The 57,671-nt window shown below is 58.0% G+C and carries 52 protein-coding genes (1 of these 52 running past the window's edge); 32 read left to right on the top strand and 20 right to left on the bottom strand.

Annotated elements, in window-relative coordinates; translation table 11 throughout:
- From KDH09_09875 to KDH09_09850, 6 genes are all read right to left on the bottom strand, one after another.
- Window positions 1–663, bottom strand: the 5' portion of a protein-coding gene (locus KDH09_09875) for a cytochrome P450 (protein ID MCB0219990.1). 273 nt of this gene lie to the left of the window's left edge; only the first 663 of its 936 coding nucleotides appear in the window; its start codon is at window positions 661–663; its stop codon lies beyond the left edge, outside the window.
- Window positions 624–974 carry a hypothetical protein gene (locus KDH09_09870; protein ID MCB0219989.1) on the bottom strand — a complete coding sequence of 117 codons (351 nt, stop codon included), beginning with the start codon at window positions 972–974 and terminating at the stop codon, window positions 624–626. The genes KDH09_09875 and KDH09_09870 overlap by 40 nt, the downstream gene beginning before the upstream one ends.
- Window positions 975–995: 21 nt before the next feature.
- Window positions 996–1,727, bottom strand: coding sequence for a hypothetical protein (locus KDH09_09865; protein MCB0219988.1), 732 nt, complete (start codon window positions 1,725–1,727; stop codon window positions 996–998).
- 15 nt (window positions 1,728–1,742) lie between these two features.
- Complete coding sequence (locus tag KDH09_09860; GenBank protein ID MCB0219987.1) at window positions 1,743–2,618, bottom strand: ferritin-like domain-containing protein; 876 nt, start codon at window positions 2,616–2,618, stop codon at window positions 1,743–1,745.
- A gap of 27 nt (window positions 2,619–2,645) precedes the next feature.
- Entirely contained in the window at window positions 2,646–4,718 is a 2,073-nt protein-coding gene (locus KDH09_09855) for an AarF/ABC1/UbiB kinase family protein (GenBank protein MCB0219986.1), read from the bottom strand.
- Between the two features lie 61 nt (window positions 4,719–4,779).
- The gene (locus tag KDH09_09850; GenBank protein MCB0219985.1) at window positions 4,780–5,712 is read right to left on the bottom strand and encodes a ferritin-like domain-containing protein; all 933 of its coding nucleotides are present in this window, start codon (window positions 5,710–5,712) and stop codon (window positions 4,780–4,782) included.
- A 183-nt stretch (window positions 5,713–5,895) separates the two neighbouring features.
- Here KDH09_09850 and KDH09_09845 point away from each other — a divergent pair, with 183 nt between their 5' ends.
- From KDH09_09845 to KDH09_09825, 5 genes are all read left to right on the top strand, one after another.
- On the top strand, window positions 5,896–7,377 hold the full coding sequence (locus tag KDH09_09845) for a MerR family transcriptional regulator (GenBank protein MCB0219984.1): 1,482 nt from the start codon (window positions 5,896–5,898) through the stop codon (window positions 7,375–7,377).
- Between the two features lie 4 nt (window positions 7,378–7,381).
- Window positions 7,382–7,879: a DUF2505 family protein gene (locus tag KDH09_09840; protein ID MCB0219983.1), complete on the top strand. Its 498-nt coding sequence runs from the start codon at window positions 7,382–7,384 to the stop codon at window positions 7,877–7,879.
- 11 nt (window positions 7,880–7,890) lie between these two features.
- Window positions 7,891–8,949: an MBL fold metallo-hydrolase gene (locus KDH09_09835; GenBank protein MCB0219982.1), complete on the top strand. Its 1,059-nt coding sequence runs from the start codon at window positions 7,891–7,893 to the stop codon at window positions 8,947–8,949.
- Between the two features lie 11 nt (window positions 8,950–8,960).
- The gene (locus KDH09_09830; protein MCB0219981.1) at window positions 8,961–10,403 is read left to right on the top strand and encodes a HAMP domain-containing histidine kinase; all 1,443 of its coding nucleotides are present in this window, start codon (window positions 8,961–8,963) and stop codon (window positions 10,401–10,403) included.
- A gap of 583 nt (window positions 10,404–10,986) precedes the next feature.
- Window positions 10,987–11,865, top strand: coding sequence for a 1-acyl-sn-glycerol-3-phosphate acyltransferase (locus KDH09_09825; protein ID MCB0219980.1), 879 nt, complete (start codon window positions 10,987–10,989; stop codon window positions 11,863–11,865).
- Here the strand turns inward: KDH09_09825 and KDH09_09820 are convergent.
- From KDH09_09820 to KDH09_09790, 7 genes are all read right to left on the bottom strand, one after another.
- Entirely contained in the window at window positions 11,825–12,940 is a 1,116-nt protein-coding gene (locus KDH09_09820; protein ID MCB0219979.1) for an SDR family oxidoreductase, read from the bottom strand. The genes KDH09_09825 and KDH09_09820 overlap by 41 nt on opposite strands.
- Before the next feature lie 75 nt (window positions 12,941–13,015).
- Window positions 13,016–14,434, bottom strand: a complete 1,419-nt coding sequence (locus tag KDH09_09815; GenBank protein MCB0219978.1) for an AarF/ABC1/UbiB kinase family protein — start codon at window positions 14,432–14,434, stop codon at window positions 13,016–13,018.
- Between the two features lie 14 nt (window positions 14,435–14,448).
- Complete coding sequence (locus KDH09_09810) at window positions 14,449–14,850, bottom strand: OB-fold domain-containing protein (protein ID MCB0219977.1); 402 nt, start codon at window positions 14,848–14,850, stop codon at window positions 14,449–14,451.
- A gap of 8 nt (window positions 14,851–14,858) precedes the next feature.
- Window positions 14,859–16,055 carry a thiolase gene (locus KDH09_09805; protein MCB0219976.1) on the bottom strand — a complete coding sequence of 399 codons (1,197 nt, stop codon included), beginning with the start codon at window positions 16,053–16,055 and terminating at the stop codon, window positions 14,859–14,861.
- Between the two features lie 23 nt (window positions 16,056–16,078).
- The gene (locus KDH09_09800; protein MCB0219975.1) at window positions 16,079–17,641 is read right to left on the bottom strand and encodes an acyl-CoA synthetase; all 1,563 of its coding nucleotides are present in this window, start codon (window positions 17,639–17,641) and stop codon (window positions 16,079–16,081) included.
- 85 nt (window positions 17,642–17,726) lie between these two features.
- Entirely contained in the window at window positions 17,727–18,974 is a 1,248-nt protein-coding gene (locus KDH09_09795; protein MCB0219974.1) for an acyl-CoA dehydrogenase family protein, read from the bottom strand.
- Window positions 18,975–19,029: 55 nt separating this feature from the next.
- Window positions 19,030–20,142 (bottom strand): acyl-CoA/acyl-ACP dehydrogenase, encoded by a 1,113-nt coding sequence (locus KDH09_09790; GenBank protein ID MCB0219973.1) that lies wholly within the window; start codon window positions 20,140–20,142, stop codon window positions 19,030–19,032.
- A 269-nt stretch (window positions 20,143–20,411) separates the two neighbouring features.
- Here KDH09_09790 and KDH09_09785 point away from each other — a divergent pair, with 269 nt between their 5' ends.
- The 7 genes from KDH09_09785 (at window position 20,412) to KDH09_09755 (ending at window position 27,862) form a co-directional block, all read left to right on the top strand.
- Window positions 20,412–21,413: a ferritin-like domain-containing protein gene (locus tag KDH09_09785; protein ID MCB0219972.1), complete on the top strand. Its 1,002-nt coding sequence runs from the start codon at window positions 20,412–20,414 to the stop codon at window positions 21,411–21,413.
- Window positions 21,414–21,475: 62 nt separating this feature from the next.
- Entirely contained in the window at window positions 21,476–22,276 is an 801-nt protein-coding gene (locus KDH09_09780) for an SDR family oxidoreductase (protein ID MCB0219971.1), read from the top strand.
- A 133-nt stretch (window positions 22,277–22,409) separates the two neighbouring features.
- Window positions 22,410–23,498, top strand: coding sequence for an MBL fold metallo-hydrolase (locus KDH09_09775; protein ID MCB0219970.1), 1,089 nt, complete (start codon window positions 22,410–22,412; stop codon window positions 23,496–23,498).
- Window positions 23,499–23,527: 29 nt separating this feature from the next.
- The gene (locus tag KDH09_09770; protein ID MCB0219969.1) at window positions 23,528–24,886 is read left to right on the top strand and encodes an aldehyde dehydrogenase family protein; all 1,359 of its coding nucleotides are present in this window, start codon (window positions 23,528–23,530) and stop codon (window positions 24,884–24,886) included.
- 40 nt (window positions 24,887–24,926) lie between these two features.
- Entirely contained in the window at window positions 24,927–25,823 is an 897-nt protein-coding gene (locus tag KDH09_09765; protein MCB0219968.1) for a hypothetical protein, read from the top strand.
- 47 nt (window positions 25,824–25,870) lie between these two features.
- Window positions 25,871–26,263 (top strand): PaaI family thioesterase, encoded by a 393-nt coding sequence (locus tag KDH09_09760; protein MCB0219967.1) that lies wholly within the window; start codon window positions 25,871–25,873, stop codon window positions 26,261–26,263.
- A 48-nt stretch (window positions 26,264–26,311) separates the two neighbouring features.
- Window positions 26,312–27,862: an NAD(P)/FAD-dependent oxidoreductase gene (locus tag KDH09_09755; protein ID MCB0219966.1), complete on the top strand. Its 1,551-nt coding sequence runs from the start codon at window positions 26,312–26,314 to the stop codon at window positions 27,860–27,862.
- Between the two features lie 230 nt (window positions 27,863–28,092).
- On the opposite strand, the gene KDH09_09750 is transcribed toward KDH09_09755, so the two are convergent.
- Window positions 28,093–29,244, bottom strand: a complete 1,152-nt coding sequence (locus tag KDH09_09750; protein ID MCB0219965.1) for an acyl-CoA dehydrogenase family protein — start codon at window positions 29,242–29,244, stop codon at window positions 28,093–28,095.
- Window positions 29,245–29,408: 164 nt separating this feature from the next.
- Entirely contained in the window at window positions 29,409–30,542 is a 1,134-nt protein-coding gene (locus KDH09_09745) for a ferritin-like domain-containing protein (GenBank protein MCB0219964.1), read from the bottom strand.
- Window positions 30,543–30,836: 294 nt separating this feature from the next.
- On the opposite strand from KDH09_09745, the gene KDH09_09740 reads away from it, so the two are divergent.
- The 9 genes from KDH09_09740 (at window position 30,837) to KDH09_09700 (ending at window position 42,598) form a co-directional block, all read left to right on the top strand.
- A complete protein-coding gene (locus tag KDH09_09740) occupies window positions 30,837–32,114 on the top strand; it encodes a hypothetical protein (GenBank protein ID MCB0219963.1) in 1,278 nt (425 codons plus the stop codon).
- Window positions 32,115–32,226: 112 nt separating this feature from the next.
- Window positions 32,227–33,066 (top strand): metal-dependent hydrolase, encoded by an 840-nt coding sequence (locus KDH09_09735; protein ID MCB0219962.1) that lies wholly within the window; start codon window positions 32,227–32,229, stop codon window positions 33,064–33,066.
- 33 nt (window positions 33,067–33,099) lie between these two features.
- Window positions 33,100–34,602 carry an NAD(P)/FAD-dependent oxidoreductase gene (locus KDH09_09730; GenBank protein MCB0219961.1) on the top strand — a complete coding sequence of 501 codons (1,503 nt, stop codon included), beginning with the start codon at window positions 33,100–33,102 and terminating at the stop codon, window positions 34,600–34,602.
- A gap of 3 nt (window positions 34,603–34,605) precedes the next feature.
- The gene (locus KDH09_09725; protein MCB0219960.1) at window positions 34,606–36,438 is read left to right on the top strand and encodes an NAD(P)/FAD-dependent oxidoreductase; all 1,833 of its coding nucleotides are present in this window, start codon (window positions 34,606–34,608) and stop codon (window positions 36,436–36,438) included.
- Window positions 36,439–37,545: 1,107 nt separating this feature from the next.
- On the top strand, window positions 37,546–38,781 hold the full coding sequence (locus KDH09_09720) for a hypothetical protein (protein ID MCB0219959.1): 1,236 nt from the start codon (window positions 37,546–37,548) through the stop codon (window positions 38,779–38,781).
- Between the two features lie 18 nt (window positions 38,782–38,799).
- Window positions 38,800–39,246 (top strand): substrate-binding domain-containing protein, encoded by a 447-nt coding sequence (locus KDH09_09715; GenBank protein ID MCB0219958.1) that lies wholly within the window; start codon window positions 38,800–38,802, stop codon window positions 39,244–39,246.
- Between the two features lie 42 nt (window positions 39,247–39,288).
- Window positions 39,289–40,923, top strand: coding sequence for a methyl-accepting chemotaxis protein (locus KDH09_09710; GenBank protein ID MCB0219957.1), 1,635 nt, complete (start codon window positions 39,289–39,291; stop codon window positions 40,921–40,923).
- Window positions 40,924–41,176: 253 nt separating this feature from the next.
- Window positions 41,177–41,461 (top strand): hypothetical protein, encoded by a 285-nt coding sequence (locus KDH09_09705; GenBank protein MCB0219956.1) that lies wholly within the window; start codon window positions 41,177–41,179, stop codon window positions 41,459–41,461.
- Between the two features lie 93 nt (window positions 41,462–41,554).
- Complete coding sequence (locus KDH09_09700) at window positions 41,555–42,598, top strand: NADP(H)-dependent aldo-keto reductase (GenBank protein ID MCB0219955.1); 1,044 nt, start codon at window positions 41,555–41,557, stop codon at window positions 42,596–42,598.
- An 8-nt stretch (window positions 42,599–42,606) separates the two neighbouring features.
- On the opposite strand, the gene KDH09_09695 is transcribed toward KDH09_09700, so the two are convergent.
- Entirely contained in the window at window positions 42,607–43,104 is a 498-nt protein-coding gene (locus KDH09_09695; protein ID MCB0219954.1) for a hypothetical protein, read from the bottom strand.
- A gap of 155 nt (window positions 43,105–43,259) precedes the next feature.
- Between KDH09_09695 and KDH09_09690 the strand changes: the two genes are divergently transcribed.
- The 4 genes from KDH09_09690 (at window position 43,260) to KDH09_09675 (ending at window position 46,467) form a co-directional block, all read left to right on the top strand.
- Complete coding sequence (locus tag KDH09_09690; protein MCB0219953.1) at window positions 43,260–43,727, top strand: DUF4442 domain-containing protein; 468 nt, start codon at window positions 43,260–43,262, stop codon at window positions 43,725–43,727.
- Between the two features lie 179 nt (window positions 43,728–43,906).
- Window positions 43,907–44,932, top strand: coding sequence for an alpha/beta fold hydrolase (locus tag KDH09_09685; protein MCB0219952.1), 1,026 nt, complete (start codon window positions 43,907–43,909; stop codon window positions 44,930–44,932).
- 160 nt (window positions 44,933–45,092) lie between these two features.
- Complete coding sequence (locus tag KDH09_09680; GenBank protein ID MCB0219951.1) at window positions 45,093–45,620, top strand: NUDIX domain-containing protein; 528 nt, start codon at window positions 45,093–45,095, stop codon at window positions 45,618–45,620.
- A 19-nt stretch (window positions 45,621–45,639) separates the two neighbouring features.
- Window positions 45,640–46,467, top strand: a complete 828-nt coding sequence (locus KDH09_09675) for a GTP cyclohydrolase I FolE2 (GenBank protein MCB0219950.1) — start codon at window positions 45,640–45,642, stop codon at window positions 46,465–46,467.
- A 184-nt stretch (window positions 46,468–46,651) separates the two neighbouring features.
- On the opposite strand, the gene lgt is transcribed toward KDH09_09675, so the two are convergent.
- Window positions 46,652–47,455, bottom strand: coding sequence for a prolipoprotein diacylglyceryl transferase (lgt, locus tag KDH09_09670; GenBank protein ID MCB0219949.1), 804 nt, complete (start codon window positions 47,453–47,455; stop codon window positions 46,652–46,654).
- 147 nt (window positions 47,456–47,602) lie between these two features.
- On the opposite strand from lgt, the gene KDH09_09665 reads away from it, so the two are divergent.
- The 4 genes from KDH09_09665 to KDH09_09650 all read left to right on the top strand — a co-directional run bounded on the left by KDH09_09665 (window position 47,603) and on the right by KDH09_09650 (window position 52,050).
- Window positions 47,603–48,892, top strand: a complete 1,290-nt coding sequence (locus tag KDH09_09665) for an MFS transporter (protein ID MCB0219948.1) — start codon at window positions 47,603–47,605, stop codon at window positions 48,890–48,892.
- 132 nt (window positions 48,893–49,024) lie between these two features.
- The gene (locus tag KDH09_09660) at window positions 49,025–50,215 is read left to right on the top strand and encodes a GGDEF domain-containing protein (protein MCB0219947.1); all 1,191 of its coding nucleotides are present in this window, start codon (window positions 49,025–49,027) and stop codon (window positions 50,213–50,215) included.
- 10 nt (window positions 50,216–50,225) lie between these two features.
- The gene (locus KDH09_09655; GenBank protein MCB0219946.1) at window positions 50,226–51,089 is read left to right on the top strand and encodes a patatin-like phospholipase family protein; all 864 of its coding nucleotides are present in this window, start codon (window positions 50,226–50,228) and stop codon (window positions 51,087–51,089) included.
- A 67-nt stretch (window positions 51,090–51,156) separates the two neighbouring features.
- Window positions 51,157–52,050, top strand: coding sequence for a hypothetical protein (locus KDH09_09650; GenBank protein ID MCB0219945.1), 894 nt, complete (start codon window positions 51,157–51,159; stop codon window positions 52,048–52,050).
- On the opposite strand, the gene KDH09_09645 is transcribed toward KDH09_09650, so the two are convergent.
- Window positions 52,047–53,150, bottom strand: a complete 1,104-nt coding sequence (locus KDH09_09645) for a M14 family metallopeptidase (GenBank protein MCB0219944.1) — start codon at window positions 53,148–53,150, stop codon at window positions 52,047–52,049. The two genes, KDH09_09650 and KDH09_09645, sit on opposite strands and share 4 nt — an antisense overlap.
- A 119-nt stretch (window positions 53,151–53,269) precedes the next feature.
- Here KDH09_09645 and opgC point away from each other — a divergent pair, with 119 nt between their 5' ends.
- Window positions 53,270–54,406: an OpgC domain-containing protein gene (gene opgC / locus KDH09_09640; GenBank protein ID MCB0219943.1), complete on the top strand. Its 1,137-nt coding sequence runs from the start codon at window positions 53,270–53,272 to the stop codon at window positions 54,404–54,406.
- A gap of 107 nt (window positions 54,407–54,513) precedes the next feature.
- Window positions 54,514–55,041 (top strand): class I SAM-dependent methyltransferase, encoded by a 528-nt coding sequence (locus KDH09_09635; GenBank protein ID MCB0219942.1) that lies wholly within the window; start codon window positions 54,514–54,516, stop codon window positions 55,039–55,041.
- Here KDH09_09635 and KDH09_09630 read toward each other — a convergent pair.
- Window positions 55,024–56,286, bottom strand: coding sequence for an NAD(P)/FAD-dependent oxidoreductase (locus KDH09_09630; GenBank protein ID MCB0219941.1), 1,263 nt, complete (start codon window positions 56,284–56,286; stop codon window positions 55,024–55,026). The two genes, KDH09_09635 and KDH09_09630, sit on opposite strands and share 18 nt — an antisense overlap.
- Before the next feature lie 82 nt (window positions 56,287–56,368).
- On the opposite strand from KDH09_09630, the gene KDH09_09625 reads away from it, so the two are divergent.
- On the top strand, window positions 56,369–56,731 hold the full coding sequence (locus KDH09_09625) for a TraR/DksA C4-type zinc finger protein (protein ID MCB0219940.1): 363 nt from the start codon (window positions 56,369–56,371) through the stop codon (window positions 56,729–56,731).
- Here the strand turns inward: KDH09_09625 and KDH09_09620 are convergent, their stop codons facing one another.
- The gene (locus KDH09_09620; protein ID MCB0219939.1) at window positions 56,732–57,511 is read right to left on the bottom strand and encodes a hypothetical protein; all 780 of its coding nucleotides are present in this window, start codon (window positions 57,509–57,511) and stop codon (window positions 56,732–56,734) included. It lies immediately after the preceding gene.
- Between the last annotated feature and the right edge of the window lie 160 nt (window positions 57,512–57,671).

Genomic DNA, 57,671 nt, shown 5'->3' with positions numbered 1-57,671 from the left:
AATCCAGACCAGCACGCCCTCGCCCGGCGGGATCTCACGGTCACCGATCTTCGCGCCTTCTTTCGCAAATCGAAACAGGCACTGCACCGGCGAGTAAAACCGGAGGACTTCTTCCATCGCACAGGGGATCAGCGAGGGATCCTGCTCAAGCTCCCTCAAAGCTTCTGGGGACTCCGTCAGAGCAACAAGCGCATTGCCGAGCCAATTGGTTGTAGTTTCGTTCCCCGCGACCAGAAGAATGCCGCACATGGCAAGAAGTTCGTCACCGGACAGCCGATCCCCGGCATCTTCAAGCTTCACCAGCTGACTGATCAGATCTCCCATCGGCCGCTTGCGTCGCTCCTCGAAGAGGCGACCGAAATAGTCTGTAAACTCTTCAAGCCAATCCATATCCATCGGCTTGCCGGCATTCAGGAAAATATTTGCTGTCGGGTCGAGCACCATCTTGTTCGACCAGTCCTTGAATTGATGGCACATGTGGGGATCGATTCCCAGAATCTCCGCGATCACGTAGATGGGAAGCGGAATGGCAAAATCCTCCATTAGGTCGAACTTATCTTTCTTCTCGATCTCATCGAACAGTTCGTCGGACAGTTCAGAGATTCTGGGTTCGAGCTGCGTGATCATGCGGGGCGTAAATGCCTTTGTAACGAGTGAACGCAAGCGCTGGTGATCGGGGGGGCGGTCGCCACCATCATGTGCTGCATCATCGGCGGCAGTAATTCGAACACCTGTGCCATATCGAGCGCCCCGGTCAGGCCCTTGGCACCTTGCGCCTTTCGCTCGAATGCAACACGCGGACTGGAAGCAAAATGTTCGGGGTCTCTGAGCACGCGCACACAATCGTCGTAGCACATCACGTTCCACATCGGTAGAAGCCGTGACTGACTCACCGGACATTCGGCCCTCGCCCGCCGGTATTCGGCAAAGCGATCATTTTTAGTGAATACGACGAGCGGATTAAATGGCGGCATGAGTCCCCCTTCCACCAACGGCTATAGCTGCATCGCCGACCGGTCCAGGCTTGTGTAGGCCGGTTTGTATCGCGGGGGCTGGGGGACGCGCAGTTCCCGGCGAATCTGCGACAAGGGCTGTTCAAGAAGCCTCTTCCAATTCGGCGTGATGATCGAGCGCGCGCGGAGCCCCCGCCAGATTGCGCCCGCAAACAGCCTCGGGTTCGCATGCCCTCTGGCCGCAAACACCGTTCCACCTACGAGCACCATGAACCAGATTGCCGGATTCCTGGTCTGTGTCGCGGTAAAGGTCAGGACGCCCAATTCTCCGAGCAGATCGGTTCCGTAACCTGTCAACACGTGGTAGAGGTCGTGCGTATCACGCATCCACGTCTGCAGAAACTGCTCGTCCTCGCTCATGCGCTCCAGACGTGAACGATCAAACCCCTCGGCCACGGCTTCATCCAGTCCTCCGGGGGTGAGCTGCTCGCGCTGGCAAAACTCGTAATACTCACGGCCCAAGGTACCCTCGGGCAGGGAAGCCAACCACTTGGCGTCCTTGAGCGCCGAGAGCAGATCGGGCCTTTCCTGCAGCAGGCGGCGCCCCTTGCTGCTGCGCTTGACGCGCTGAAGCATGCGCAGAGGAGATCTTCCCTGCAATGCCTCAACCATCCGCGCAGCCTGCTTGGTATCATCAGGATTTTTCATTCCCTTTATGGCGGCATCGAGCGCCTGCCCGGGCCTGATCGCGTAAAGATCGCTGTCGGTACGCATGGACAATTCCTCCGTCTAAATATTTCGTCCTGTCACCAGAAGCATAAATCCCTTGAATGCTGCCTTATTTCCGTCGAAAAAGTTCACAAGTGCGTCTATCAGACCCACCGTCGTGCGATGCGGCGGAAATCTGCGCGCGTGCGGCGATTTGTCGACGATTGCCTGTACGCGAGTCCAGTAGTCATCAAATCGTTCGGGTGAGATTTCGAGGTTCCGGACACTCCAGAAAAACGTCAGGAATGCGCCCGCTCCCAGTGCTGCCGACGAAAGGCGCAAGGGAAGGTTGGCTAGAATTCGCCGCGCATTGAGCGAAGTGCGGTCAGTACCCGTGCCCTTCTGTTCGAGCAACCAGTAGTCCATGGCCAGATGCCGTGATTCATCGCGGTCGATCATGCGGATAATCTCGTTCTGGAACGGATCGTCAATCATCTCCCGGACCGTCGGACTCCAAAGCGAATCGAGTCCAAGTTCGAACAGGACGATCTGGGTCCCCACGATTTCGTGGAAGAGGCGACCTCGTACTCCCTTCAGTTTCCGCAGGTCGTGCGAGAGCACCTTGAAGGCCCGGCGCATGAGCCACGGCAGATCTTTCCATTCGACCCCCAGCCGTCTCGCCAGAAGAGTCTCAGCCTCCGCGTGCCGGAACTCATCTTTTGCGATGACCTCGAAGAGCTCCCGGACGGTCGGGTGCATCGAGTTCCGGGCGTTAATCTGAAATGCGTAGGCGCCCAAACGTTCAACCCCTGCAGTGAAAAGCAGGACTCTTCCCAGCAGCTGGCGCTTGCGCTCACTGATCGGCAGCCCCGGTGGAAACGGCGTTTCCCAATCGAAATCAGCGACCGACCACTGACCCGCGTGGGACTTCTCCAGCAGCGATTCCAGATCAAGCATTTCCGTAATCCCCCAGTAATGGAATTCTCAGATCGGCGCGAATTCCTGCAAACCCTCTGTTATCCGGAAGGATGCCTGCGCTTCTTGGGAATAAATCGGTTCGGCCGTGAGTTTTCCTTCCTTCTCGATCACCACCATTTTGGTGCCGCAGGGTTGACAGAACACCCTGTCTCCGACCTGAAACGGGCGTTTGGCAATCACGATGATGTTGCAGACAACGCACTGGAGCTCATTGGGCTGAAGGGGAGAGCCATCCCAGTATCGGTATTTCCCCCTGTACCGCTCCGGAAGCTCGTCGAAAGAGCGCCGGCGATTATTGCGAAGATCCTTGATGGAGCGGACATTTCCAAGCATGCCGATCATCTGCATCTGCGGAAATCGTTTTCGACCCAGCGGGTCACGCCACAGGAAATCGATCAAGAAACGGTCGTCGAATATATTCAGATCGGGAGCAAGAACGTGGGCGTAGCGGTCGAAGTAAACTATCTGTTTCACCAGTAGAACGAACTCTCGCGGAAGGCGCACATGGTTCCGTACGGCTGCTTTGACGACGGCGGTCAGCAGGTCTCCGAAGTTGAGCGCACCAAGCGCCGTGTCCTTGAACTGTCCCAGCAGGTTCTTCAGATCATCCTTCAGCTGAATCCGGTCGGTCTTTGCATTTGTAGTACCCAGCTTCATGAGCACGTCGGCCAGGTTCTCGAAAGTGCCCGCCATGAGCGAAACCAGAAGGTGAGTGACGCGTTTACTTCGCTCGTCGTCGAGCCTGCCGACGATTCCGAAATCCATGAAATGGACGCCGGCATCTGCGGTGATGAGGAGATTGCCCGCATGCACATCGCCATGGAAAAATCCATGCAACATCATCGTACGAAGAACTGCCTTGATTCCGAGGCGGAGAGCGTCTTCAGGGTCCACACCAAGATTTCGAATCGAATCGAGGTCGTCCACCCGGGCGCCATGTAGCCGCTCCATCACCAAGATGCGTTTCGTGGTAAGTTCGCGGTACACTTGGGCCGCATAGATGCGCTTGTCTCCAGCAGAGGAAAACACCGCATTGAACCGCTCCATGCTGTTGGCTTCCAGTCGGAAGTCGAGTTCCTCATGCAGCGTCTGATTGAAATCCGAGACGATTCCCACCGGATTGGCCAGATGGGCATTTTCGAAGGCACGCACAAGCCCTTTCGCCAGCAAAAACAGAATTCCGAGATCCCGCTCAATGACCTTTTGAATGCCCGGTCGCTGCACTTTGATGACGACAGGCGTGCCGTCGGCCAATTCGGCGAAGTGGACCTGGGCGATGCTTGCGGCAGCAACCGGAACGGCCTCGATCTTCTGAAATCGGGCCTCCCAACCGGGTCCGAGCTCGTCCCCAAGAATGCGTTTTACTTCCGAAAACCGAAACGCGGGGACCTTATCGAGGCATTTGAGGAATTCATCGGATACTTCCCTTGGGAAAATTCCGGGACTCGACGCCACCATCTGCCCCAGCTTGATAAAGGTCGGACCCAGCTCTTCAAAAGCCAGGCGCAACCGCCGGGCAAGGGCCTTGCGCGAGTTCCTGCCCCGGACGCATTCCAGGGGAAACCCGAGGCCGTGGCGGAATAGCACACGCGCAATTTCCACGAGCCGCTGCGGATCTGCCCGGAGTCTGGAGGGGACGTGTACCTCAGGATCCGGCGGAATTGCGGAGAAATCGGGTGGTTCCAGCCGGGCCAGTGCGTCTGGATTCTGCAGGCGACCGCCTACAACCTTCTTTTCCTTCGGACGACGCTGCTCAATGATGACCTCTTCTTCTCCGTCATGTGCTGTGTCCGAAGCGGATGGTGAGGCAGCCGGGGGAGACAGGGGCGGACGCTTGGCGGCCTTGGGCCTTGGCGGCGGAGGCACCTTCAGGGGGGGATGGCCGGCTCCCGTCCCAACCGAATCAAACTTCGACTTATCGAACGCCAGTCCCTCGGGGAGTTCAACGTGGGGGGCCAGGCCTTCCAAGGTAACGGTCTCATCGGCGTCTTCGCCGACATGGACAGGGATCTTCTTAGGCGGCGCAATTTTCAGCGGGTGCTTGTGGCTCCGCGCTTTTGTGCTGATATCCTGGGACATCTTCTACCCTCACTTGATCCGCAATGTATGGGCATCGGCGACCGGATCCGTTGAGGAAGGGCTAATTCTGGTACGGCTCTTGGTAATCCACGCCGATCCGGGTGAGACGGTCTTTGAACTCCCGCTCCATCTTGGTCCACATTGCGCCCATCAGATCTTCGGAGTTCGAGCGACCAAGCTTGATTCCCGGATACGGCTCGAAATCGCCAAGAACTTCTTTGTATTCGCCGATCGTCCGATTCATAACTGATCCAAACTTGCTGAGCATGCTCTTGAAGCTGGCCATCATGAACCCGGACAGTTCCTTCTGGGCATTCTCGATTTTACGCTTGCTTTCGGGAAAACGGGCCACGAGTTTTGCAAGATGATTTTCCCCAAAACCGACGTGCCGACGCTCGTCGGCGATGACGCCGCAGAGCACCTGCTCGCCAACGGGATCCATGAATTGGCTTATCCCGCGGGAGAACTCAAAGACGCTGAAAGCGAGCCCCTCCAGAATGATATTGTTGCAAACGATGGCAGCGACGTAATCGCCATTCTTGACGAGGTCTTCGAGGGCAAGGCAAAACTTTTTGAGATAGGGATTGGTCCAGCTGTCGAGAAAGTCCTCAAACTGTTCCCTGGTTACCCCCAGGTCGAAGAGGCGCTGGGAGAAGACCTCCACATGCCGCCCCTCATCAGCCGTCTGGGTCGAGAGAAACGCCCGCGCCGCATGGTCAGGCTCACGGGGAATACAGCCCGCTGCCGAGAGGAGGGCCGCCCGCTCCCCCACCACGAAATGAGCGAGGGTCATCAGCTGCTGGTCCCGCAGATCCCCTTCTTCAAAAAGGAGGGGATTCTCTTCGATTGGCCGGTCCTCGTATTTTCCGTAACGGGTCTTGACGAGATAGCCCTGCGGTGCCGTCTTGAGCCACAGGTCCACCTTGTAAATGTTGTCACTGGCATCCACCTTGGTAAGTTGCTCACGAGTTGCTCTTTGAACTAGCTCCGCCATAAGAGTCGCTCCTTTGCTCCGTATCCATTGAGGCACTCCGGGAAAGACCCCGGAAAACGCCCATCCGACTACAAATATAGTAAACACTATCCTTGATTCGCCGTCAAGGGCTGGATTATACTGCACGGGGCAAGGGACCGGGCGCGCATCATAACTATTTGAACTCGTGGTATTTTTGAGGCCATGGCGAAAAAGAAACAATTTAAACTTTCAGAATTGGCAGATGCCGCGGGCGTGGCCGGCAAAACAATCCACTACTATTTGCGGGCGGGGATCCTGCCCCCGCCCCGCAAAGTACGCGAAAAACTGGCCCTTTACGACGAAAACCATCTCAAGCTTCTCGAACTCGTCCGCAAGCTACAAAAGGAAAAGAAACTCCCACTGGCCTTCATCGCTCAGCTTTTCAAGCAGGGCAACTACGATGCCCAGGCGCTCGAACTCAGCCTGGTGGCTGACATGTTCGAGCGGGCAACCGAGGGGAAAGGGTTTCTTCCGCCCAGCGTTGGTGTTCTGGCGACGGAGCCCGCGGCCGAAGTTGAAATACCAGAGGACTTGCAGAAATACCTTGCGGAGGCCGGGCTCATCAGCGCCATCGAAGGGCCGCTCTCCGGCGAAGAACGGAAAATCGCGTGGATCGTTTCGACCGCTCACAGCAAGGGACTGCCCGTCGAATTCTTCGTTGACCTTCTCAACCCGATCGAAGCCGTCGTTACCAAGGAATCCAAGGCCCTCATTCACACCATTGACGGGGACGCCAGTTTCCGGGAAGTAGTGGGACGGTTGGGGGAAATCGATTCACTCATTAACCGATTTTTGGAAGCCGCGAAGACACGAGCTCTTCGGCTGCATTTCGAGCGCGCATATGAAGAAGGCCCGCTGTCTGTCGAAAAACTGCGAAAGAAGATCTATATCCCCAGTGAAGCATTTTTGGAAAAGCACGCTATTCCCTCCCAGATTGAAGAGATCGAAACCCAGCTGCGCGACGGCGACGCGAAGCAAAGACGTGATCTGCAGCTCCGACTTGCCGAGGCTTACCTCGCGATCGGGCGCTACGAAGAGGGTGCTGAACAGGCCACCCGGATACTCAAAAACGACAAATATGACTCCGACGCGATGCTACTCAAAACCGTCGCCGATACGTTTCTTAATCGGACGGACGAGGCGGTTCAGATGGCCGCCAAAGCGCACAAAGTCGCGCCCCACGATGCGAGAACCACAGCCTACGCCGCGATAGCCAACTTAATGCAGGCCGCGCGGGTGGGTGGGGTCATCTCACCGGCCCAGTGGCTAAATAAATCGCTCCAGTTGTTCCAGGAAAGCCTGCGACTTACGCCCCGGCGCCTCAAGGACCGTCTTGAAATCCTCCTCATGAAAGGACGCGCCTACACGATTCTTCCGGCGCCTCTCAATCAGGTAGACGAGGGAATCGGCGCGCTGAGAGACCTTCTGGAAATCGTCGATACACACACCGAAGCCCAACTGGGGCTTCCATTCAAGGGATTCAACGAGATATACCGGGTCAATACCTACTTTTATCTCGGAGAGGCCTTTGATCTCAAAAGGGAAAAAAAACAGGCCAACGAGGCCTTCCAGCAAGTGATCCTCCGCGATCCAGCGTCGAATTTCGGCCAATACGCCTATCAGCGCGCATGGCCGCAGGAATGAATTCATGCAGGAATTCGAATTCAGACACTGTTTTCCCCTCCCCCCCATCGAGTTGGTCAATTGGATCGACGATAGCGGCTTTCGCCGATATCTGATTGAGCACCTGGGAACAATTCGCCAATCTGACCGCCTCGTTTACGAAGACTCTCCAACCCAGCGGCGCAAAATTGTTCGAGTTTACCCGGACCTGCACTTGCCCGCCTGGATCGAACGGGCCCTCAAGCATCGCGAACCCTATTTTGAGATGAATTACGTTCTCGATAAGGAGACGATGATTGAGACGGTTTCGGGGGAAGCCCGGATCGGAAAACTAAACGGCAAAACCCTCTACGAGCCAGACGGACGGGGCGGGACGATACGGCGTTTCAAGGGATCGTTTGAGTGTGAAGTCCGGCTGGTGGGGCGAGCCGTCGAGCGATTCTACATGGCCCGCATGGCTGGCATGTATGACCGGGAAGCCGATTTGACCCAACAATACATTGACCGTAGATCAGCCGCGTAGGGCGATACAACGTGGATGCAAGCCAGAAGAAACAAGTACCACTGGATCGGGGCACAATGATCGCTCACAAGGTGGATTTGCCTCGCGGGATTCACCAAGTAAGGACGCCGCTCGATTTTCCGGGCGTTCCCACCGTCAACTGCTACATTATCGAAGAACCGCTCACTCTCGTTGACGCCGGCCTCAACAGCCCTGCAGCCTGGAAGGTCTTTGTAGATTACCTTGAAGCCATCGGATATCGGCCGGATCAGTTTGAGAGAATTCTGATTACCCACGCCCATCCCGATCATTTCGGTTTCGCGGAACGCGTCAGGCAGCTTTCCGGCGCACAGGTATTCATCGGCGAACACAGCGTGGACTCATTTGCTCTCAACGATACGGACGCGGTAGCCCAGCGCAAGCCTGTTTATAGAGAATTTTTCTTGCGTCTCGGTCTGGACGAACAGGTGTTCGCCACGCTGGCGCTCTCCGGGGAAATGATGCGAGCCATGGCCCCCTGCATCCAGGGTGATGTCACGCTTGTTAAGGAAGGGGACCGGATTCCATTCCAGGATTTTGTGCTCGAAGTTCTTTATACTCCCGGACACACGCGTGAGATCGTCTGCTATCACGAACCTGATCAGGGGCTGATCTTCTCCAGCGACCATTTGCTTCAGGAAACCAGTCCCAACCCGCTCATTGATTTGGGCCCCGAGGGAGAAAGGGACTACAATCTGAAGTTCCGCTCTCTGGCCAGTTATTTCGAACAGATCGAGCGGGTGCGCAAGCTGAACCTCTCCTGCGTCCTCCCGGGACATGGGCTGCCATTCGCCGGGCACGAGGCGGTTATCGACTCCCTGTTCCTTTTTTATGATAAACGTCAGAAAAAAATATGGAATGCATTGGGCGAGATGGGCCCCTCCAACCTGCGTCAACTGGCCGAAAGACTCTTCCCGAAGGCGTTTGGAATGCAGCTTTTTCTCGCCACCTGCGAACTTCTGGGGAACCTGGAAGTTATGGAAGAGGCAGGCCGTGTCCGACGCCATGATGACGGGCGTCACTATCTTTTCGAGGCTACCCCTTCACGCTAGACTAAGCGTGTATGCCGACACCGGAAACGCCCCAAGGCGACACAAAAGCTGACGAATTCGCCGAGTTCGAAAAGGATATCGAGGGGTACCTCGGACGTCTTGAGCGCTGGGCGGACCTCTCACGCTACGATAGATATCTCGGGCGACTGCGTTCGGTTCTCGGGCATGCCTACTTTTTGTTTGGCGGCGAGCGCGAGGGTTATCAGAGGTACCGCCGTGCCGCCTTCGCCAGAATCGTTATCCTCTCTTCTTTCCTGATGGCAGCCATGCTGGCGCCGATGTTCTACGACTACCTGCCGATCGCGGGTGCCTACAGCTTTCTAAACGCGATCCTGATCGTCCTCATTCTCTTCAGGGTAGCGCCCAGAGCGATCTTCGCGGTGCTTGCGGCTCTCGATGTCTTCGTTATAACTTTTGCAATTCATCTCTTCGGTTCTCTGACCAGCGTGGTGGTTGTTTTCTATCCTTTGCTCGTTACGCTTGCCAGCCTGTTTTTGAATTTTTTCTGGGGTCTTGCGTATGCGGCCATGTGCTCCGGGGCCTACGCCCTCATTGTGAGTTTGGAATATTTCGGTGTTCTTCCCTATTCCCCCCTGCTGGGGCATCGGCTTCCGGCCTATGAATTTTATGGCATTCCGACATTTCCAATTGTAGTCCTCCTGGTAGCTCATATGATCAACTATGGATCCGCGTTTTGCGCCGGTCTGCTTACGTACGAAGTAGAGCTGCGGCGTCGGGTGGCGGAGGCCGCCGTGCAGACAAAGAATGAAATGCTTGCCGTGTGCTCCCATGATCTCAAAAATATACTCGTATCCGTGGGAGGCTACAGCGAACTCCTGGTGATGGAACTCGATGGCTCACGTGAGAGCGCTCTTACCCATGCCCGTGAAATTCATGGCGCAAGTCAAAGAATGCTGGAACTGATCTCGAATCTGCTGGATTCTGCCCGCCTGGAAGGGGGGAAAATCGTCCTTTCGCGCTCCCATTTCTCATACGGGGACCTTGTCCATGACGTCGAAGCAACCCAGACAGCCAATGCCAGGCTCAAGAACACCAGGCTCAAATTTGTTGATTGCGGCGCCGATCCCGCTTTTTACGCCGACAGATCGAAACTGGTCCAGGCGTTTACAAATCTCGTCCAGAATGCCGTGATTCACACACCCGAAGGAGGTACCATCACGATGGAGTTGGCCCGGGTGGCAGAAGGTAGGGCGCGGATCGCCGTGCGGGATTCCGGAACCGGCATCCCCCCGGAAGTGCAAGCCATTCTCTTTGATCCTATGGCACTTGCCCGCAGGCGCAAGCACGAAAACCAAAAGATCGGCAATGCACTCAGCACGGGGCTCGGGCTCTCGATTGTTAAAAGATTTGTCGAAATGCACGGCGGCCGCATTTGGGTTGAGAGCGAACCAGGAGAAGGTTCGGTCTTTTGGGTGGAGCTGCCGAGCGTCTAGGGACCGGTGACCGCCATAAGCTTCGGCGAATTTTGTCAAACGCCGTCATATTGCCCCCGGGAAACCGCTGCGAGATGGCCGCTTCCTTGTAGATTTCGCCCCGGACGGCCCTTCCGTTCATCGGTTAGGTCGTGCGCGACCGCAGGCATTTGAGGCACCGTTCCACTGGCACGCGGCACAAAATGCACCGACGATGGACGATACCGAGAGGCCCAATTGAAAGACTGTTGATACCCGTACACATCAATCAATTTAAGTTGATCAATAGTGCCGATTCGGCAATCGGCTTTCAAGATCGAATTCCCGCTACTTCAGGCCGATGGGCTCGTTGGCACACGTAACCAATGGGATCATCGATCTTGGAATCGCGCCCTGCCGCTGATCGGAGGGATCGGTGGGGGATGGTTTTGTCTTGACGCTCAAGGGCAGTATTCGCTATGCATTCGAGATGCAAAGCGCGGGCCCGAGTATCTGGGCCGGATACCGGTCACGCTCTTGATTGGACTCCCGGCGATCTGCACCCCGGGCGGAAGTTGAGATACCGGTTCCATGGCCCGATCATTGGTACCGGCGTCGAGTTCTGATGGACAAAAAATCCGATCACGTTCGGGCCAGTGTTCCCGCTTGGCAATTCTGGAAGCACCTGCAGCCGCAAAAGGATGTCGGCATGAGCGATGCCGAGGCCCGTGATGCAGGCATTCTTCCGCCCCTCGGATGGCAACCGCCCGGCTACTCCGCAATGGAACGTATCCATTCCATTCGTGCATGGTTGCAGGCAGCCTTCAGATTTCCAGCCATCCTTCGCGCAAGCGATGCCCTGCCGGGTGTGGAGCGAGAGCGCTACATTTGCCGGGAACTGCTCGGTGCACTCGGTGTGGAGCTGACCATCTCGGGAACGGAGAACTGTCCGCCGGCAGAGTCGGGCGCTATTTTCATGTGGAACCAGACCAGCCATCTCGACCATCTGATTCTGGGTGCCATAGCCGACCGCCGGTTTCGCAGTCTCTATAACGTCGAACTTAGTCGGATGCCACTCTATGGAAAGTGGCTGAAAAGGCAACAGCACTACCTCGTCGATCGCTACGACGAAGATCAGTGGCGGGGGAGCATTGCACAAGCAGCGCAGGACGTGAGGGAACGGGGCATTTCCATCCTCGTCTCTCCCGAGGGCACACGCAGCTGGGACGGACGCCTGCTGCCGATGAAACGCGGCGCTTTCATCTTGGCCATCGAGGCCCGCGCGCCGATTATCCCGATCCGGATCGTCGGCGCCGATCGGGCTCTGCCTCGCGGCAGCCACATCCTTCGTAGGGAGCGCATTCAGGTGCGATTCCTGGAGCCCGTGGACCCGACCCCGTACTCGCAGGATGAGCGGGCAGCACTCGAGTCGCTCGTGGCTGCACGATTGGAAAGCCCGTCGGTCAGCAATTCCGGTAGCGCCGAAGAAACTCCTGGTTCGTGATGTAGCGGTTCTCCGCAAACCATGAAATTGCGCGTCTGATGCTGTCCTCAATCGGCGTGAATGTCAGGCCCAGTTCGTTGCGCGCTTTCGAGTTATCGAAGTACAGGTAGTTGTTCGCATAGCGAATACCGCTTCCCGTCAGCACAGGCCGTTTGCCTGTTTGATCGGCCCGGCGCTCAAGCCAATCACCAAGGGGAGCGGCGAACTGGATCGGGAGTTTCCTCGCCTTGTGCCGAACACCACTCACGTCGGAAATCAAATCGTAAAATTCCTTGAACGTCAGATTGTGATTTGAAAGGATGTAGCGTTCACCAGGCTTTCCGTGTTTTTCAGCCAGTACGTGACCCCGTGCCACATCTTCAACGTCCACTGCGGAAAATCCCGCGTCAAAGTAGAATCGATTCTTCCCATTCACGATATCGAGCAATATCTGGCCGGTCGGGGTCGGCGCGACGTCTCTTGCGCCAAAGGGAAATCCGGGGTTGCAGAACGAAATGTCCATTCCCTGGCGAACAAAGGTCTTCGCCTCCTCTTCAGAAAGCCATTTGGAGTTGACGTAATCGTTTGCCGCAGCCACCTGGTTAAATCGGTCGTCCTCCTTTGCGGGCGTCTTGCCGGGCTTGATGCCTACTGCCGCGATCGACGATGTAAAGACGAGTTTTTCGACCGACTGATGATAGGCTTCCCAGAGAAGGTTCAACGAGCCGATGCAGTTGACTTCGAACATCTTCTCTCGTCGCGGGAGCCAGATCGCATAAATGGCGGCCAAATGGTGAATGCGCGAGCAGCCCGTTACAGCCGGTTTGAGAGTGGAGGGCTCTAGAAGATTTCCCTCTACGATTTCGACATCCAGTGCTTCCAGGTTTTTTCGATTCTCTCCGGGCATTACCAAGGCGCGGACTTCTCTGCCCTCTTTGAGCAACTCACGTACGACATGAGAGCCGATAAAACCGGCGGCGCCGGTCACCAGCGTTTTGCCACGAACCCGCTGCGAACCGACGGGTTTGCCCGTTTTGGTAGAAGCTCGTCTTTTCTCGGTGTTATTACTCTTTTTCGAGGTCTTCTTTGTACTCATCGGCCTATATCTCCCTGCATGTTCGCTTGGTATTCATGGTCAAACTCCCGGCGGTCCCAGCCGGAGTATCATGAGCTATGATGCGGCCGCTCGAGGCGAGTCCTCGCGTGCCTTGCTTGCAAGTACGCTGACATATGTGAGCGCAATCGGCAGGAAATCCACCCGCGGCATGTATTCCTCAAGCGGAACCGGTGCCGTAGCGATCACGCGTGCGAGCAATGCGTAATGCTCCGGGACTGCAGCGATCCGGTGAGCGTCGTGAAGTTCAAGAAATTCAGAAGCCATTTCGGCGAGGTTGTGGCGCAAGTGTTCGACGATATCGGTGCCGTCCCGAAAGAATCCGAGAATCTCGTCTGTAACTCCGACGCCTTGGGTTACCCACAATTCGAGGGATTCGAGTGTCTGTAACTTGGTGCGAAATCCCTGTTTCCACAGCGCGGCAGTGATCTTCTCGGGCATCTTCGTCAGATATCCATTGACGACTTCGACAACCCCGAGGCGGAATCCTTCCGGGAAATCCTTGGTGCACCCGAAATCCAGCATCACCAGTGTCGCTGGGACATCGGGATTCTCCGGATCGTCATCCAGCACCATAAAATTGCCAGGATGCGTGTCAGCCTGAAAGAAGCCGTGGTACGCAATGGTATAGAACAGGCACTCGACCATGCACCGAAAAATCCAGTCTTTCTTCTGATTGGGGACTTTGGGGTTCGTATACCACGGCACTATTTTCAGGGCATCAATGAACTCCATGCAGATGATGGAGTCACGGCAATACTCCTTGTAGAGCCGTGGAATGGCCACCATACGCCTGTTGCGCATTCCCTCCAACTGTTCGTACATCCTCTCCTGATTGAGTACTTCGTTGCGATAATCCAACTCTTTGCTGATGTATTTGACGAATTCGTCGATCAGCGCGTTGTAATTGATGCCGGTGGACTCCTGATAAAGGCCGTATTCAAGAATCCGAATAAACCAGGGCAGCATCAGCTTTACGACTTTCTGGTCTGCAAAAAAGAACCGGTCGATGCCGGGATATTTCACCTTTAGAACCGCCTGGCGCCCATCCTTGAGTCGAACACGGTGAACCTGCCCGATCGAGGCGCAAGCCAAAGGTGCGGCGTCAAATCGGGCGAAGATCTCTTCTGGTTGTGCACCGAACTCCTCCACAATTCGCGTGCGAATTGCCGACTCATGAGCGATCGGGTTTTGATCCTGCATCTTGACCATTTCAATGAGATAGGCCGGAGGCAAGAAAGCGGCCTGGGTGGAGAGGAATTGGCCGATTTTGATATATACGCCCTTCAGGCGAACAAAATAGCCATACATTCTCTTTGCATTGATCTCGTGCAGTGATTCCAAAGCCCTGCGTCGCATGCCCTGGCCTCTGGGAATGCGCTTCTGAGTAACCATCCCGAACCAGACGTAGCTCATCAGGATACGGGTGAAAAACAGGACGGAAACAACGCTGCGGATGACACGGTTATGAAGCATGGGATATCCTCTGATCAGGATGTCCGAGCGATTAGTTCGAACACCGGAAGATAGCGACCATCATTGAGATCTTCCCAGGAAACCCGTACCTTATCGCCTACCTTTGCAGTGATCCGTCCGTCGCCCACGACTGTCGACAGCATACGTACGCCCTCGGCAAGCTCGATGATCGCGACGATATATGGAACTCTCTGGGCCATTAGAGGATTGCCGGGCTTGTGCATGACGCTAAGGGCATAAACAACTCCGGTGCCTTTCGCGTCTTCCCAGACCAGTTCCTCCCCCAAGCAATTCGGGCAGAAATCTCGTGGGTAGAAAATTGCGCGGTCGCAAGCCTTGCACCATTGCAAAACAAGGCGCTTTTCCCGGGTGGCATCCCAAAAGGGGGTACCCGTCCCGGACGTCCCGACTGACATTCGTCCGCTCAAAGCGTGCCCTCCGTTCCAAGAACAATCGTCCCCGTTGATGAAAGGATGCCGCCACATCCGTGAGCTACGGCAATTTCAGCATCAGAGACCTGGCGGTCGTTGCATTCGCCACGCAGCTGTCTTGTCGCCTCGACAAGCAGGAACATTCCATACATTCCTGGATGGGTGTATGAGAGTCCTCCGCCGTTGGTATTGGTGGGTAGTGACCCTCCGGGGCCGAGTCGATTTCCTTCGACAAACCGACCGCCTTCGCCCTTCGGGCAAAATCCCAGATCTTCGAGGTGCAAAAGCAAGGTAATCGTAAAGGAATCATATCCCTCGAAAACATCGACGTCCCTGGGGGTGATCCCGGCCATCTCGAACGCTCGCGGCCCGGAGACAGCTCCGGCGGTCCGTGTCAGATCGGGCATCTGTGCGATCATCATGGCGTGGTCATGGTGGGTTGCCGCACCGAGAACGTACACCGGCGGTTTCCTCAAATCCTTCGCACGCTCGGCCGAAGTCATGACAATTGCACCGGCACCGTCTGTAACAAGGCAACAATCAAGGCGATGTAAAGGTTCTGCTACGTAGGGGGATGCCAGGACGTCATCAATGGTGATCGGCTCCTGATATCTTGCATTCTTGTTCATGCTCGCCCATTGCCGTGTCGAAACGGCGATCTGAGCAAGTTGTTCCGGAGTCGTGCCATAAACATGCATGTGCCTGCTTGCGGCAAGCGCGTACGCTCCGGACGGACTCAGCAGGCCGTATGGCAATTCCCACTCCGCCATGGGCGGTGGGTTTCCCGGTTCCATCATTGCCTGCATCATCGCGGCGTACTTTCGCCCGCCGCCCTTGGCACGCGGGGTTGCTGCATAGACGATGATGGCAACCTCGCAAAGCCCGCAGGTGATGGCCAGAGCGGCGTGCTCGACCATTACCTCAAAACTCGAACCTCCGGTCATCGTGGTATCGGTGTACCGAGGTTGGATCCCGAGATGTTCTGCGAGATCCATGGAAGGCATCATCATGCCGGTGCAGAGCAACCCATCCACGTCACTCAGCTTCAGACCCGCATCGTCCAGCGCGGCGCGAATCGCCCGAACTTCCAGCTGTCTCTCGGTTCCATCGAGCTTCCCGGTAGGTGAGACGATATCATGCGCGCCGACGATGGCTGCCTGCCCGCGGATTGATGTTCTGTGCTTTGCCACGAAATAATCCCCACGTAAGTCGCCTAGATGTGCCGACCCGAATGTTTCCAGAACTCGTCGCGAAGTTTTCGTTTGAAAAGTTTGCCACTGGGCTCACGAGGGAGTTCTTTCCGGAACTCCATCCCGCGCGGCAACTTGAATTTGGCCAACTTTGCCTCGGCAAACTTATTGAGCTCATTCTTCAAGGCATCGAGATCCTCTGATCCTTCACTGAGCTGGATCACTGCGTAGACACTCTCTCCCATATCGTTGTCGGGGACTCCAAAAACAGCCACATCTGCGACTTTGGGATGGGAAAGAAAGACGGCTTCAATTTCTGCCGGGTAGATGTTCACACCGCCGGCGATGATCATGTCTGACTTTCTGTCGCACAGGAAGAGAAAGCCGTCTTCGGTCAGGTAACCAATATCTCCCACAGTGAAAAGGTCTTTCCGGCGATTCTCGTTCGTCTTCTTCGGGTCCTTGTAGTACTCGAAGGATCCGATGGGTGACCCCATATAGACCGTTCCCTGAGTGTTCGGTGGGCACTCATTCCCTTCATCGTCAAGAACCTTGATCGTGGAACCCGGCCATGCGCGCCCCACGGTACCCGGATGCTGAAGCCATTCCTTGGGTTTTACCGACGTTCCGCCGCCTTCAGTGGCGCCGTAGTATTCATAGATTACCGGGCCCCACCATTCGATCATTCGGTGCTTGATATCCGGAGGACAGGGTGCAGCAGCATGAATGACGCTCCTGAGGGAATCGAACTTGTATCTGGATTTGACCTCATCGGGCAGTGCGAGCATTCTGTGAAACATGGTCGGGACCAGATGGGTGGTTGTTACGCGAAATTTATCGATCAGTTCAAGTGTTTTCTCGGGATCCCATCGATGCATCAGCACCAGTGACTGGCCAAGATGCAGACCCATCAGGCTAAAGGCGCCGGGCGCGGTGTGGTAGAGCGGTCCGGCACATAGATGTACCCCGTCGTAGGAACCAGCTGGTATGTTGAAGAGACCGGCCAGCAGTGTTCCCAACTGTGCCGCTTGCTCAGGGGTAGCGGGCATGAGCGGTCGTCGGACACCTTTGGGTTTTCCAGTCGTTCCAGACGTGTAGTTCATATTCTGGCCTGCCAGGCGATTCTCAGGCAGGTCCGTTGGCTGGCCCTGGTGAATTTCTGAAAAAGGCCGGTAGCCCTCAACAGAACCCACGGAAAACCGCCGGTCCTGAGGGAGTGATGCCTGCTGCGCGATGACACGTGCGGCATCGGAGTAGGCGGCGTCGACTATCAGGACTTTCGCTTCGCAATCGTCGACGATGTAAGCGGCTTCCTCCCCGGTGAGGTGATAATTAATCGGCGTATAATAAAGTCCGATCTGTGATGCTGCGAGGGCCAATGCGACCCATTCCGTACCGTTTCCCAACATCATTGCGATCCCGTCGCCCTTTTGAAGCCCCAAGGACCGCAGGCCATGCGATAGCTGGTTGATCAATTGAAGCAACTCGCCCGCCGAATATTCCTTACCATCAGGGGAGACGAGTCCATGCCGATCCGGCGCCTTCTGTGCCCACTGCCAGAATCCGAGCGGAAGTTTCTCATTCATTATTGTTCCCCTTCGATTGTTCCCCTTCGCGGTCGATCACCGGACCGGAACTTTTGTGCGGCTGCACACGCGCGCAGTTCCAGCGCTAGTTTCCCGAAGGGATTTTGCTGAACGGCACATCCTTATCAACACGAACGTCACCTGGAAGTCCGAGTACGCGTTCGCCGATGATGTTGCGAAGAACTTCATCGGTGCCGCCGGCAATGCGAATACCGGGCGCCCACATGAAGGCTTCTTGCCACACGGCATTCTGCGCCGTGATCGATGCCTCGGTCAGGCTGCCGACGGGGCCCTGAATTTCGAGCGCCAGCGCCGCCATGTCCTGCAAAAGTTGTCCAAAAATGAGCTTTCCGCCGGAGGCTTCGGGGCCGGGTATCCCACCCTTGGAGAGCGCCGTGATGGCGCGATATCCGGTGTATTGAAGTCCCTTGGAGCGAATGTATATGTCGGCAAGGCGTCGGCGCACACCGATGTCGCCGTACGCAGCGGTGCCATTTTGACCGAATTTCTTGGCTAGCTGGACCAGGTCTTCAAACCCAAATCCGCCGCCCATCATGCCGCCGCCACCAATTGTGAAACGTTCGTTCATCAATGTGGTCAGAGCCACCGGCCAACCCTTGTTCACGCCGCCCAGGCGGTTGGAGTCGGGAATTCGAACGTCCGTGAAGAACACCTCGTTGAAGTTCGCTCCACCCGATATCTGCTTGATGGGCCTGACCTCGATCCCCGGGCTTTTCATATTGACGACAAAGTACGTAATGCCCTTGTGCTTGGGTGCGTCGAAGTCGGTCCGTGCTACGAGAATTCCCCAGTCCGAGTAGTGCGCCCCCGAGGTCCAGACTTTTTGGCCGTTGATGACCCAGACATCACCGTCTTTGACGGCGCGAGTCTTCAGCCCGGCGAGATCGGAGCCGGCACCCGGCTCACTGAACAGCTGACACCAGATCTCGTCGCCCCGAAGCATGGGCGGAAGAAGCTGCTCTTTTTGCTCCTTGGTCCCATGGGCCATGATGGTCGGGCCCGCCATGCCGATGCCGATCGCAAAGATATTGGGCGGGACATTGAATTTTGACTCTTCTTGACCCCAGATGACGGACTGCATCGGCGAACCGCCTCTGCCGCCAAAGCTCTTTGGCCAGGTGATGCCCGCCCATCCCGCATCCACTTTCTTGGCCTGCCATGCCTTGGCGGCTTCGACCATATTGGAATCGTCACGCTCGGAAAACATGCTGAAGAAGTCTTCGGAGTCTTCTCGTTTCTTGGCATTGGCGTTGAGCCACGCTCGTGCTTCATTCCGAAATTCGCTTTCCTGCTTGGTATCGTTGAAATCCATTGTAGAAGTTCCCTTCCCGCCGCAAGCGGCGGCTCAGTCGATTGGGTTCCAGGTGTCAGGCCGCGTGCTTGTCGTCGAGTTTGGCCATCAGGCGGTCACGCCAGAGATCCGCATTTCCGAGCCAGAGCGTCAGCAGCTTGGATCTTTTGAAAAACAAGTGAGCATCGGCCTCCCAGGTAAAACCGATACCTCCGTGAACCTGAATGTTTTCCTTGGAGCAGAACTCGAATGCTTCGGTTGCTGCAACCCGCGCTGCCGCGGCAGCAACGGGAAGATCAGTATTGTTCTGTAGCGCCCATGCAGCGTAGAGACAGTTGGAGCGCGCCAGATCCACGCTCATCAACATGTCGACGATTTTGTGCTTGATGGCCTGGAAAGAGCCGATCTGTCTGCCAAACGCGTATCGCTCCTTCGCATATTCGAGCGACATTTTGTGCGCTCGATTCGCCCCGCCAAGCTGTTCAAATGCGACGAGGACAGCCGCCCGGTCGAGGAGCCAATCAAGTATTCGACTCCCGTCACCGGAGGAACCAAGGCGCTCGCCGGGGGCGCCATTAAAACTAATGCTCGATTGAGATCGCGTCGGATCCATGGAGTCGAGCCGAGAGCGCTGGACCCCATCGGAATTCAGATCTACGAGGACCAAGCTGAGGGCGTCGTTTTCCGATGTCACAACGACTGCCAGGTTCGCAACCTGGCCATCGAGTACCGGCAGTTTGGTGCCGCTGAGGGAGTTTCCATCGAAGCATGTTTTCAGCGGTCCTGACACTCCTGGCATGCCTGGGCCTTCCGCCCAGGCCAAGGCGCCGATTGTTTCGCCTGTGGCAAGCTTTGGAAGGTACTTGCGCTTCTGCTCATCGGTGCCGAAGTGCAAGACCGCTTCGGTAACGAAATAGACTGACGACGAGAACGGCACAGGTGCCAAAGAGGCTCCCAGCTCTTCGGAAAGGAGAGCCAGTTCCAGATAACCCAAACCCGCCCCCCCGAACTCTTCGGGTATTGCGGTGCCCTGCCAGCCCTGTTCAGCCATCCGAGTCCAGAGGGTCGCATCCCAGTCCGCATCTGTATCCAGGATTTTCCTGACCCCTGCCAAGCTCGCATGGTCTCTGAGGAAGCCCTGAGCAGACATCTGAAGTAGCTTCTGGTCTTGCGAAAAGTCAAAGTTCATGAGACCCCCTATTGCTCTAGAGCAATGTTTAAAAGTAACTGAATATACAGGCTTTTTGCCGATTAGGGGCGACTACGCCCATTTGAAGCTTCGTCGACACGCACGCCCACGCAGCGCAAAAACGCTACCTCAAGTATAGGTCATTTTCAACTAGACTTTGTAATATAGCAAATGCTATATTACACATGTTGATCTCCGCTGCTCCCGCAGCCAACCGATATACTTGGCCCAGCGGGAGGGCTCTGGTCACGCGAGGTATCGATCCGACCATGGCTAGAAGTACGCCAGAAAATTCAGAGAATCATGTGTTGAATGCGGAAAGCGCGGCTGGATTGGCCACGCAACTTTCTGACGTCGATGGCCTCGGCGTGAGGCGCTCGAAGTCCGTCAATCTTGAAACCCTCCTCGAGGTGGCCATGCGCAACCAGTGGTCGGTTCACGACTTTGACTGGCACTCGCCGATTGCGGATGACATTGCAAAGACTCGGAAACAGAGGAAACTGCTAGGGAAAATGCTCCTGATGACCGCGGGCTTTGAGCGGCTCGGAGTTGATGCGTTCATGAACCATGCCAGACACTCTAATGACAAGACCGCAAAAACCATTTTTCAGTTGATTGCCTTGGATGAGCAGCGACATGCGGATTCCGAGGTCGAGCTCGCCAAGCGGTTGGGAGTTACGTGGCGTGATTTGCCCTTTCCGGTTCGTGCGATGTTCAAGCAGTTTTCACAGGATATCCGCCGCGCAGGAAGAACTCCAGTGAGCAGGCTGCTCCACGAATTTGGAGCCTCGGGCATCCCCATCGCCGAACTCGCTCTCGATACAATTCTACTCCCGACATTGAAAAAGATGAGCAATGACCCGCTCTTGATGGAGGTTTTCAAGCTCATCGATCGTGACGAAGCACGTCATATAGCCATGGATTACTGGTTACTGGATGAGAAGGGGCAAGCAGCGAAGCACGGCCTCAAGGCTAAGCGAAGACGAAATGGCAAGAAATACTCCTATCCGTTTCGGCCGCTCTCGTTCGGCTTCGCGGCGATGGGGCTCGTCTCATTTGCATGGAGCGTACGTGAAGCCCCGATGGGTGGTGATGAGTTCGTAGCCTACTGGGGTCGTCTGCTCAGCGTCGATGCTAAAGCTCCACATTCCATGGAAGTCAAATCGTTTCGAGTGTCCGTGGACTTCATGAAATCCGCTGTCGATTTCTTTGAGAAACGCCCCGGCCTTTTTAAAGCCGCGCTGTTTTTGGCTACAGGGCGTACAAGCTGATCATGATGATCTCCACAGAGTCCCGCTGAATTTTTAGACACGGATGCAGGGGTAAACCGGCTTTGGCAGATGTAATGGATACCGGACTAACGGATTTCTCGGACAAAATCGCCTGGGTAACGGGAGCAGCGTCAGGAATTGGGCGCGGTGTTGCACTGCGTTTTGCCGCACACGGTGCCGACATTTACGGTACCGACCTGAATGAAGAAGGCCTGCAGGAAACGAAAGATTTGATCCGGGCGCAGTTCGGACGGAAGGTGATCATCGAAGTCTCGAATACCGCTGATTCGAAACAAGCAATGCAGAGTGCCAAGGCGATTGAAAAGGAATTCGGGCGGCTCGACGCCCTCATAAACTGCGCCGGTGTGGGTAAAGGCAACCTGGCCGAGTTTCAAACCGACGAGCAATGGCACGAAGTGATCGGTCCCAACCTCAACGGCATATTTTTCTGCTCCAGATCCGCGGTCCCTTTGCTGAAAAAACGAGGCGGTGCGATTGTCAGCATCTCTTCGGTTGAAGGGCTGATCGGATCGCCGTTGCTCACAGCATATTGTTCGTCCAAGCACGGGGTCGTCGGCTTTACAAAAGCGCTTGCAATGGAGCTTGGCCAGCATGGAATTCGGGTGAATGCGGTCTGTCCGGGTGCCGTCAATACGCCGATGCTCAGAATGGGGCTAAAAGAGATTCCCGACATGATTCGAAAACCGTTACTGAAGCGCACTCCGTTGAAGAGAATCGGCGTTCCTGACGACATCGCAAGGGCCTGTGTGTTCCTGGCAAGTCCCCTGGCTGATTTCGTTACGGGAACGACTCTTGTAGTGGACGGCGGCGTCACGTGCGGAATGGGAATGGACATGATGTAGCCGGATTCCGTGGAAATTATGGATGGATCTGGGCGAGGGGTCGGCAACGAACAACGGCTCCCTTAATGTTTAAGCATGAAAAAGCTCGAACTCGTTGTTTCGGTAACGAAAGACAACATGGAGATGTTTCAGCATGTCAATTCAATGCCAGACGGAAAACCTCGCCGAGCCGAAAGAAGTACTGCCCGGGCTCTACAGGATTCGCCTGCCACAACCCAAATACGGAAGTGTTTACGTTCATCTGGCTGTGGGTGGACCCGGCCCGGTGACGCTGCTTGATGCAGGGCTTCCGCATGAGATGACACAAAATGCATTGGTCGTCCAACTGAAACGCCTAGGAATTACCCTGGGCGATATCGAACAGATCGTGTACACGCACTCTCATGTGGACCATATGGGAGGGGGAGCCGTTCTCGCGGGCCGGGCCGGCCATATTGAACATGTTGCGCACACAGGGTGCATCGGGCTATGCGAAGATTTCTCTGCCTACAACAGAAAGACCAGTTCATGGAAAGCGCTGATTACGCACCTCAACTACGCTCCTGCGATTCGAGACCAAGTGAAACGCTACATTCCGATGGATGCCGATGCATGTAACAAGGTATTTTCAGGAGAATCCAACCCGGATTCAACGGAGACGGAGTATCACGAGTTCGCCGAGGACGCGACCTCGATACCATTTTCCAGGGGTCTCAGGGAAGGAGATGAGTTTGAAGCCGGGCGATACTTGTGGGAAACGATTGAAACCCCAGGGCACAATCCGCACCACCTTGTGTTTGTCGAGGCGGAGCGTCGGGCATCGGTAACCGGTGACGTAATTCTGGAGCACGGAACCCCGATCATGCGATCCATGGGTGACGACGTTTCGGTGTACCTTCGTTCACTGGTGAAACTGACGGATTGGGATCTTGGGTTGGTATTGCCTTCGCACGGACCGTTGTTTTCGGACGGCAACGGTGCTCTCAAGCACGTGATGAACCAGCGCGAAGGGCTTTTGGATTGGGCATGGGGCGAGCTTGAGCGGCGACCGCGACGGCTTGTCGATCTGAGTTTCGCGGCACTCCAGGCAGGGGTCGCCGGCAAAAAGGTGAATCCCATTCTTCTGGTGGGAGTCATGGAATCTGCGGTATCCAATTGGTGTGCCTGCGACGTAATGGCTTTTGACGAGCGAACTGGTGAGTTTGAAGTCATAATTCAAGAGGAGCGTGCGCTCCCTCGGTAACGAGGAGGTAGGCACGCATGGGGAGTTCTATGCTCAAGGATGCTGAAAGGCATCGAATCGCAAGGGTGGTTGAAGAGCTTCGAAGGCACTTCGACGCAGGGCATGCGCAACCGCTTCGCTGGCGTCAACGGCAACTTACGGGATTGTTGAAGTTTTGCTACGAGCAACGGACGGCTATACTCCGTGCCCTGTCTGCCGATCTTGGCAAGCCTGCGCAGGAAGCAATGGCAGCCGACGTACTTTCCGTGGGAATGGAAATTGCGAGCCTCAAGTTCAATTTAAAGCGTTACCTGAGGCCGCAAAAAGTTCCCTCGCCGCTGATGCTGCAGCCGGCGGCGAGTTATATCCATAAGGATCCGCTTGGCGTTGTCCTGATAATTGGAGCCTGGAACTATCCGGTCCAACTCACGTTGATTCCACTGGCCGGAGCGATTGCCGCCGGGAACTGTGCGGTTGTGAAACCGTCGGAAATTGCGCCGCATACTTCGGATCTGCTTGCAAACAGGCTTGGTGATTACATCGATTCCGATTGCATACGGATTGTCGAGGGCGGTCCGGAAGAGACCCAGACGCTTCTTGCACAGCGATTCGATCATATTTTCTATACCGGAAATGGCACGATCGGACGTGTTGTGATGAATGCCGCCTCCGAAAATTTGACGCCGGTCACTTTGGAGCTTGGAGGGAAAAGTCCTTGCATCGTGGATACAACAGCTGATTTGGATGTCACAGCGCGACGCATTGCACTCGGCAAATTCATGAATGCGGGGCAAACCTGCATTGCGCCGGACTATGCGCTTGTCCATCAGAAAGTCGAATCTGAGTTGCTCGAATGTCTGAAAGCGACGATCCGCGATTTTTACGGCTCCGATCCACAAAGAAGCAAACGCTATGCGCGAATCGTCAACGAACGTCATTTCGAGCGTGTGTCACGGTTCCTCAATGACGGCGAGTTGGTCGTCGGGGGCGAAAGCGACAGAGACGATCTCTATATTGCGCCGACCGTGATCCGAAATGTGACGCCGCAAAGCCCGGTCATGAGCGAGGAAATTTTCGGTCCAGTGCTGCCCGTGTTGAGCGTGGACAGCATGGATGAAGCACTTGCATTCGTGCGCGGTAGGCCGAAACCGCTTGCATGCTACTTGTTTACTCGCGATCAGCACCTGCAGCGTCGCGCCGTCAAGACTACATCGTCCGGCGGGATGTGCATCAATCACACCGTGATGCATGCCGGCAATCAGTCTCTCCCCTTTGGCGGGGTGGGTCCCAGCGGGATGGGCAGCTACCACGGCCGCCGAACTTTCGATACATTCGTGCATCAGAAAGCGGTTCTGAAGAAGCCGTTTTGGCTGGACGCCGGCTTTTTCTATCCAAAATCGTCTGGTTAACTTCCCGACTGGACGCCGGAATCCCCAAGGAGTTGATGAGATGAGTTCAGTATCAGTAGTCGAGAGCAAGGGAAATGGTAGCAGAGATGTCGTCGACTTGGACAGAATGCTCCGCATCACGCGCGAAACGCAATGGTCCGTGCATCAGTTTGACTGGGATCGGCCGCTCGAAGGGGCGGACGACCTGTCGTCTCGGGAGCGCAAAGAACTGGGTCTGATGTTGGTGTTCACGGCCGGCCTGGAATATCAGGCTGCTGAAATATTTCGGCTTTGTGCGCGGTATGTCGGGGATTCTCGCGCGAAGCAGATTTATGAATATTTTTACGTCGACGAAATGCGCCACGCGCGATCCGAGATAGCCATGGCCAAGCGGCTCGGCGTCAGTTGGCAGGATATGCCGCTGTTGACGCGGCTCAATTTTCGGGCGATTCGACATATTTGGCAATCTCAAAGCCGATTCTTACATGAAGTGACGGCGTCGCAGATTGTTCTCTTCGAGATCGGGCTCGACGGCCTCCTGATCCCGCTGTTGAAGGAGAAGGTCAAGGACTCACTTCAGGATGAAGTCTTTCGACGAATTGACGTCGACGAATCCCACCATCTAGCGATGGACTACTGGCTTCTTGACCGCAAGGGCAAGAAATCGGAAAAAGCCGACCTTAAGTTTGGCATTTCCGACTTGATGGAACTGGCAATCGTCGCGCCGCTCGCGCCACTTGGTCTCTGGGCAATTGCGCGCGCTACGCGCCATATGCAGGCGGAGATGTTTCAGCCTGAGCGGATTCGCATCTACTGGGACCGCGTTAAGTCCGTGCCTTCCAAGGCACCTCATGCGATGGACTACGGAGTCTTTCGTCGGGGGTTGCGGGGACAGAAGGTGTTTATGAATTTTCTGCGCTGGGCAGCTGCGAACAAAAAGCAAAGAGGGTACAAGTGAAGGCAGACTTTTCAGAGAAATTCAACGCACAAATAGCCAAGGGGATTATGGCGGCCAATAACGCCATGACCGGGCTGCCAAAATTTCTTGGATGCGAAGTGACGGAACTCGGCCCCGGTACGCTCAAGGCCGTGCTTCCAGTGCGGAAGGAGCTGCTAACGCCTATTGGAAACATGCATGGTGGCGTACTCGCTGGTTACATGGATCATATTCTTGGAGTCGTACTCTATCCGCTGATGGCACCCGGCCAGTGGGCCGCGACGACTGAATTCAAATTGAATTATCTTGCGCCGGTGAAGACGGGGACTCTCGATGGCAGCGCGGAAGTCATCGCGATGACAAAGACGACAGCAGTGGTAAGGGGCGAGGTTTCCAATGAGGGGCGGTTGGTTTGTGCGGCGCAAGGTACTTTGCTGATTCGGGATCCGAAGAAAAAGTAGGTTTACGCCGGAACAGATGGGAAGGAAGATACTGTTGGAGGTGATGAAATGGGATTTGCGTCCGCATCGGTAGGGTCCAATGGCCGGAATGACGTCTCGATATCGCCGTCACCCCGGCCTGATTATGAAGTGATCATAATCGGCTCGGGCTTTTCTGGCATCGGCGCCGGAATTAAGCTGAACAAGGCAGGCATCGGTCCTTACATCATTCTCGAGCGTGCTGGTGATCTTGGAGGTACATGGCGGGACAATTCTTATCCCGGGATCGCCGTCGATATCACCTCGTTTACGTATTCCTACTCCTTTGAACCCAACCCCAACTGGTCTCGTGTGTTTGCACCGGGCCGGGAGCTGCAAGCCTATGCCCAGCATTGTGCCCGCAAATACGGCGTTCGTGAGAAGATGCGGTTCAGCACCAGTGTGGAGTCGGCAACTTTCGATGAAGCATGTAACTTGTGGCGGGTTCGCGTAAACGATGGGGAAGAGCTTACCGCACGCTACATTATCTCAGCCACCGGGGGATTAATCCACCCCAAGCTGCCCGACATTGAAGGCATCGACTCTTTCGAGGGCAAGCTGATTCATACGGCGAAATGGGACCACAGTTTCAAGTTGGAGGGGAAACGGGTAGCGGTGATCGGCACGGGGGCTACTGCGGTCCAATTATTGCCGGAAATTGCCCCGAAGGTGCAGCATCTGGATGTCTATCAGCGCACTCCAATCTGGGTACTTCCTAAACCCGACAGGGAGATTCCGAACTGGATAAAACTGCTTTTCCGTCGTGTTCCGATGATTCAGCGGGGACTTCGAATCGCCACGGACCTGGGAACCGAGCTCGTGATGGTCACTGGCGTCGTGTACAACAGGCAGATGCCGGGTATCGTCAAACGGGCCGAAGTCGCCGGCATTCGGAATATCAAGCGGCAGCTTCCCAATCGTCCGGACTTGTGGGCGAAGCTGATTCCACATTACGGCTTCGGGTGCAAGCGGCCGTCTTTCTCCAACGACTATTTCCGCACGTTTGGGCGTGAAAACGTGGGGCTCATAACCACGCCGATCAAAAGGATCACCAAGAATGGGATTGTTACGGCCGACGGGACGGAGCGAGCGATCGATGTTCTGATTGCGGCAACCGGATACAGGACGTTCGAAAAGGGAAATTTGCCTTCCTACGATGTGACCGGACGCAGCGGCATGAATTTGGGCGGATTCTGGGCTGAGAATCGCTACCAGGCATACGAGGGGACTTCCGTCCCGGGATTTCCCAACTACTTTCTGATTCTGGGCCCATATTCCTTTTCGGGGTCATCCTGGTTTGCGATGGTGGAAGCCCAGACGACCCACGCGCTTCGCTGTATTCGGGAAGCGCGCAGGAAGAACGCTACCCGTGTCGAGATCAAGCAGGACGCTCACGACAAGCACTTTGAGATGACGCTGAAGCGTCAGAAGAACACGGTGTTTTTTAACAACAATTGCGGCGGCGCCAACAGCTACTACTTCGATCGTCATGGGGACGCTCCATTCCTTCGACCGGCGTCGAGCTACGAAATGCTCTGGCGAAGCAGGCATTTTCCGTTGAGCCATTACCACTTCGAATAGGATGTCCGCCAGCGCGGAAGTATCGAATCGCCCCAAAATGGATGTGACGGGCGGTAAACGGTTTCGGTGAAAAACGGCGGTACTACCCAACACTCTCGGGGATGCGACCTCAGGTTGCTGGCCACGCGCCGCCAGTATGTTGGAATCGCGCATGTCAGGGAAACACGCCGGGCTATTACTCACGATCCGTTCCGCGAAACCGGCGGGCTTTCACCTTGCTGATTCCGGTCTCAGATCTGCATCATTTTGGCAATTATTTCATTCATGATTTCCTGGGTTCCACCGCCGATTGGCAGCAATCGGGCATCCCGCGACAAGCGTTCCACCAGCGTTTCTCTCATATATCCACTGCCTCCGAAAATCTGGACCGCTTCGTACGAGACTTCTTGTGCGATTTGTGCGGCGTAATTCTTCGCCATGGACATTTCTTTCACAAGATACTGGCCGCTCTTTACACGCGACGCGCATTCGTAGGCCGCGGTCTTGGCCGTAAAAACCTTGGTCGCCATGTCGGCAAGTTTGTGCCGCGTGACCTGAAATCTGCTCAGCGCTTTCCCGAATGCCTGACGCTCCCGGGCATACCGGATCGCTTCCTCGAGACATATCTCGGCGATAACGTATCCCTGAATTGCAAGTCCGAGGCGCTCGTTCTGGAAGTTTTTCATCAGCGTCAGGAAGCCGCTTCCTTCAGGACCGAGTCGGTTCGCGACCGGCACCCGTACATTGTCGAAGGAGAGCTCGGCTGTGTCCGATGCTCTCCAGCCAGTCTTCTTGAGTGCGCGCGACACACTGAAACCCGGCATTCCCCGTTCCATCACAAAGAACGTGAGACCGCCGTGCGGATCGGAACCCGTGCGGGTCAGAACACTCACCACATCGGCGCGGACGCCCGAAGTAATGAATATCTTGGTGCCGTTGACGATATAGTGATCTCCGTTACGTGTCGCACTGGTAGATACGCCCGCCACGTCGCTGCCCGCACCAGGCTCTGTGATTGCCAGGGCCGCGATTTTGTCCCCCCTCATGACGGAAGGAATGTACTTTGTTTTCTGCTCTTCCGTTCCGAGGTCCAGAATGGGCGGAAGACCAATCCCCAGCGAGCCCAAGCCGACCACGGTCCCAGTGGAGCCTCCGCGAATCAGCTCCTCGCTCATGCAAATACTGTGAAAGATATCCCCGCCACCACCGCCGTATTGCTCGGGGAATGAAATGCCGAGAATCCCGGCGTTTGCGGCCTTTCTATAGAGCTCACGATCAAACTGTTCAGCTTCCTCCCATTGGTAGGCATTCGGCGCGATCTCTTTTTCGGCAAACTTCTTACACGTCGCGCGAAATTGTCGGTGAGTGTCATCGAAATACTTCTCAAAAAAATCTTCAAACATGGTTGGCCTCTGGTTGCTGTGCAGAACAGAAAGCTCTCCGAAGTCGCAAGAGCTTTTCGGGAAAGGGACTCGTCACTCCCACGGCAGCGGCGCATGCAGGCCGTTTACGGGGAGCCACCAGTGCTCCCCGTAAACGGCTGTCAGGATATTCCAGTGCCTTCCGTTCAGTTTTTGGCCGCGACGGAGTTGGCCATCGGCAACACGGGTGCTTGGTCCCAGGCATTCTCCGTAGTGACGGAGTAGGTCCCCACCTTTGTGATATCCTTGATCAATCCCGCATCGCGATACTTTTCTTCAGTGCGTTCGGTAATCAGGCCGAGTTTTTTGAGGTGGGGGATTACGGCATGGGTGTAGATCACACTTTTGGCTTCAAGCGCGTCGGTCGAGGCGTACATCATGGCCGACACATTGTGTGCATCGATGCCGTACTTCGGCCCCAAAGCGGATATGACGCCATAGTACTGGCCTGCATTCAGGCACTCGAGGATGTTGAAGGCCCAATCCTCCAGATCGGCTTTCATCTCGGGCGATGTTTCGCACGATTCCATGACCCTCTTCATCGAGATGATTCCGAATGCAGCGTGGCGCGATTCGTCGAGGATTACGCGGGTGATCAGTTCATCGAAGAGCGGGACATCGCTCGCGTTCTTCATCATATCCATTACGCCGAGGGCCATTCCTTCAAAGAGCGTCTGCATCCCGAGAGTCTTCTTCTCCCAGCAATCGGCCTTCATGATTTCTTCGAGCAGGAATTTCACATTGGGATCCAGAGGGTGGATTTTACCGAGTTTTCGCTGCAGGAATTTCGCAAAGACCTCCATATGGCGGACTTCGTCGAAAACCTGCGATCCGGCAAAAAATTTCATGTCGACATCCGGACAGGCAGCGGTAAGCTGCCCGCAGATCTCAAGAGCAGCCTGTTCGCCATGAAGCAACTGCGAACACGTATATTCAAAACTCTCCCAGGTCGCTTCTCGAATTTCGTCCTCGCCGGCGCCGCGCATCTGTAAGAGTTGCGCTATGGGACTGGTCTTGGGGTGTTGGCCCCACTGTTTGGAGCGGTCGATCGGTTCGCTCCAGTCCAGATCTCGTTCCGCATCCCACATGCGGCGTTTCGATATATCATAGAGGCGACGGAGTTCCTCGACCTGCCCGACGTAGTCCCAAGTCCAGTTGATATCCAAGGGAGTGGTGATGCGGGTCGACTCCCGCATTTTCTTGACCTCGGTCAGGTCATTCCATTCGATGCCGTCGAAGTTTCCATAAGATACACGTTTTTCTTCCAGATATCGTTCCATGTTCATTTGTCCCTTTCGCGCATTTGTTTTCCGCTGGCCATCGCCCAACCGGCGCACCGAAGTAAGCTGACGCTTCAGCTTATGGTCGATTTATAGCATCATTTTAAAGCATAGCAATAACTATACTATTTTTGTTAATAATATCAATGGGTTGCAATAATTATTTGACTTGATTGCCTGTTTTGTAATAGTGTTTTGATCATGAGTGCGACACGGCTGTCGGGCTCCGGCGGGCAGATCCGGATGCCCCCCCACTTCAATAAAACCTAAAAAAATCTGTGCACGAGGGAAATTATGGAAATCATGACTCAACAGCGAGCAGACGCGGCTTTTAAATACGGAATCCAGGGTATCCAGGTCCTGAATGAGCGCTTCTTGGATGCGCAGTTCCGGCGATGGGCGGACAATCCCAAGCACATGGCCAATCGATACGATGATACCACGGCGACCTTCTATGGCGGGGAGATGGAACTGCTTACCCAGCGCAACTATGAAAAGGCCCTTGCACATATCTGGAAGGCGGAGCTGATTGCGCCGTATCTGAACATCCACGATGCGTCAAAGGCCGACTACGTGGCCCGCAAAGGGGGCGCTGTGACTGCAGCGGCCAGCGGTCTCGATCCCGTGGTCCTCACCGAGGAAATCAAGGAGTCGGTTGGGATTGCCACATCCGAGGAAGTTCGAAGGGAGTTTCAGGAGGCCCACAGCCCAGAGCAGCGGGAAGCCCTGATGCGCCTTGTATCCTTCATCACCCACGGCGAAGCATACGCGCTCTTTACCTCGGCGACGTTGATGCCGGTGGTCCAGGGCACCGGTGCAAAACTCGGCATGGCAATGCAGGTAATGGAAGAGGCCAAGCACTTCTTCACGCTGCGGGAAATGTGCAAATCGTTGGACCGGATTTATCCGATGAGCGGTGCCGGCAAGGCGCTGCTTGAGACGATCGCTCGCAAGGATTATTACCACAAGCTGTTCGGGATGAATGTCGTTCTGGAAGGATTCGCCACGAGCATTTTCGGATTCCTCGAGAACCAGCCAGGCCTGCGCCATATTATGCGAGGATTTCATATGGACGAATCGCGTCATTCGGCGTTCCCGCAGACCTACGCGAAGCTCGGCAATATTCCGCACCATGTTACGCACAGCGCACGGTACAAGTGGGCGCGCGCCATGATGTTTGTTCCAATCGCCCCGCTGATTCTTGAGTTCAAACCGCTGTTCGAAACGCTGGGATACGACACATTTGCTTTCTTTGGAAAGACTCTTTCGAAAGTGTCACGCCTTGCAGAAAACTCCGGGTTCAAACTCCCATTCGAACGTACGGAGTTTCTGATGGGCGCAAACATCCTGTTCAACCGATGGGTGCGCGTGCTGGAGCCCGAAAAGTACGAAGGCTTCCGGGATTACACGTTGCTGGGGCTTGGAGAACTGAGCGAAGATATGGAGATGCGGGAGAGAGACGTCTTCGGCAATGACATCTTCGGCGGTGTCGGCTCGATCATCAATCGATGGCTCGCAAAACAGGACCGTCGGGCGGTTTGGGGCGGCCCCATTGCAACCGCGAAGGGCTGAGCAATAATTCGATAAGGTGTATCACATGCAATCAAACTTCGTGGTGACATCGCATAAAAATGATGTAAGTGGCCGAGCCGTTGTTCCGACCCGATCATCGCGGAAAAAGGGGGTGCAGGCAACAGTTTTGCCCTTCGGCGCGGATATCGAAGTTCGGAAGATGAACCTGAGTGAAATCGAAGATAGCCCGATCTATTTTTTCGATAACGACCCTGCGACCTCGCACTTTTTCCATATGCTATCGTTGCTGTTTCCGGAGGGAGAGCTTTTCTTTATTGAATCGGTTCGGAATTTTCGTGATCGCGTGACCGACCCAGTGCTCAAGAAGCAGGTCAAAGCGTTCATCGGCCAGGAAGTGCTGCATACAAAAGCGCACGTAGACTACAACAGGCGATTGAGGGGAGCGGGAGTTGATATTGAGCGACTAGACCAATGGTTGGGGGTTGCGTTTGGCCTGGTCAAGAAATACGTGCCCGAGAAGGATCAGTTGGCGCTTACCTGCATGGCCGAGCATTTTACCGCTACGTTGGCCGAGGAGGTTCTCAGGAACGAAGAGATTCAGAAGAACATCCACCCGTCGCAACGCTCAATGTGGCTCTGGCATGCGATCGAAGAGACCGAGCACAAAGCTGTCGCGTTCGACGTATTTCGCGCGATCGGCGGTGGAGATGTGCGCCGCCTGGCGGTCGTTCCAGTCGCTGCTGCGGCATTTGCCCCGGTCGGCTTGGGTGTAATGATCTATGTAATGGGTTCTGACGGCCAGCTCTTGAATTTCAAATCATGGCGCCGCCTTGGAAGAAATTTGTTCAATAGACGTACGGGACTTTTGAGACGGACTGCAGCGCGTCTGCTCGAATATGGTCGCCCAGGATTTCACCCCTGGCAGCACGACAGCTATGATCTCGTATCGGCTTGGAAGGCCCGGTTCGCTGAACAGTACAAGGTCGCCTGAAATGCTTGCGAGCGCAAGCCGGAGTGGCGGCAGATGCCAGATTTTGACGTCCTGATCGTCGGCGCCGGTATTTCAGGCATCGGGGCCGCGTGTCACTTGGCGCGTGAGTGTCCCAATAAATCGGTTGCGATTCTCGAGCGCCGCGAGTCCATGGGCGGAACTTGGGATCTTTTCAAGTACCCTGGAATCCGGTCGGATTCCGACATGTTTACGTTCGGCTATAACTTCCGACCGTGGACAGATCCAAAAACTCTGGCCGATGGCCCGTCGATCAAGCGCTACATCGTGGAGACTGCTGTCGAAAACGGGGTTGACAAAAAGATCCACTACGACAGGAAGGTTGTCGATGCTTGTTGGGACAGTTTGGATCAGTGCTGGACGATCAGAACCAAGCGGGAAAATGACGGCAAAGAGGAAACCTGGAGCGCCGGCTTCCTCATGCTGTGCACAGGTTATTACAACTACGACAAAGGCTATAAGCCCGATTTTCCCGGTGAGAAGGACTTCGAGGGGCGAGTCATTCACCCCCAGCATTGGCCGGAGGATCTCGACTACGAGGGCAAGCGCGTTGTAATCATCGGTAGCGGTGCAACGGCGGTAACGCTGCTCCCGGCGATGGCCGACAAAACCGAGCACATCACGATGTTGCAGCGTTCGCCTACGTACATGATGTCGCTGCCTGAAGTCGATCCAATGGCAGCCCGCCTGATGACGTTACTTCCGGACAGCGTTGCTTATCGAATCATGCGAAAGCGGAACATCGCTCTGCAACGGTGGAGCTTCGTTGCTTCACGGGCGTTTCCAGACCAAGCTCGCAGTATCATCCTTGCGTTGGCGCGGCGCCAGCTCGGCAAGCAGATCGACATACGGCACTTTACTCCCAATTATGATCCTTGGGACGAGCGGATTTGCGCCATGCCGGGCGGGGATCTTTTCAAGGCTCTGCGCAGCGGTAAGGCCAGTGTGGTGACCGACCAGATAGCCAGGTTCACGAAGGAGGGAATTCTGCTGCAATCGGGCAAGGAACTCCATGCGGACATCATTGTGAGTGCCACCGGCCTGGACCTGCAGTTCCTGGGCGGAATGACGCTTGTCGTGGACGGCAAGCCGCATCACGCCGGTGACTCCATGCTCTACAAGGGCGTTTTGATCGAGGGTGTGCCGAATGCTTCAATTGTCATTGGCTACACCAACGCCTCGTGGACGTTGCGTGCAGATCTGGCTGCGGAATATGTCTGCCGGTTGCTTCGGCACATGGATAAAAAGAAATACTCGGTAGCCACGCCGATCGATACCGAGGGGTGCCGCACATCCGAAACCGTGATGGGCTCAATCATGTCTGGCTACGTCAGGCGGGCCGCATATCGCATGCCACGCCAGGGAAGCCACAGACCCTGGAGGCTTACGCACGATTACTATCGCGATATCCCGATGCTGAAGAAGGATCCGATTGAAGACCGCTTCATTCGTTTCACCAGACGGAATCGGGCGCGAGCGTACGTTTCTCCGGCTGATTCCGAAACGAATGCGAGATAACACGTGAGCTCTCAATCGCACGCGGACAGGCCAGGCCGGCACACTCTCGCCGATGAGTTGGGCTTCGACCCCGCCGAGCTTCGAGAAAAGTACAGGGCCGAGCGTGACAAGCGCTTGCGGGAGGACGGGAATGAGCAGTATCTTGAGGTAACGGGCGATTTCTCACACTATGCTGACGATTCCTATGTCGACCCCGGTTTTGTGCGCGCGCCGCTCCACGATGAAGTCGATGTGGTGATTGTCGGCGGCGGGTTCAGCGGACTTATTCTCGGCGCCAGACTGCGCGAAGCCGGAATGGGCAGCATCCGGATTATTGAAAAGGGTGGCGATTTCGGGGGCACTTGGTACTGGAACCGCTATCCCGGCGCGGCGTGCGATGTGGAGTCGTATATCTATCTCCCGCTGATCGAGGAAGTAGGAACCGTCCCCTCAAGGAAATACTTACGGGCTGCCGAGATCCTCGCGCATAGCAAGGCGATTGCGGAAAAGTATGATCTCTATAAGAATGCGTGCTTGCAGACGGAAGTGACTTGGATCGATTGGGATGAGCAAGCAGCGCGGTGGATCCTGCAGACGAACCGGACGGATCGAATCCGCGCAAAGTTCGTGTGTCTTGCGCCGGGCCCGCTCAACCGTCCCAAATTGCCGGGAATCAGGGGTATTTCAAAATTCCTTGGTCACACGTTCCACACAAGCCGCTGGGATTTTGACTACACTGGCGGTGACGCTGGCGGAAACCTGCACAAACTCAAGGATAAATCGGTTGGAATCATCGGTACGGGTGCGACGGCGGTGCAGTGCGTTCCCCACCTCGGAGCTTCCTCCAAAGAACTCTATGTCTTTCAGCGGACGCCTTCATCAATCGACGCGCGGAACGACAGTGAGACCGACCGTAAGTGGTTCGACAGCCTGAAGCCCGGTTGGCAGAAGGAGCGGATCCGAAACTTCACGCTTCTCACATCGGGAGGAATCGCGGAAGAAGACCTTGTAAATGACGGCTGGACCGAAATCATCGGAAATCTGATGAGGATGATTCGCGATGGAAATTCGGGTGCACTGGCGCGAGAGAGTCTCAGCGCAAAGGTCGAGATTGCAGACTTTCAGAAGATGAACCAGATTCGAGACCGGGTGGATCAGGTCGTGCATGACCGGAAAACGGCGAATTCACTTAAGCCCTGGTATCGTCAGTTCTGCAAGCGTCCATGTTTTCACGACGAATATCTCGACACTTTCAATCGGCCGAACGTTCACCTAGTGGATACCAATGGGCAGGGTGTGGAGTGCGTGACGGAAGCCGGCGTTGTTGCCAACGGTCGTGAGTATCGACTCGATTGTCTGATCTTTGCCACTGGGTTTGAGGTGGGAACCAGTTTTACGCGACGCGCGGGTTTTGAGGTCCGGGGCAAGGGCGGGCAGACGCTGACGGAAAAGTGGTCCGACGGCATGGCGACGCTCCATGGCATGGCCACACACGGTTTCCCGAACATGTTTTTTCTCAATAACTCGCAGGCCGCATTTACCGCCAATTTTCCGCATCACATGGACGAGCAATCAAGGCACATCTCGCACATTCTCATGCACTGTTTCAGGGACGGAAAGAGAAGAATCGAAGTCACGCGCGACGCCGAGGAAAAATGGGTGGCGGAGATCGTCAAATTGGGCAAAATGAGCGTGAAGTTTTTGGAATCATGCACTCCAGGTTACTATAACAACGAGGGGAAACCCGATCAGCGGAGTCTCAAGGATGGGTTCTACGGCGCGGGTCCCGTGGCCTATTTCAAGCTATTAAAAGCATGGCGCGATGCAGGCGGTATGAATGGTTATGATTTGGACTGAATCATCTGGACACCCTTTGTTTTGAATTACTGATGAATAATCATTGTCCAAAACGGCACAAGTCTGCATTAAAGCACGAAACTTTGCGTCCGTTATGTATCCGTGATCAGTCACGAGGTGTTCGCTTGTGACATGTCGGCGGCCAGCTCACTCACCGGCGCCGTGCTGGCGAAGGGTACCGCTCCCCTGATTTCCAAGCTGGCATTTCTGACGGCCCTCTCAGGCACGGCGCTCCTGCTGAGTGATCTGTATGCAAGCTGTGCAGTTCTCCCGAAATCCGCGGATTGATCGTCGGATTGAAATTGCTGATGCACTGGGGCGGGATGGGAGTCCCGCAGCACGCTGGCCCATCTTTTGCGCGGCGATAATAGTGGGGGGGAGCAGCAGCCATGCCCGTAAGGTTTCGACACCGGCTCCGGCTGCCCGGAGTGGACGTAGACTCGGACAGGGCAAAGGGTGGTCGGCTACTGAGGTGGGTTCGGCGCGTCAGGGATTTGGTATCGCCCAGATTACCGGAAGAGAAGCCTCCTCCCATTGTTTTCAGCAGGCAAAATAGTGGCAGGCCGCTCTCAGGCTGCCATTTCCCGCACTGCGGTTCTAAACTCCTCCACCCGGGCGCGCCAGTTTCTTCCGCACTACCCTGGTGCAATTTGCCACAAACCGACAAACCATTGGCGATCCAAATGGGATGATCGCGACTCACTTCTGGCAAACCACGCCCAGTCTTTGGTGAAGCGCCCCATGACTTGCCAAATGCGTCCAATTGTTTTTTACTAATCGCCAGAAACGACAATTACTGACTCCGGCATCACAGCACAGTTTTGCGCAACACAGGGGGATTCAGCTTGCTGAGTCGCTCCTGAGCCATTGGTGGATTGCACGAATGTACACTGTTTTGGCACGAGTTATGCTTTTTTGACCAAACACTTCAGAGGCATAAGTCAGGCATTTCACATTCTAATTCTGTTTTCCAAAGTCCGCGGGGTTGAGGCAGACGCCGGCGGCAAAATCATTATTAACGGAGAGTAGGGTCATATGAGAGGTCAGGGAATCAGTACAGTACAACGCTGGCGAACCGGTGCCATCGTCATGTTTTTGGCGATTGCAATGAGTCTGGTAGCCGGCCCCAGGGCCGCAAAGGCGGAAGGCATCGGCGACAGTGTCCAGGTACACGGCTACGGAAGCTGGGCCTACAAGCGCACCAGCAACGAAGGCTACATCTACGCCGAGGGCGATGAAGAGGGCAACTATACGAACGTCTCCGGATCGCTGAACGTGTCCGCGCGGCCTACCGAGGACATTACTGCGGTGATCCAGGCCAACTGGACGCTCATGCAGGGGCGCACGCTCGATACGAACACATTCACATTCCCGCTGGCCTCGCCGCCCTGCGCCGCGATTCCTGTTCCCCCGCCAGCGCTGGCAAACGGCTGCACTGTTGCGGTGCCGCAGGGAACGGTCACCAAGTCCCCGGAGAGCGATATTGAACTCGACTATGCCTTCGCCGAATGGCACTACAGCGACGCGTTTCGTCTCCGTGCCGGGCAGGTGAAGTTGCCTTTCGGCATCTATACCGAGATTTACGATGTGGGCACGCTCCGTCCCTTCCTTGACGTGCCTCAGGGTATTTACGGCGCGCAGGCCGTGGTGGCCGAGTCCTACCAGGGCGGCGGCATTACCGGCAATGTCTACTCCGACGACTGGGGCCTGCAGTATGATGTGTACGGTGGCCAGGTGATTTCAGATCTGGAACTCTCGCCCACCAATACTGTGGAAACGGTTCTTCTGGATGTTCTTGGCGGGCGACTGCACGTGACGACGCCGATTGAGGGGCTGAGCTTCGGTACTTCGGGCTACTTTGGCCTGAAATCGGGTGACACCTTTACGTTTCCCCCGTTTGTCACGCATGCGGAGCGTGGTTCGGTGGGCGCGCACATTGAATACGCGGGCGACAATCTGCTGATCCGCACCGAAGGCGTCTACACCTATGCACAGAGGTTCTATAAGACTGCCGCAGCGTATCTGGAAGTTGCCTACATGTTCGTCGACCACGTGCAGCTTGCCGGCCGACTCGATTACTACAAGGGTGACATCAGCGACAATCCCGTGCTCGCTGCAGCGCTTCCAAAGTCCATCGACCGTCACGTGGACTACGGTGTGGCGCTGAACTACTGGTTCAATACCCATTTTGTCATCAAGACGGCCTATCATTACATCGACGGCAACCGCTATTCGCAGCCGGAGGCCATCGGTGCATTCGTTACCTTTGTTACCCCCTACGCGGGTCCGCCGCTTGATGAGAGCAACCATCTCTTCGAAGCCGGCGCGCAGTTCAGCTTCTAGGAAAGGAGGAACAAAAGCGTGAATACAATCAAGAAATTTACCCTCACTGTTTGCCTTGTCCTCCTGGGCTCGCTCCTCGGGCTGAGCGGTCCGGCGAATGCGGCCGAGTCCTTCAAGCTGATCGTCAACTCAGGCAATCCGGTGGCGTCCATGGACGCCAAGGACGTTGCCAAGCTCTTCATCAAGCGTGTGAGCACGTGGGACGATGGCACCTCCGCGGACCCGGTGGACCAGGCGCCCGACTCGGCGGTTCGGGAGGCGTTTTCCGAGACCGTGCACGGGCGTTCGGTAACGGCGGTGAAATCCTACTGGCAGAAGCAGATCTTCTCGGGCCGCGGCGTTCCGCCGCCGGAGCTTTCCAGCGATGCCGCAGTCGTGGACTTCGTGAAGAAGAACCGCGGCGCCATCGGCTATGTCAGCGCCGGTGCAGATGTCAGCGGCGTGAAGGTGATCACGCTCAGGTAAGAACTGCTTGCGGGCGGGGTTCGGGCGAGAGAAAGCAAAGCCATGGCGGACAAAAACCCCCTGGGAAAGCTTTGGCGCGACCAGCCGCTCCGCGTGAAACTGCTCACGATGCCGGCCGTGGTGCTGGTGATGCTCCTGATTATTTTATGGGTATCCCAGCACTTCGGCCGGTCGAATCGTGAACTGATTGAGAGAATCCGCGACGCCGAAGTGCCGGCCATGGCCCTGAGCCGCGACCTGCGCGAGATCCTCTCGGAGATCCAGCGCGGCATGCAGGATGCCGCCGCCACCGAAGACCCGCTGCTCCTCGACGACACCGACGACCTGCGCGATCGGTTCCTCTCTCTCCTCAAGCAAGCCGAAAAGAATGAAAGTCTGGATGCCCGGCAGGTCAAAGAGCTCGAAGCGGCCTTTTCTGACTACTACCAGCGTGCCCGTGCTGCAACGGAACAGTTGCTGGGCGGTCTGGCCGATGAGAATGTCATCGCCGACCTGGGGCGGATGCGCGAGTCCTACCTCGGCCTGCGTGCCGACCTTGACGGGTTTTACCAGACGACCAACACCCTGATGGCCGATGGTTTTGCAAAGGTCGTCGAGAACGAAGTCTACGCCCTGATGATCATGGGCGCCCTGATTCTGGGGCTGGTAGTCGTTCTGTTCCTGATGTCCATGGGGGTTACCCGTGCCATTACGCGCCCCCTGCAGGAAGCGGTTGAGGCGGCGAACCATCTGGCCGAAGGTCAGCTCGATCTGAAGCTGGATGTGAGGTCCAGTGACGAAACCGGCCAACTTGTTGCCGCGATGAAGCGCATGATTGAGAGCCTGCGCACGGTGATTGCGGAGATCCGTCGCTCCAGCGCGGAACTGGGCACGTCGGCAACGCAGATTGCCGCTTCATCCAACAGCCTCGCCGATGGAAGCGAGCAGCAGTCACGGCAGGCCAATGAGGTCGCCGCCTCCGCCGAGGAGATGGCGCAGAGTGTGCAGGTCATCTCACAGAATGCACAGAACGTCCGCAGGGCCTCCGAACAAACGCACGAATTCGCCACCGAGGGCGGCTCCGTCGTGAGCGAGAGCGTGGGGCACATGAGTTCGGTTTCCGGTGCGGTCGATCAGGCGGGCAACCAGGTAGAGGAACTGGCCCGTCATGCCGGCGACATCGGCAAGGTTCTCGAAGTGATCCAGGAAATTGCCGGCCAGACCAAGCTGCTTGCGCTCAACGCCGCAATCGAGGCCGCCCGCGCGGGAGAGCACGGCCGCGGGTTTGAAGTGGTCGCTGACGAAGTGGGCAAGCTCGCCGAGAAGAGCGCGGCGTCCACCAAGAGCATCGAGGCCCAGCTCACCAGCATTCAGGGGCTCGTCGAGCAGGTGCGCGAGTCCATGGGCGGGGTGCAGGAAGCGGTCACCGCCAGCGCGGATCTGGCCAGCCGGACCGGCGGCGCGCTTGAATCCATTCTCGCCGCGGCGTCGGGAACCGCACAGCTCGTGGCCGAACTCAACTCCGCCGCCGAGCAGCAAGCGGCCACCTCCGACAACGTGGCCGCCAAGATCGGCGAGATCGCATCCGTTGCGCGAGAAAACGCCGGCAGTACCGAAGAGATCGCCGCCACTGCCGGGGAACTCTCCCACATGGCCGATCAGCTCTCCAATGCGGTGGCGCGATTCCGTTTGAACTAGGCAACCATATCCTTCGGGCCGCGCGCGCTTTCGCATGACCGCTGAACCCGCGCATAAGGGCAGCACTGCCGCGCGTTTTGGTCCCGGCTGCGGGGATGTTAACGTAGCGGGTGATGATGCCAGATTGCTTCACAACCACCTGACTTCCAGACATTCGCTTGAGCGCCAGTGCGCTTCCATCCGGACGATTCTACGTCGAGCCGAATGGCAGGCATTTGTCTGCACCCCATCTTCAACGGTCAAAGGAGGACCCATGGAAACCCAGACTTCTGATACTTCGAATGATTCAATCCAGCAGCTTGCCGACGAGCTCAAGCAGCGCCGCGACGAACTCAAGCTGAAATACAATCTCGGCAAGGCCGAGGTGCGCGACCGCTGGGACGAGTTGGAGAAGGAATTCCAGCAGGCCCAGTCCAAACTCAAACAGGTGGGCGAGGAAATGAAGGACAGCGCCCATGAGTCGCGCCTGCAGTTCAAGGTGTTTCTCAAAAACCTGAGCGAGCGCTATGACACCCTGCGCGAGGAACTCAAGAACTAGCCTCGCCGACAGTCGCGGCCAGAAAACCCCGCTCCATGCGGGGTTTTCTGTGCGCATTCCCAGTCCCGGGCGGGGCGTGATATCCTCGCTCCCATGAAATACCGCAAGCTTGGAAGCACCGATCTCGATGTCAGCCTGATCTGCCTGGGGACCATGACCTACGGCGAGCAGAACACGGAGGCCGAGGGCCACGAGCAGCTCGACTACGCGCTGGATCAGGGGATTAACTTCTTCGACATGGCGGAGCTCTACGCCATTCCGCCCAAGGCCGATACGCAGGGGCGCACCGAGGAGATCGTCGGCACCTGGCTTGCGGCGCGCAAGAACCGCGACAAGGTCGTCATTGCAACGAAGGTAGTCGGTCGCTCGCAGATGGGTTGGTTCCGCCCGTGGGAAGGGCGCACCCGGCTCGATCGCAAGAACATCGAGTATGCGGTGGACCAGAGTCTAAAGCGCCTCCAAACCGATTACATCGATCTCTACCAGCTTCACTGGCCCGACCGTCCGATCCCCTTGTTTGGTGGGCTCGCCTACACGCACAAGGAAAGCCGCGACGAGGTAGCGCCCGAGGAAACGCTCGAAGTGCTCGCCGATCTGGTGAAGGCCGGCAAGATCCGTCACGTGGGGCTCTCCAACGAAACGCCGTGGGGCGTTTCCAAATTCCTGCAGGCGAGCGAGACAAAGAACCTGCCGCGGGTGCAGAGCGTGCAGAACGCGTTCAACCTGATCAACCGCACCTTCGAGGAAGGGCTCTCGGAGTTTTATCACCGTGACAAGGTGGGACTGCTCGCTTACTCCCCATTGGGGCAGGGTTTCCTGACCGGCAAATACTTGAACGGCGCGCTGCCGGAGGGCTCGCGCAAGGCGCTCTTTCAAAGGCAGCAGCGCTACGAAAGCCCCCAGACCGACGCGGCGATTGAGAAGTACGTGGCGCTGGCAAAGAAACACGGCCTCGACCCGGCGCAGATGGCGCTGGCCTTCGTGAACTCACGTCCCTACACGACCGCGACCATCATCGGCGCCACCACCATGGCGCAGCTTAGGAACAACATCGCCAGCATCGACCTGGAGCTGAGCGAGGAAGTCCTCAAGGAAATCGATCGGATTCATCTGGAATCGCCGAACCCGGCGCCGTGACAATCCCCTCAGGCCATCTCTTGGAGAAATGCCATCGTGATGTCGAATTCGCTGTCCTTGTGTTTGTGAGCTTCGCGCTCCATCAGCTTTTCGAGCGCGCCGGCAACCAGCGGGACTTTCGCCTCCAGCCGTGAATGCGATACCCGGCGGGTCTCGCCGGGGTGGGAACCTTCGTGGAAATGGACGAGCCGCACGGTCTTGGTCACCGTCGAAACCATGGTGCTCTCCATGCGCCGCTCTTTGGGATAGAGCAGGTTCGTCTCCTCGAGCCATCCTTCGCCCTTGCTGGGAAGCGCCCGCTTGATGAGCGCCGGAAGCGGCGTGTCGAACTTCATGCGAACCCGCCGGATGCGGGTATCACCGTCCCAGCGAAACTCAAGCCGCTCGAAATCGACCAGACCCGGCATGCGCTCCGCGACAAAGTCGCGGTAGGCATCCTCGTCCATCAGTTCCATCAATCGTTCGGGCGAAATGGGAAAGACGTGTTCGGTGTGGATCTCTTTCATGGCGCCTCCGCTTCGCGCCCGTAGCCCTGGGTCGCGTCGGATGCTTAAAAGGGTAGCGTGGAACTGAAACCAATTCACGGAAAAAGTGACCGCCGCTCGTGAGCGCGCTATGGGAGAGGGCGCGGGCATTCGGGATGCTGCGCGGAGGTCGACAAATGAGTGAGAACACCCTGATGCGCGCCTGGAGCGCCGCGGAGAAAATCCCCGGCGGCAAGGCCCTGTTCCCGCAGGTGTTGCGCTTTGTCGTGCCCTACACCGCCAGCATCCACCCGCGCATCGTCGAGCTGCGGCCGGGCTTTGCCAAAGTGGAGATGCGCGACCGCAAGGCGCTGCGCAATCATTTGAGCTGCCTGCACGCCGCGGCCCTGTTCAATCTGGCAGAGTTTACCGGAAACCTGGCGCCGATGGCGGGGCTCTCGCCAAAGCTCCAGTTCATTCCGGTGGAGCTGACCATCCAGTATTACAAGAAGGCCCGCGGCACCATCACCGCCACCTGCGAGGCAGGCATTCCCGAGACCAGCGAGCGCATCGAGCACAAGACCCAGGTCCACCTGCACGACGAGGCCGGCACCGAGGTAGCTCGCGCCGACGTGAAGCTGCTGGTGGGGCCAAAAGCGAAGTGAAAGATGGTTTGGCTATCGCCCCTACACATCGCACGTCCCTAAGCCATTAATATTCCAGCAATTTTTTCCCCTTTCTATCGTAGCGCATTGAACTACAATGTAATACGTGTTGCCTGTGGACTCCTCCGTGGAGATCCCGCCACGGGAGGGGACAGAAGATGGAAGAGCTCAGTTCACACTTGCCGGTACCGACCCGGCAACTGCAATTTTGGGAAGTGCGCGAATCGGCGCGGGAAGTTCTCACCATTGAGACTCCCGATGGCTGGCGCCTCGCAGTGTCGAGCTACTCGCAACCGCGTTCGGGCGGTGAGGTCGTCCTCCTCTGCCACGGGCTGGCCAGCAACCGGCTGACTTTCGACATCGACCCCCGGTATTCGCTTGCGGCGCATCTGGCACGCGAGGGGTACGAGGTCTACTCACTTGAGCTGCGCGGGCACGGGCTGAGCCGGCCGCCGGCATCCAGCCAGGGACCGGTCTGGGGACACGGCATTGCCGAGCACTGCGAGCTCGACCTTCCGGCAGTCATCGACGCGGTCCTTGAGCGCTCGGGCCAGCGCGCGCTTCACTACATCGGCCACTCCATGGGCGGAATCGTGCTCTACGGCGCGCATGCGGTCGGTGCCGTTGACCCGGGCAAGATCAAGAGCGCGATCGCCATTGCCGCCTCGCTCGACTACAGCGGCACTCCCAGCGCATTCCACAAGATCGTGGGGCTCGCCCCGCTCAGTCACGCAATTCCCGCCGTGCCCGCCAAATTCCTCCTGATCCCGCTTGCCGAGCTCAGCCGCTTTTTCTCGTGGGCGCGTCTGGGTTCACTGGTGAACCACCGGAATGTTGAAATGAATGTCTACCGGCGCTTGCTGACCCTGGGGATACACCCGATCAGCTCGAAGGTGCTGCGCGACCTGGCAGGCGCAATCAACGGTCGGGGGATGCTCAGTAGCCAGGGCCGCCCGTATACCGAGCTGCTCGAAGAGCGCGGCTATGATTACCCGGTACTCTCCATGTCCGGGTGCGCGGACCTCCAGTGCCCTCACGAGGCGTCGGGCCGATTCGGAACGCACGAGCAGCGTTTCGGGCGCACCTATGGGCACACGCACGACTACGGGCACGAGGACCTGATCATGGGTATCCATGCGGAGAGGGAAACGTGGCCGGCCATTCAGGGGTGGCTCGAGTCAAATAGCCCGACAGGCCAGGTATAAAGCCCCGTTCCAGCAGACCCCTGAGCCCCATTCAGCTCCCCCTTCGCCTTTTCGGCGAAATCTTGCTATGAAACTCCCCGGAATGACGCGGCCCGGCATTGGTGGTTCGGGACCCGCGCGAGGCGCCCTCCAGGCTCTCCTGTGTCGGAGCGGAGACCAAGTGACCAGTCCCACACCCAGAAGCCCGGTGATCCGGGTGTTCGATTGCCACATCGCCCGCATTGCGGGCGTTTCAAGCGAGTCCCGCGCGGTGGATGGCTGTTACGAGTTCCTGCTCCTGCGGCGTTCGGCAAGCAAGATCTACGGCGGCGACTGGCGGATGGTGGGCGGCAAGATCGAGGCAGGCGAGAGCGCCTGGCAGGCCTGCCTTCGCGAGCTGGCTGAGGAAACCGGCTTCTCGCCGAAGCGGCTGCTGACCGTGCCCTACCTCAACCGCTTCTATGAGTGGGAGGCCGACCGGGTGAACGAGATCCCCGTCTTCGTCGCGGTGGTGGAGGAGAACACGCCGCAGCTCGACGACGAACACGACGGGCATGAATGGCTCGACATCGAGGCCGCCTGCGCGCGCCTTGCATGGCCGGGGCAGCGCGAGGGACTTCGCGCCGCGCTCGCGCTACTTACTGAGAACGAGGCCCTGCAACGGCACCTGGAGATCCCTTTGGACTCCAAGGCGCATCCCAAGGGCTGAGGCGAAGGAACGACAGAACATGGCAGCACCAGACAAGATTCCAGACACGGCCAGCATGATGCCCGATGTGCAGGGCGCGGCCGATGCAAGGCGCATTCCCATCAACCGGGTGGGCATCAAGGACATCAAGCACCCCGTGCAGGTCCAGGACCGCAGCGAGGGCGTCCAGCACACGGTTGCCGACTTCAACATGTATGTGAGCCTGCCCGAGCACTTCAAGGGCACGCACATGTCGCGCTTCGTGGAGATCCTCAACGGTCACGAGCGGGCAATCTCGGTCGAGAGTTTTCGCGAGATGATGACCGAAGTGTGCGAGCGCCTGGAGTCCAAGGACTCGCACATCGAAATGAGCTTCCCCTACTTCGTCGACAAGGCCGCCCCGGTCTCGGGCATGAGAAGCCTGATGGACTACCACGTCTCGCTCATCGGTGAGGTGAGGGACGGCAAGGCCTGCGACAAGCTGCGTGTGCTCGTTCCGGCGACGAGCCTGTGCCCGTGCTCCAAGAACATCTCCGACTACGGCGCCCACAACCAGCGGGCCCACGTCACGGTTACCGTCGAAACCAGCGACTTCGTGTGGATCGAGGAGATCATCGAGCTTGTTGAAAAGCAGGCCTCGTGCGAACTCTATGGCGTTTTGAAGCGCCCCGACGAGAAATACGTCACCGAGCGCGCCTACGACAATCCCAAGTTCTGCGAGGACTTCGTGCGCGATGTGGCAGCGCAGCTCGAAAAAGACGAGCGCATCCAGGCCTACACCGTGGAAGTGGAGAACTTCGAGTCCATCCACAACCACTCGGCCTACGCCATGATCGAAGTAGACAAGCGCACCCGCGACGCCAAGTAAGAATTTTCGCCACAGAGGACACAGAGCTCACAGAGAGAAAATGCGACACCTCCTGGTTGTCATCCTGAGCGAAGCGAAGGATCTCAACGTCATGGGGCTGGTTGAGATCCTTCACTGCGGCGCGTTGCGCCTTCTTTCAGGATGACAGCAGTTCCGGTGCTGGTCTGCGCACCCTCTGTGGCAATTATTCTGCAGTGGCCGAAAGCGCCGGGCGGATGCCGAAGCGCTTTGTTCCAAAGAGTGCCCAGGCGCCGACGATCACGATGGGTGCCGACAGAAGCTGGCCCATGGTGAAGGGGAAGCTCTCCGAGAGGGCCTGGTAGGCCTTGAAGTATTCGAGCAGGAAGCGCCCGCCGAAGTAGAGAACCAGCGTAATCAGCAGCTGGGAGCCCTCGGGCAGCTTCTTGTGGTAGCGCTTGTAGAACCAGTAGGTGAAGACCAGGCAGAGCACGCCGTGAAAGCTCTCGTAGAGCTGGGAGGGGTGGCGCGCGAAGTTCTCCTGGTGGTTTGCGAAGATGACCCCCCAGGGCATGTCGGTCGGCCGGCCCACGATCTCGGAATTGAAGAAGTTGCCGAGCCGCACCATTACCACCATCCACATGCCGCCGATGGACAGAACGTCGGCGTAGGCGAAGAAACTCCGGCCGCGTTTGCGGGCGACCAGGTACACCGCCGTGATGACGCCGGCGGCCCCGCCGTGGCTGGCCAGCCCCTGCCCGTAGGTAAGGGGATTGAGCAGTTGGAATGGATTGTCCAGCAGGTGGCGGGTCTCGTAGAAGATCATGTGGACCCAGTGCGAGCCCACCACGACGCCGAGAACCAACCATAGAAACATCGAGTCGATTTCCTCGGGATCTCCGTCGCGCCAGCTCCATGCCTGCTTGGCGGTTTGAAGGCCCAGCAGCAGGCCCGTGGCGAAGCAGATGCCGTAGTAGCGAATCTGGATGGGGCCAAGGTCAAAGAGGATCGGATCGATGTGCCAAACCATGTAGCGTCTCCCGCGCTCAGTTGAAGATGCGCCCCAAGGCTTACACGATCATTTCGGGAAAGTCTTCGCCCGCGTCGGAGCGGCCCGGGTGGGCTGCTTTTTTTCGGCGTTCTCGTGTAGCGTTGCGGCGCACCCGAGCGAGAGCCCATGCCGACCCAGCCGCTGACAGAGGAATACGAGCCGATCTCGGGCCGCGCAAAAGCGGCCTTTGCGCTGCTGTTCTGCCTGAACCTGGCGAACTTCATCGACCGCTGGTCACTCTCTTCATTTCTTCCGCTGATTTCCAGGGAACTGGCCCTCACCGACGCGCAGGCCGGAAGTCTGGGCAGCCTCTTTCTGGTCAGTCTGATGATGGCGAACTTCCTGCTCGGCCACCGGCTCGATCCGCTTCCGCGCTGGAAGACGCTCGGCGTGACCTGCATCCTCTGGTCCTGCGTCGCGGGAATGGGGGCGTTCTCCCCGAACTTCGCGTTCCTTGGCAGCACGCGCCTGATGCTCGGCGCAGCCGAAGCAATCTATTCTGCAATCGCACCGATCCTGGTGGCCGACCTGTTCCCCTCGCGGGTGCGCACGCGGATGATGGCCGCCTACGCACTGGCGGTACCGCTGGGATCGGCGCTGGGTTTCGGGCTCGGCGGCGTGCTGGCAGATGGCTACGGCTGGCGCGTCGGGCTGATGATTACGGGGTTTGGCTCAGCCCCGCGCGGCGTTCTGGCCCCGTTCATGCGCGAGGGCGAACACCCCGAGGGTGCGCGGCCGGCGGGGCACATGATGCGCTTTGCCCAGGCGATCAAGGAACTGCTCAAGGACGAACGTTATCGCTGGATCCTGCTCGGCAGCGCCGGGACAACCGCCGCGCTGGGAGCGCTGGGGATGTTCCTGCCAACCGACCTGCAACGGCGCTTTCTGCTCAGCGAGGGACAGGCCGGAATCGTGAGCGGCGCGCTGCTCGGGCTCACCGCGATCGTGGGTACCATGGGCGGCGGCTTTTTCGTGGAGAAGCGGGAGAAGACGCGCCCCTGGCTTCGCTACGATGTGACGGCAATCAGCCTGGCGATCGGCACGGCGCTCGGGGCGGGTTATTTCTTCAGTTCCGATCTGATCGTCGCGCTGGGCTTTCTGGCACTATCCATTGTCTTTATCTTTGTGCATGTCGGGCCGGTCCAGCGCGCGATTATTGAACAATCTCCGTCTCATCTGCGGGCCTGGGGTTTCGCATTTAATGTCTTTCTGGCCCACGCCATCGGCGATGTCTGGAGCCAGCCGGTCACCGGCTGGCTCTCTGATCTGGGTGTGGCTGCGGGCCTGAGCTCCGCATCGGCCATGCGGGATGCCCTCGCGATGGTGGCGATGCCGACCTTCGCGCTGGCGGCAATTGCGTTCTGGAGGGGTGGGCGCGTGGAACGGCGTGAGCAGGCTGCATTGTCAGGAAATTAGTTTATTGTTTCTTTCTCACGGGACTTCCAAGGCCCTTTCTGGTAATATCATACAACTCGATATTGGGGATATCCGTCGCAAGGGAAATGCGGCGGTGCACCGGACCGGGGACGTTCAGGGGAGTTCACGCGCGTGCCGTCATTGCACCGACAGCGGCAGGGATTGATCAAACACTGGAGCGAGATCGATCGCGCCATGGCGCCGGCGTTGATCATGCTTGTGATCACAGGAGCGAGCTGGGCGATTACCGCGGTCGCACTGCTCTCTCCCCATATCTCCCAGCACTACAACGTGCCCTTTGTTCGAGAATTCTACATACCCTGGCATCAACTGCTGGCTTGCGTTTGGATCGCTGAGATTGCCTGGGGACTCTGGGCGAGAAAACGCAGGGGCACGCATCCGGGTTACATCCTGTTCGTCGCGTTGACCTTTGCCGTGGGGGCTACCCTCTTTTGCTACTTCGCCGGGCTTTTCGTGGGCCCGTTCATTGGCGGTTACATCGCAGCGACTGTGATTGTTCTGATTCTGTTTGAGCCCCGCCCGGCTTACATCGCAGTGGGATTCAGTCTTGCATTGCTGATCGCGCTCTGGCTGGGGGAGGTTTTTCAGATCATACCCAGCTCTCCATTGCTGAAAAGCATCCCGCTCAACGATGGAGTCGCCGATGGCTGGTGGGTCGGAATGATCGGATCTCTATTGATTCTGATTTCGATCATCACGCTGGGACTGACAGCCGTCATGATTTCGCGGGAGCGGCGCAGCGAAGCGGCGCTCCTCTACCTGTCGGAGACCGATTTTCTCACCGGGCTGCGCAACAGGCGCGCGTTCCTGCGCGCCGCCCATGCGGAACTCTCCCGCGCGCAGCGACATCAGCATCCCATTGCCATGGCGATGCTGGACCTGGACCACTTCAAATATGTGAACGACGAACACGGGCATGATGCCGGCGACGAAGTGCTCGCCTGCGTGGCGGAAATCATGCAGAAGAGCCTGCGCGCCCACGACCACGTAGGGCGCTGGGGTGGAGAGGAATTCGTCCTGGTACTCTCCGATATTGAAGAGGGTGATGTGAGGGCGGTGCTGGAACGACTGCGTCTCCAGGTCGAGCAGAACCCGTGCGCGCTGGCCAAGGGCAAGTCCGTCAGCATTACGGTGAGCATTGGCTACACAATCATGACACCGGGCCCGGAACCCCTCGATGCCACTGAACTGATCTCCGCGGCCGATCAGGCGCTCTACCGTGCGAAAACCAACGGGCGCAACCAGACGGCGTATCTGCCCTTTGAACCGTCGGGCTCTGGCATGGTCCAGCAAGCAGGCTAGAGTAGCCTTCATGGCGGATCCCAAAATCGGCATCGCACTGGGAAGCGGCGGGGCCAAGGGCCTGGCGCACATCCTCATTCTCGAAGCCCTCGAAGAGGCCGGGGTGCGCGCTTCCTGCGTAACAGGCGCCAGCGCCGGCGCGCTCATCGGCGGGCTCTACTGCTCGGGCATTCCTGCGAAGAATCTGCGGGAGGTCATGGGAGATCTCTCCGGGGTTCGCCTGCGGAAGGAGGAATCCTTCGCGGCGCAGCTCACCGGTGACCTGCTGGGGCTGGCGGGAAAGCTCGACCTCGATCTGGGCAGCGGCGGGCTGATCAAGGGTGATCGTTTTTTTTACGGCTACTACGACCACATGCACGCGCGGCATTTTCACGAGCTGGACATCCCGCTTCGCGTTGTCACCGCCGATTTCTGGGCCCGGGAGCCTGTGATCTTTGAAAAGGGTCTCATCGGCCCGGCCATGCGTGCCACTGTGGCCATGCCCGGACTGCTGCCGGCTGTCCAGCACGAAGGGCGCGTCTTGGTCGACGGCGGCATGGTCAATCCTGTTCCCTTTGATCTGCTCGATGATGACTGCGATCTCACCATCGGAGTGAATGTGATGGGAAGGCGCAAGCCGGACGGCGAAGATGCCGAGCTGCCGGGCCTCTCCGAATCCGTCGCCAATGGCTACCAGATCCTGATGAACGCACTGCTACGCGAAAAACTCGAGCGCGGACGGCCCGACATCTTCATCGAACCCGACCTGGTCAACGTGCAGGTGATGGACCTCTACCGGGCAAGCGAGATCTACGAGCGCAGCGAACCTGCGAAGGAAGAATTCAAGCGCAAGCTCGGCGACGCGCTCAGCCTCTGGAGGGGCGAGCCCGGGTAAATGCATGCGGATTTTCGCGCCTCTGCCACAGGAGCGCCACGAAAGTTCGCGACAATGGATGCCGGTCATGGCAGCGAGGTGCGGCAGCGCCGCCCCGCAGAAGGAACCGGCAACCATGAACGCCAGTGCAGGTCGTGCCATCAGCGATTACCAGATCCAGTTTCTCTATCGGCCGGGAAAGCACCTCTCGCTCGGTCAGTTTGAGACCCTCGCCGGAGAGCTGCGTGAGTGTGCGGCGACCTGTTTCGAGGAAGTTCCCGCCTACCAGTGCCTGGTGGAAACGCGGGAGGCGCTCTCCGACAAGGTGTTGGCCGTGGCCTGGCGTCGCGACGGTCACATCGGCGGATTCTGTTCTGCTGTGCTTCTGCCAGTAGAAGGGGTGGGAGAGGTCTTTCACCTGGGACTGACCTGTGTGCGCCCCGAGGACCGCAGCGCCGGCCTGACGCACATTCTCACTTCGAAGGTTGCGGTGGAGTATCTGCTGCGCCGACGGCCGCTCTCGAAGGTATGGCTCACCAATGCTGCCTGCGTGCTCAGCAGCCTCGGCAACGTGGCCCTTCATTTCGACGAGGTCTACCCGGGACCGGAGTTCGCGGAGCGACCCGGTGAGACGCACCTGCGCATCGCCCGCGCGATCAGCGAAGACCATCGGGAAAAAATGTTCGTTCACGCCGACGCCCGTTTCGATGAAGACGCATTTGTGTTTCGCCGCGCCAACGCGGGCAACTGCTTTCAGAAAAAGGCAGAGGACACGCGCTTTCACCATCGCCGCGCCGATCTCAATGACTATTACAGCGGCCTGATGGGCTGGAGCGACGGGGACGTGGTGCTCCAGGTGGGATCGTTCAGCTTGCTGACGGGCGCGCGCTACTTTGGCAGTCGCCTGCTATCGAGTCTGCGCTCGCGCGGCGCAAAGGTCCGGGTGAGCGCCCGCCCGCACAAGGGAACGCAGGCGGCCTAGGCCTCTTCGGAGAGCAGGCCGCGAATCGCCTGCTCGATCACGCGGGCCCCTCCCTCTAGAACGCGGCGCTGCCAGATCGCGCTCGCCGGCGCGAAGACCTCACGCAGTTCCTGCTTGATCTCCTTGGCGCGCGGGCAATCCGCTCCGCCGTGGTGATGCAGCCAGTTCTCGGCCCGCGTCGCCCAGAAGACGCGCGTCGTGTCGTAGGTGCCGAATTCCTGCGCGAAGAAGGTGAGCTCGCAGCGCCCGGCCAGTTCCCGCCGGATCCCTTCATCGATGGTGCCGGGAAGCGGTGGGGAGAGCGCCTGCCCGCCGGCCTCGGCCTGGGCCTTCTCCCCATACCAGCGCTGCCCGCGTGCGAAGGCTTCGTCCGCGGCGTCCGCTTCGTAGAGCATCACGTAGTCGCCGAATTGGCCGAGGCCCGTGTGAATGTCGATCCAGGCGACCTGCGTTGCGCCGCGCAATTCCTCGCGCGCGATCTGGCGGATAATCCGCACGGAGGTCTGCTCTTCGCGGCCGCCAAAATAGATTCCCCCTGAATTGAAATACTGCCCGCAGGAAATGGCTTCCTGCAGGGCGCGTTCGCCGTATTCCTTCAGGTACATGGCAAAGCAGGCACGCGCCTGCGCGTCGGCCTGCGGGGAGAGGGCCTTGGGGTTGATGGCTGAATCGAGTGCTTCGTATCCGGAGTTGGCGACGTGGCCGCCAGGGTGTGCCACGAAGTTGCGGTTGAGATCGACGTTGCACTCATTGGCGCGTCGCAGGTGAGCGAAGCCGTAGGGGTTGAGCGCATGGATGAGCAGCACGCCGAAGGAGCGGGGCAGTTCGGGACCGCCGATGCGCTCTTTCAGAAACTGGATCTGAATGGCGCTGCCGGCAAAGCCCTCGACGCCGTGGATCCCCGAATCGATGACGAGCAGGCGGGCAGGGCGCTCGGCCCCCAGATAGGCGATGTCGATACTCAGTTCTTCCCCGGCGGGACCGGTTTCGCTGATGGGAAAGCTCCGGATTTCGGCGCCTGCCTTGAGAGCGGCGCCAATAAAGCGGGCGCGGGCCTCCGCGTAGTTCTCGCTGAAACACTCCGTGATTGGACCGGTCATGGTGCCTCCCCTGGCGGAGCGCAGGGTAGCCCGCAATTGTAAAGCTTCTGTGACGAGACGCCCCTGTGGTAGCGACCGGGCAGCTCTGCTAGGCTCTGCCCGGTGGAAGAGGCGCCGCGATGAATCGCGATCACACACTCGATACCCTGCGCGGGTTCTTCGTTCTCTACATGTTCTCCCAGCACCTGCTGATGGGGCCCTTTGCCGCGTCGGGCTGGATCTCGAACTACTCCTTCTATCCCCACGGCTGGGCCCCCACGGCGGCGGGCTTCATCATGATCTCGGGAATCGTGATCGGCTGGGGATACAGCCGGCTCTATCAAAAGAAGGGCTACGAGGCCCTCTCGCGAGCGGCGCGCGTGCAGGCGTGGAAGATCTATCTCACCCACATGAGCACCTTCCTGATTGTGCTGGTGACCGCGCAGTTCCTTCCCGCCATGATCGCGGGCGACGGGGGTTTCACCGTCATGGGGGAACACCCGGTCCGCCAGGGCATCCTCGCGGGCATGCTGCTCTACCAGCCGACCTTCTACGACATCCTGCCGATGTACTGCCTCTACCTGCTGATGACACCGTGGGTGCTGCGCTCTTTCCATGAACGCGGTCCGGCGCTGGCGCTCGGCATCTCGGCGGCCCTCTGGTTTTCGATGCAGGTGGGTGGGTTCTATCTGTTCGGTGTGATTCTTGAGAACGTGGAAGGCTCGAACCTCGGGCTGTTCAACCCGCTGGCCTGGCAGGCAATTTTCGTGGTGGGGCTCTACCTGGGATACAAGCGCCTGGATCCGAAGGGATTCCTCAAGGCCATCCCGCCGAAAGTCTTCGCGCCCGCCCTCGGGCTCGCGATCGTCGTGGTGCTGGCAGGACTGGCGACGCGCTGGGAGTGGTTCGGGCCGATCCCCCAGTGGCTGGCCACGGAACTGCGCTGGAAGACGATCTTCCCGCCTGTCTTTGTCATCAATTTTGCCGCGTTCTGTTTCGTTCTGGCCGTGATTGCCGGGCGTTTCCCCAATGCATTTTCCTGGCGGCCGCTGCGCTTTGTGGGAAAGCATCCACTGATCTGCTTTGCCTTCCACCTGGTGATCGTGATGCTGCTGCAGTCGGTGGAGGGCTGGATCGACGCTCTGAGTGAGCCCCGGCGGCTCCTCCTGATGGCGGCAGTCATCACGACGATCGCCTTCCCCGCCACGGCAGAGGAATGGTGGCAGCAGCGAAGGGCGCGCCCGGCTGTGCCTCCGGCAGGTCAGGCCGCCGCGTGAAGTGCTCGCTCTGCGAGGCGGCAGGGGCCGCTCTCTTTTTCCGGAAAACGGACCCGCATCTTGGAGAGCGCGACTACTTTGAGTGTGCAACGTGCAGGCTGGTCTTTGTGCCGGCCGCGCAGCATCTGGACGCGCGCGGCGAGCGCGCGGTCTATGCCGAACACGAGAACGACCCGGATGATCCGCGCTACCTCGACTACCTGCGCTCACTCGCCGATCCGGTGCGCGCGCATGTGCCGGTCCCGGCGCAGGGGCTCGACTACGGCTGCGGCCCGGGCCCGGGAATGGGAAGCGCGATGGGGGAGGGCTACGCGGTGACGAACTACGACCCGCTCTACTTTCTCGACGCAGCGCCGCTGGAGAAACACTACTACTTCATCACCTGCTGCGAGGCGGCCGAACACTTTTCGAATCCCCGCAAGGAGTTTGGGCGCCTCGGCGCGGCACTGGCACCGGGCGGGGTGCTGGGAATCCGGACGGAGGTCCCGCCCGAAGACTTCGGGAGCTGGTGGTATCACGGCGACCCCACCCACGTGAGCTTCTACAGCATTGCTACGATGGAATGGGTCGCCCGTTGGCAGGGGTGGCGCCTCAAGCAGGCGGCCGGGAATGTCTTTCTATTCCTGGGCGAATGACCCGGCGATGGCATGGCCTGCGATCCAGCTTGTCGTCCAGGCCGCCTGAAAGTTGAACCCGCCGGTGAGCGCATCGACGTCGAGCACCTCGCCGGCGAAGTAGAGCCCGGGCAGCAGCTTGCTCTGCATGGTACGGAAGTCCACTTCCTTGAGCCGCACGCCGCCGCAGGTGACGAACTCTTCCTTGAATTCGCCCTTGCCGGTGATCTCGAACTCGGCTGCGCCGAGCTCGCGTGCGAGATACTGCATCTGCTTCTTTGTTGCCTCGGCCCAGGTCTGCGTCGGCTCAATGCCGGCCAGCTCGCACAGGTTCTCCCAATAGCGCCGGGGCGCGTCGGGGTGGGGATACTTGCGCACGGTGCGCTTGGGGTGGGCGTCCTTTTCCCGGTGCAAAAACGCGAGCAGCGACTCCTCGTTCTCGCCGGGAATGAAAGAGACCAACAGACGCGCGCGGTATTTGCTCTCGAAGAGCGCGCGGGCGCCCCATGCCGAGAGGCGCAGCACGGCCGGGCCGCTCAGACCCCAGTGGGTAATCAGCACCGCGCCGGTCTCCTCGAGCGGCTTGCCGGCGCCGGCGCGAAGGCGCAGCCGCGCCTTGTCGAAGGAAACGCCCTGCATTCCGCGTAGCCGATCGTCGGAGATCTTGAAGGTAAAAAGCGAGGGGACCGGCGGCTCGATTTCGTGACCGGCGTCGAGCGCCAGCTTGAGGGCCGGGCGCGATCCGCCCGTGGCGAGCAGCACTGCCGCAAAATGCTCGGTCGTATCGTCGGAGAGGCTCAGCCCGATCCGTCCGTCTTCGGCCCGGGTGAGGGCCTTGATCCGAATGCCGATGCGCACGCGAACGCCGGCGGCGCGGGCCGCGTCTTTTAAGCAGTGAACGATGGTGCGTGAATCATCGGTGACCGGAAAGAGGCGCCCGTCGGCTTCGGTCTTGAGCTCCACGCCGCGCGCGGTGAACCATTCTGCCGTTTCACGCGGACCGAACCGGGTGAGCGGGCCGCGCAGCTCACGAGCACCGCGCGGGTAGAACTTCACCAGCTCGCGCGGGTCCTGCTGCGCGTTGGTCACGTTGCAGCGCCCGCCACCGGAGATGCGGACCTTGTCGAGGACCTTGTCGGAACCCTCAAAGACAATGACCTGCGACTTCACGCCCGCCTCGCGAAGGGCGTTGGCACAGGCGATGGCGCCGAAGTATCCGGCGGCGCCTCCGCCGACAACGGCAATCCGTTTGCGTGCTTCATTCACGTTGACTCACCCTTCCCGGCAGGTAGAGTGAAAATGCCGGGCCGCCGCGCGAAAACTTCGCGGCAAGGGGCACATATCTCGCATGGAAGAAGAGCTGACGCAAGCACAGATTGAGGAGCTGCGCGCCGACCTGCTCGCCCTCAAGGAGCAGCTCGAGGGGACGCTGCGCGGCACCCGCGAGAGCGCGCGGACCGTGGAACTCGACCAGCAGTCGGTGGGGCGCCTCTCGCGCATGGATGCCATGCAGCAGCAGGCCATGGCCAAGGCCAACCAGCAGGCCCAGGAAACCCGCCTGCAGCAAGTGCAGGCCGCGCTGCGGTGGGTGGAATCGGGCGAATACGGCCTGTGCCGGTCCTGCGAGGACGACATCGGCTACCGCCGCCTCAAGGCCCGGCCCGAGACGCCAATGTGTCTGAACTGCCAGCGCGAGCGCGAATCCCAGTAACTAGACTCCCGGATCGGCCAGCTCTGGCGGAATGACCCGGCTGAAGAGCACATGGCGCGCCAGCGCCGCGGGGCTTTTTGGCAGCCGCGCGCAGTAGGCCAGCAAACCCGAAAGCGTAGAAAAAGTCAGCTCGGCGCGCTTGAAGTTCTCTCCCTTGAAACGAAAGAAGTCTTCCTGGGCAAGGCGCTTCACGTGCGGATCTGCGCGGAAGGTTTGGATCTTTTCGAGCAGCACCGGGTAGTAGCGCACGTCTTCAATGGTCGCCCGCAGCGTGCGCGAGCGCGGGTGCGTGCCGGCGATGATCTGCTCGGTCTGGCGTTCCATCTCTTCGAGCCCGTCGGGGAACATCTGCAGGAGCTGCAAGTCATAGATCGGGTCGTGGTGGATGACCTGCAGCATGTGGCCGATGATCACGTCGCGTTCGGAAACGATGCCGATTGGATCGAGCATGGAGACCGGATCGTCGAGCCAGCGCAGGATCTGGTGAAACGTGAAGTTGATGTCGTTCTGCTGGTAGAAGTCGTCGCTGCCGGGAATCAGGAAATATCGGAACGTATCGAGCGCCCCCACGGCGAGCTGGGGCAGGGTGGGGAGTGTATCGATGTAGCCGAGTTCTTTGAGGCGCGTGAGCCGGCGGCGCAACTCTCCCCGGTCGCGCCAGGTGCGGAACGTCTGCTCGGCGCGCGAGATCTTTCCGCGAATCTCGGCCGGGCCGCCGATGGCCGCGCGAAGCAGTGCCACTGGCGAGGCACTGGTGCGATAGGTCTGGGTGGCTTCCATGAGTGTTCCCCTTCGCCACTCAGGTGAGAAACGGATTGACCCGTTTTTCCAGGCCGATCTTCGTCTCGGGTCCGTGTCCGGGGCACACGCGGGTGTCGTCGTCCAACGTGAGCAGCCGGCCCTTGATGCTTCGAATGAGCGCGCCCATGTCGCCGCCCAT

It is taken from the genome of Chrysiogenia bacterium, from assembly GCA_020434085.1.
Taxonomy (GTDB): Bacteria; JAGRBM01; JAGRBM01; order JAGRBM01; family JAGRBM01; genus JAGRBM01.
The sequence above is the reverse complement of the archived record's forward strand: the minus strand, read 5'-3'. Positions and strand labels throughout refer to the sequence as shown.

Coding starts and splice junctions, on each gene's coding strand:
- KDH09_09825 (MCB0219980.1), top strand. CDS start 10,987: ATGGACAAAAAATCCGATCACGTTCGGGCCAGTGTTCCCGCTTGGCAA.
- KDH09_09710 (MCB0219957.1), top strand. CDS start 39,289: ATGGCGGACAAAAACCCCCTGGGAAAGCTTTGGCGCGACCAGCCGCTC.
- KDH09_09790 (MCB0219973.1), bottom strand. CDS start 20,142: ATGAACTTTGACTTTTCGCAAGACCAGAAGCTACTTCAGATGTCTGCT.
- KDH09_09760 (MCB0219967.1), top strand. CDS start 25,871: ATGGCGGCCAATAACGCCATGACCGGGCTGCCAAAATTTCTTGGATGC.
- KDH09_09840 (MCB0219983.1), top strand. CDS start 7,382: ATGCAGGAATTCGAATTCAGACACTGTTTTCCCCTCCCCCCCATCGAG.
- KDH09_09850 (MCB0219985.1), bottom strand. CDS start 5,712: ATGGCGGAGCTAGTTCAAAGAGCAACTCGTGAGCAACTTACCAAGGTG.
- KDH09_09800 (MCB0219975.1), bottom strand. CDS start 17,641: ATGAATGAGAAACTTCCGCTCGGATTCTGGCAGTGGGCACAGAAGGCG.
- KDH09_09705 (MCB0219956.1), top strand. CDS start 41,177: ATGGAAACCCAGACTTCTGATACTTCGAATGATTCAATCCAGCAGCTT.
- KDH09_09675 (MCB0219950.1), top strand. CDS start 45,640: ATGGCAGCACCAGACAAGATTCCAGACACGGCCAGCATGATGCCCGAT.
- KDH09_09830 (MCB0219981.1), top strand. CDS start 8,961: ATGCCGACACCGGAAACGCCCCAAGGCGACACAAAAGCTGACGAATTC.
- KDH09_09845 (MCB0219984.1), top strand. CDS start 5,896: ATGGCGAAAAAGAAACAATTTAAACTTTCAGAATTGGCAGATGCCGCG.
- KDH09_09645 (MCB0219944.1), bottom strand. CDS start 53,150: ATGACCGGTCCAATCACGGAGTGTTTCAGCGAGAACTACGCGGAGGCC.
- KDH09_09755 (MCB0219966.1), top strand. CDS start 26,312: ATGGGATTTGCGTCCGCATCGGTAGGGTCCAATGGCCGGAATGACGTC.
- KDH09_09785 (MCB0219972.1), top strand. CDS start 20,412: ATGGCTAGAAGTACGCCAGAAAATTCAGAGAATCATGTGTTGAATGCG.
- KDH09_09870 (MCB0219989.1), bottom strand. CDS start 974: ATGCCGCCATTTAATCCGCTCGTCGTATTCACTAAAAATGATCGCTTT.
- KDH09_09775 (MCB0219970.1), top strand. CDS start 22,410: ATGTCAATTCAATGCCAGACGGAAAACCTCGCCGAGCCGAAAGAAGTA.
- KDH09_09625 (MCB0219940.1), top strand. CDS start 56,369: ATGGAAGAAGAGCTGACGCAAGCACAGATTGAGGAGCTGCGCGCCGAC.
- KDH09_09745 (MCB0219964.1), bottom strand. CDS start 30,542: ATGGAACGATATCTGGAAGAAAAACGTGTATCTTATGGAAACTTCGAC.
- KDH09_09765 (MCB0219968.1), top strand. CDS start 24,927: ATGAGTTCAGTATCAGTAGTCGAGAGCAAGGGAAATGGTAGCAGAGAT.
- KDH09_09860 (MCB0219987.1), bottom strand. CDS start 2,618: ATGCTTGATCTGGAATCGCTGCTGGAGAAGTCCCACGCGGGTCAGTGG.
- lgt (MCB0219949.1), bottom strand. CDS start 47,455: ATGGTTTGGCACATCGATCCGATCCTCTTTGACCTTGGCCCCATCCAG.
- KDH09_09740 (MCB0219963.1), top strand. CDS start 30,837: ATGGAAATCATGACTCAACAGCGAGCAGACGCGGCTTTTAAATACGGA.
- KDH09_09720 (MCB0219959.1), top strand. CDS start 37,546: ATGAGTCTGGTAGCCGGCCCCAGGGCCGCAAAGGCGGAAGGCATCGGC.
- KDH09_09810 (MCB0219977.1), bottom strand. CDS start 14,850: ATGTCAGTCGGGACGTCCGGGACGGGTACCCCCTTTTGGGATGCCACC.
- KDH09_09820 (MCB0219979.1), bottom strand. CDS start 12,940: ATGAGTACAAAGAAGACCTCGAAAAAGAGTAATAACACCGAGAAAAGA.
- KDH09_09815 (MCB0219978.1), bottom strand. CDS start 14,434: ATGCTTCATAACCGTGTCATCCGCAGCGTTGTTTCCGTCCTGTTTTTC.
- KDH09_09655 (MCB0219946.1), top strand. CDS start 50,226: ATGGCGGATCCCAAAATCGGCATCGCACTGGGAAGCGGCGGGGCCAAG.
- KDH09_09665 (MCB0219948.1), top strand. CDS start 47,603: ATGCCGACCCAGCCGCTGACAGAGGAATACGAGCCGATCTCGGGCCGC.
- KDH09_09730 (MCB0219961.1), top strand. CDS start 33,100: ATGCCAGATTTTGACGTCCTGATCGTCGGCGCCGGTATTTCAGGCATC.
- KDH09_09690 (MCB0219953.1), top strand. CDS start 43,260: ATGAGTGAGAACACCCTGATGCGCGCCTGGAGCGCCGCGGAGAAAATC.
- opgC (MCB0219943.1), top strand. CDS start 53,270: ATGAATCGCGATCACACACTCGATACCCTGCGCGGGTTCTTCGTTCTC.
- KDH09_09620 (MCB0219939.1), bottom strand. CDS start 57,511: ATGGAAGCCACCCAGACCTATCGCACCAGTGCCTCGCCAGTGGCACTG.
- KDH09_09695 (MCB0219954.1), bottom strand. CDS start 43,104: ATGAAAGAGATCCACACCGAACACGTCTTTCCCATTTCGCCCGAACGA.
- KDH09_09865 (MCB0219988.1), bottom strand. CDS start 1,727: ATGCGTACCGACAGCGATCTTTACGCGATCAGGCCCGGGCAGGCGCTC.
- KDH09_09855 (MCB0219986.1), bottom strand. CDS start 4,718: ATGTCCCAGGATATCAGCACAAAAGCGCGGAGCCACAAGCACCCGCTG.
- KDH09_09650 (MCB0219945.1), top strand. CDS start 51,157: ATGGCAGCGAGGTGCGGCAGCGCCGCCCCGCAGAAGGAACCGGCAACC.
- KDH09_09795 (MCB0219974.1), bottom strand. CDS start 18,974: ATGGATTTCAACGATACCAAGCAGGAAAGCGAATTTCGGAATGAAGCA.
- KDH09_09700 (MCB0219955.1), top strand. CDS start 41,555: ATGAAATACCGCAAGCTTGGAAGCACCGATCTCGATGTCAGCCTGATC.
- KDH09_09750 (MCB0219965.1), bottom strand. CDS start 29,244: ATGTTTGAAGATTTTTTTGAGAAGTATTTCGATGACACTCACCGACAA.
- KDH09_09770 (MCB0219969.1), top strand. CDS start 23,528: ATGCTCAAGGATGCTGAAAGGCATCGAATCGCAAGGGTGGTTGAAGAG.